Source organism: Idiomarina abyssalis (assembly GCF_900116625.1).
GTDB classification, from domain to species: Bacteria; Pseudomonadota; Gammaproteobacteria; order Enterobacterales; family Alteromonadaceae; genus Idiomarina; species Idiomarina abyssalis.
Window position 1 is genome coordinate 56,591 of sequence record NZ_FPBE01000001.1, and the last position, 57,671, is coordinate 114,261.

Annotated in this window: 51 protein-coding genes and 3 tRNA genes (2 of these 54 running past the window's edge); 41 read left to right on the forward strand and 13 right to left on the reverse strand. The window is 47.0% G+C overall.

Annotated elements, in window-relative coordinates:
* The 18 genes from BM359_RS00310 to BM359_RS00395 all read left to right on the forward strand — a co-directional run.
* Positions 1-41: the 3' portion of a GGDEF domain-containing protein gene (locus tag BM359_RS00310; RefSeq protein WP_234972443.1), read on the forward strand. It extends 1,090 nt beyond the left edge of the window; 41 of the gene's 1,131 nt are visible here — the last part of the coding sequence; its start codon lies off the left edge, out of view; the stop codon is at positions 39-41.
* 74 nt (positions 42-115) lie between these two features.
* Positions 116-1,885: an aspartate--tRNA ligase gene (aspS, locus tag BM359_RS00315; RefSeq protein WP_054486840.1), complete on the forward strand. Its 1,770-nt coding sequence runs from the start codon at positions 116-118 to the stop codon at positions 1,883-1,885.
* A 16-nt stretch (positions 1,886-1,901) separates the two neighbouring features.
* Positions 1,902-2,651, forward strand: a complete 750-nt coding sequence (locus tag BM359_RS00320) for a YebC/PmpR family DNA-binding transcriptional regulator (protein WP_054486842.1) — start codon at positions 1,902-1,904, stop codon at positions 2,649-2,651.
* Positions 2,652-3,188, forward strand: coding sequence for a crossover junction endodeoxyribonuclease RuvC (ruvC, locus tag BM359_RS00325; protein ID WP_054486844.1), 537 nt, complete (start codon positions 2,652-2,654; stop codon positions 3,186-3,188).
* A 12-nt stretch (positions 3,189-3,200) separates the two neighbouring features.
* Positions 3,201-3,818: a Holliday junction branch migration protein RuvA gene (ruvA, locus tag BM359_RS00330; RefSeq protein WP_054486846.1), complete on the forward strand. Its 618-nt coding sequence runs from the start codon at positions 3,201-3,203 to the stop codon at positions 3,816-3,818.
* 9 nt (positions 3,819-3,827) lie between these two features.
* Entirely contained in the window at positions 3,828-4,847 is a 1,020-nt protein-coding gene (ruvB, locus tag BM359_RS00335) for a Holliday junction branch migration DNA helicase RuvB (RefSeq protein WP_054486848.1), read from the forward strand.
* Positions 4,848-5,244: 397 nt separating this feature from the next.
* Positions 5,245-5,655 carry a tol-pal system-associated acyl-CoA thioesterase gene (ybgC, locus tag BM359_RS00340; RefSeq protein ID WP_054486850.1) on the forward strand — a complete coding sequence of 137 codons (411 nt, stop codon included), beginning with the start codon at positions 5,245-5,247 and terminating at the stop codon, positions 5,653-5,655.
* A gap of 3 nt (positions 5,656-5,658) precedes the next feature.
* Positions 5,659-6,369, forward strand: coding sequence for a protein TolQ (gene tolQ / locus BM359_RS00345; protein WP_054486853.1), 711 nt, complete (start codon positions 5,659-5,661; stop codon positions 6,367-6,369).
* The gene (gene tolR / locus BM359_RS00350; protein WP_054486855.1) at positions 6,366-6,794 is read left to right on the forward strand and encodes a protein TolR; all 429 of its coding nucleotides are present in this window, start codon (positions 6,366-6,368) and stop codon (positions 6,792-6,794) included. Before tolQ ends, tolR begins: the two co-directional genes overlap by 4 nt.
* Before the next feature lie 2 nt (positions 6,795-6,796).
* Positions 6,797-7,714: a cell envelope integrity protein TolA gene (gene tolA / locus BM359_RS00355; protein WP_074930733.1), complete on the forward strand. Its 918-nt coding sequence runs from the start codon at positions 6,797-6,799 to the stop codon at positions 7,712-7,714.
* Between the two features lie 11 nt (positions 7,715-7,725).
* Positions 7,726-9,075 carry a Tol-Pal system beta propeller repeat protein TolB gene (gene tolB / locus BM359_RS00360; protein WP_054486857.1) on the forward strand — a complete coding sequence of 450 codons (1,350 nt, stop codon included), beginning with the start codon at positions 7,726-7,728 and terminating at the stop codon, positions 9,073-9,075.
* A 51-nt stretch (positions 9,076-9,126) separates the two neighbouring features.
* Entirely contained in the window at positions 9,127-9,663 is a 537-nt protein-coding gene (gene pal / locus BM359_RS00365) for a peptidoglycan-associated lipoprotein Pal (RefSeq protein WP_054486859.1), read from the forward strand.
* Between the two features lie 69 nt (positions 9,664-9,732).
* Positions 9,733-10,443 carry a tol-pal system protein YbgF gene (ybgF, locus tag BM359_RS00370; RefSeq protein ID WP_234972444.1) on the forward strand — a complete coding sequence of 237 codons (711 nt, stop codon included), beginning with the start codon at positions 9,733-9,735 and terminating at the stop codon, positions 10,441-10,443.
* Between the two features lie 131 nt (positions 10,444-10,574).
* A tRNA-Lys gene (locus tag BM359_RS00375) sits at positions 10,575-10,650 on the forward strand.
* 31 nt (positions 10,651-10,681) lie between these two features.
* A tRNA-Lys gene (locus BM359_RS00380) sits at positions 10,682-10,757 on the forward strand.
* An 89-nt stretch (positions 10,758-10,846) separates the two neighbouring features.
* On the forward strand, positions 10,847-11,887 hold the full coding sequence (nadA, locus tag BM359_RS00385; protein WP_054486863.1) for a quinolinate synthase NadA: 1,041 nt from the start codon (positions 10,847-10,849) through the stop codon (positions 11,885-11,887).
* Between the two features lie 140 nt (positions 11,888-12,027).
* The gene (gene gltB, locus BM359_RS00390; RefSeq protein WP_054486865.1) at positions 12,028-16,494 is read left to right on the forward strand and encodes a glutamate synthase large subunit; all 4,467 of its coding nucleotides are present in this window, start codon (positions 12,028-12,030) and stop codon (positions 16,492-16,494) included.
* The gene (locus BM359_RS00395) at positions 16,494-17,915 is read left to right on the forward strand and encodes an FAD-dependent oxidoreductase (RefSeq protein WP_054486867.1); all 1,422 of its coding nucleotides are present in this window, start codon (positions 16,494-16,496) and stop codon (positions 17,913-17,915) included. The genes gltB and BM359_RS00395 overlap by 1 nt, the downstream gene beginning before the upstream one ends.
* A gap of 6 nt (positions 17,916-17,921) precedes the next feature.
* On the opposite strand, the gene BM359_RS00400 is transcribed toward BM359_RS00395, so the two are convergent.
* Positions 17,922-18,767 (reverse strand): SDR family oxidoreductase, encoded by an 846-nt coding sequence (locus BM359_RS00400; RefSeq protein WP_054488471.1) that lies wholly within the window; start codon positions 18,765-18,767, stop codon positions 17,922-17,924.
* Between the two features lie 70 nt (positions 18,768-18,837).
* On the opposite strand from BM359_RS00400, the gene BM359_RS00405 reads away from it, so the two are divergent.
* From BM359_RS00405 to BM359_RS00430, 6 genes are all read left to right on the forward strand, one after another.
* Positions 18,838-20,751, forward strand: a complete 1,914-nt coding sequence (locus BM359_RS00405) for a PilZ domain-containing protein (protein WP_054486868.1) — start codon at positions 18,838-18,840, stop codon at positions 20,749-20,751.
* Between the two features lie 95 nt (positions 20,752-20,846).
* Positions 20,847-22,232 (forward strand): M28 family metallopeptidase, encoded by a 1,386-nt coding sequence (locus BM359_RS00410; protein ID WP_054486870.1) that lies wholly within the window; start codon positions 20,847-20,849, stop codon positions 22,230-22,232.
* Positions 22,225-23,202, forward strand: a complete 978-nt coding sequence (locus BM359_RS00415; protein WP_054486872.1) for an amidoligase family protein — start codon at positions 22,225-22,227, stop codon at positions 23,200-23,202. Before BM359_RS00410 ends, BM359_RS00415 begins: the two co-directional genes overlap by 8 nt.
* Positions 23,175-23,834, forward strand: a complete 660-nt coding sequence (locus tag BM359_RS00420) for a gamma-glutamyl-gamma-aminobutyrate hydrolase family protein (protein WP_054486874.1) — start codon at positions 23,175-23,177, stop codon at positions 23,832-23,834. Before BM359_RS00415 ends, BM359_RS00420 begins: the two co-directional genes overlap by 28 nt.
* 120 nt (positions 23,835-23,954) lie before the next feature.
* Entirely contained in the window at positions 23,955-25,586 is a 1,632-nt protein-coding gene (locus BM359_RS00425; RefSeq protein WP_054486876.1) for a methyl-accepting chemotaxis protein, read from the forward strand.
* Between the two features lie 46 nt (positions 25,587-25,632).
* A tRNA-Ser gene (locus tag BM359_RS00430) sits at positions 25,633-25,720 on the forward strand.
* Between the two features lie 235 nt (positions 25,721-25,955).
* On the opposite strand, the gene bfr (BM359_RS00435) is transcribed toward BM359_RS00430, so the two are convergent.
* From bfr (BM359_RS00435) to BM359_RS00475, 9 genes are all read right to left on the reverse strand, one after another.
* Entirely contained in the window at positions 25,956-26,423 is a 468-nt protein-coding gene (gene bfr, locus BM359_RS00435) for a bacterioferritin (protein WP_054486877.1), read from the reverse strand.
* Complete coding sequence (bfr, locus tag BM359_RS00440) at positions 26,423-26,899, reverse strand: bacterioferritin (protein ID WP_054486879.1); 477 nt, start codon at positions 26,897-26,899, stop codon at positions 26,423-26,425. The genes bfr (BM359_RS00435) and bfr (BM359_RS00440) overlap by 1 nt, the downstream gene beginning before the upstream one ends.
* Positions 26,900-26,932: 33 nt before the next feature.
* Positions 26,933-27,157, reverse strand: coding sequence for a (2Fe-2S)-binding protein (locus BM359_RS00445; RefSeq protein ID WP_074930735.1), 225 nt, complete (start codon positions 27,155-27,157; stop codon positions 26,933-26,935).
* Positions 27,158-27,219: 62 nt separating this feature from the next.
* Complete coding sequence (locus BM359_RS00450) at positions 27,220-28,197, reverse strand: calcium/sodium antiporter (protein WP_054486881.1); 978 nt, start codon at positions 28,195-28,197, stop codon at positions 27,220-27,222.
* A gap of 36 nt (positions 28,198-28,233) precedes the next feature.
* Positions 28,234-30,105, reverse strand: a complete 1,872-nt coding sequence (locus BM359_RS00455) for an acetate--CoA ligase (protein WP_054486883.1) — start codon at positions 30,103-30,105, stop codon at positions 28,234-28,236.
* Positions 30,106-30,207: 102 nt separating this feature from the next.
* Entirely contained in the window at positions 30,208-31,149 is a 942-nt protein-coding gene (locus BM359_RS00460; protein ID WP_054486885.1) for a zinc transporter ZntB, read from the reverse strand.
* Between the two features lie 73 nt (positions 31,150-31,222).
* A complete protein-coding gene (locus BM359_RS00465; RefSeq protein ID WP_054486887.1) occupies positions 31,223-32,281 on the reverse strand; it encodes an ABC transporter ATP-binding protein in 1,059 nt (352 codons plus the stop codon).
* Positions 32,282-33,910 (reverse strand): ABC transporter permease, encoded by a 1,629-nt coding sequence (locus BM359_RS00470; protein ID WP_054486889.1) that lies wholly within the window; start codon positions 33,908-33,910, stop codon positions 32,282-32,284.
* Between the two features lie 21 nt (positions 33,911-33,931).
* Complete coding sequence (locus tag BM359_RS00475) at positions 33,932-34,957, reverse strand: Fe(3+) ABC transporter substrate-binding protein (RefSeq protein ID WP_054486891.1); 1,026 nt, start codon at positions 34,955-34,957, stop codon at positions 33,932-33,934.
* A gap of 174 nt (positions 34,958-35,131) precedes the next feature.
* Here BM359_RS00475 and BM359_RS00480 point away from each other — a divergent pair, with 174 nt between their 5' ends.
* The 4 genes from BM359_RS00480 to BM359_RS00495 are packed head-to-tail and all read left to right on the forward strand — an operon-like array spanning position 35,132 to position 40,355.
* A complete protein-coding gene (locus BM359_RS00480; RefSeq protein WP_054486894.1) occupies positions 35,132-36,961 on the forward strand; it encodes a cation:proton antiporter in 1,830 nt (609 codons plus the stop codon).
* Positions 36,924-38,174 (forward strand): PqiA/YebS family transporter subunit, encoded by a 1,251-nt coding sequence (locus BM359_RS00485; RefSeq protein ID WP_074930736.1) that lies wholly within the window; start codon positions 36,924-36,926, stop codon positions 38,172-38,174. The genes BM359_RS00480 and BM359_RS00485 overlap by 38 nt, the downstream gene beginning before the upstream one ends.
* A complete protein-coding gene (gene pqiB / locus BM359_RS00490) occupies positions 38,171-39,811 on the forward strand; it encodes an intermembrane transport protein PqiB (protein WP_054486896.1) in 1,641 nt (546 codons plus the stop codon). The genes BM359_RS00485 and pqiB overlap by 4 nt, the downstream gene beginning before the upstream one ends.
* Complete coding sequence (locus BM359_RS00495) at positions 39,804-40,355, forward strand: PqiC family protein (RefSeq protein WP_054486898.1); 552 nt, start codon at positions 39,804-39,806, stop codon at positions 40,353-40,355. The genes pqiB and BM359_RS00495 overlap by 8 nt, the downstream gene beginning before the upstream one ends.
* On the opposite strand, the gene BM359_RS00500 is transcribed toward BM359_RS00495, so the two are convergent.
* Positions 40,352-41,662, reverse strand: a complete 1,311-nt coding sequence (locus BM359_RS00500) for a capsule assembly Wzi family protein (protein ID WP_054486901.1) — start codon at positions 41,660-41,662, stop codon at positions 40,352-40,354. The two genes, BM359_RS00495 and BM359_RS00500, sit on opposite strands and share 4 nt — an antisense overlap.
* Positions 41,663-41,778: 116 nt before the next feature.
* On the opposite strand from BM359_RS00500, the gene BM359_RS00505 reads away from it, so the two are divergent.
* The 12 genes from BM359_RS00505 (at position 41,779) to BM359_RS00560 (ending at position 53,379) form a co-directional block, all read left to right on the forward strand.
* Complete coding sequence (locus BM359_RS00505) at positions 41,779-42,255, forward strand: hypothetical protein (RefSeq protein ID WP_054486903.1); 477 nt, start codon at positions 41,779-41,781, stop codon at positions 42,253-42,255.
* 116 nt (positions 42,256-42,371) lie between these two features.
* Positions 42,372-42,692 carry a BolA family protein gene (locus tag BM359_RS00510; protein WP_054486905.1) on the forward strand — a complete coding sequence of 107 codons (321 nt, stop codon included), beginning with the start codon at positions 42,372-42,374 and terminating at the stop codon, positions 42,690-42,692.
* Between the two features lie 84 nt (positions 42,693-42,776).
* On the forward strand, positions 42,777-43,955 hold the full coding sequence (gene fabV, locus BM359_RS00515; protein WP_054486907.1) for an enoyl-ACP reductase FabV: 1,179 nt from the start codon (positions 42,777-42,779) through the stop codon (positions 43,953-43,955).
* Between the two features lie 175 nt (positions 43,956-44,130).
* A complete protein-coding gene (locus BM359_RS00520; RefSeq protein WP_054486909.1) occupies positions 44,131-45,471 on the forward strand; it encodes a Na(+)-translocating NADH-quinone reductase subunit A in 1,341 nt (446 codons plus the stop codon).
* Positions 45,472-45,474: 3 nt separating this feature from the next.
* Positions 45,475-46,677, forward strand: a complete 1,203-nt coding sequence (locus BM359_RS00525) for an NADH:ubiquinone reductase (Na(+)-transporting) subunit B (RefSeq protein ID WP_054486911.1) — start codon at positions 45,475-45,477, stop codon at positions 46,675-46,677.
* A complete protein-coding gene (locus BM359_RS00530; protein WP_054486913.1) occupies positions 46,670-47,446 on the forward strand; it encodes a Na(+)-translocating NADH-quinone reductase subunit C in 777 nt (258 codons plus the stop codon). Before BM359_RS00525 ends, BM359_RS00530 begins: the two co-directional genes overlap by 8 nt.
* The gene (locus BM359_RS00535) at positions 47,439-48,071 is read left to right on the forward strand and encodes an NADH:ubiquinone reductase (Na(+)-transporting) subunit D (protein ID WP_054486915.1); all 633 of its coding nucleotides are present in this window, start codon (positions 47,439-47,441) and stop codon (positions 48,069-48,071) included. The genes BM359_RS00530 and BM359_RS00535 overlap by 8 nt, the downstream gene beginning before the upstream one ends.
* A 5-nt stretch (positions 48,072-48,076) precedes the next feature.
* Positions 48,077-48,685: an NADH:ubiquinone reductase (Na(+)-transporting) subunit E gene (nqrE, locus tag BM359_RS00540; RefSeq protein WP_054488475.1), complete on the forward strand. Its 609-nt coding sequence runs from the start codon at positions 48,077-48,079 to the stop codon at positions 48,683-48,685.
* A gap of 37 nt (positions 48,686-48,722) precedes the next feature.
* Entirely contained in the window at positions 48,723-49,949 is a 1,227-nt protein-coding gene (gene nqrF, locus BM359_RS00545) for an NADH:ubiquinone reductase (Na(+)-transporting) subunit F (RefSeq protein ID WP_054486917.1), read from the forward strand.
* Between the two features lie 3 nt (positions 49,950-49,952).
* Positions 49,953-50,984, forward strand: a complete 1,032-nt coding sequence (locus BM359_RS00550) for an FAD:protein FMN transferase (protein WP_054486919.1) — start codon at positions 49,953-49,955, stop codon at positions 50,982-50,984.
* An 8-nt stretch (positions 50,985-50,992) separates the two neighbouring features.
* Positions 50,993-51,205 carry a (Na+)-NQR maturation NqrM gene (gene nqrM, locus BM359_RS00555; RefSeq protein WP_054486921.1) on the forward strand — a complete coding sequence of 71 codons (213 nt, stop codon included), beginning with the start codon at positions 50,993-50,995 and terminating at the stop codon, positions 51,203-51,205.
* Positions 51,206-51,261: 56 nt separating this feature from the next.
* On the forward strand, positions 51,262-53,379 hold the full coding sequence (locus BM359_RS00560; RefSeq protein WP_054486923.1) for an aminotransferase class V-fold PLP-dependent enzyme: 2,118 nt from the start codon (positions 51,262-51,264) through the stop codon (positions 53,377-53,379).
* A gap of 7 nt (positions 53,380-53,386) precedes the next feature.
* On the opposite strand, the gene BM359_RS00565 is transcribed toward BM359_RS00560, so the two are convergent.
* Both BM359_RS00565 and BM359_RS00570 read right to left on the reverse strand, forming a co-directional pair.
* The gene (locus tag BM359_RS00565) at positions 53,387-54,457 is read right to left on the reverse strand and encodes a WD40/YVTN/BNR-like repeat-containing protein (RefSeq protein WP_054486925.1); all 1,071 of its coding nucleotides are present in this window, start codon (positions 54,455-54,457) and stop codon (positions 53,387-53,389) included.
* Positions 54,458-54,538: 81 nt separating this feature from the next.
* A complete protein-coding gene (locus BM359_RS00570) occupies positions 54,539-55,291 on the reverse strand; it encodes a YciK family oxidoreductase (protein WP_054486927.1) in 753 nt (250 codons plus the stop codon).
* A gap of 186 nt (positions 55,292-55,477) precedes the next feature.
* Here BM359_RS00570 and BM359_RS00575 point away from each other — a divergent pair, with 186 nt between their 5' ends.
* Positions 55,478-57,671: the 5' portion of a VolA/Pla-1 family phospholipase gene (locus BM359_RS00575; RefSeq protein WP_054486929.1), read on the forward strand. Its footprint extends 176 nt past the window's final position; only the first 2,194 of its 2,370 coding nucleotides appear in the window; the start codon lies at positions 55,478-55,480; the stop codon falls past the right edge of the window.

The window sequence follows — 57,671 nt, forward strand, 5'->3', positions numbered from 1 at the left end:
CTGGTAAAAATGATGTGCGTCTGGCTGGCGACGACGGATGACATTCGGCGTCAGTCCGCTATAATGTTGCGCTTCGTAAAAACATTCATTGCAACAGCTAGCAGGATAAACGCGCATGCGAACTCATTACTGTGGACAAATAAATGCTGAATTGGCGGGACAAGAGGTCACGCTATGTGGTTGGGTCAATAAACGCCGTGACTTAGGCGGCCTAATTTTTATTGATCTGCGTGACCGTGAAGGGATGCTGCAGGTCGTTTTCGACCCGGACCAAAAAGCGTTATTTGAGACAGCAAATAGCCTGCGTCAGGAATTCTGCGTTCGCTTAAGTGGTAAAGTTAACCGTCGCCCGGAAAGCCAGGTCAATAAAAACATGGCTACCGGCGAAGTCGAACTGCTGGCAACCGATTTAGAAATTCTAAGTCGCTCTGAACCTCTCCCTATCGACTTCAACCAGCAAGTGAGCGAAGAAGCACGACTGCGTTATCGCTACCTTGATTTACGTCGTCCGCAAATGAATGAAAAATTGCAGTTTCGTGCGAAAGTAACCAGCGCGGTGCGCCGTTTTCTGGATGACAGTGGTTTTCTGGATATTGAAACCCCTATGTTAACGCGTGCAACGCCGGAAGGTGCGCGAGACTATCTGGTGCCAAGCCGTACCCACAAAGGTCGCTTTTTCGCGTTGCCGCAAAGCCCTCAGCTGTTTAAACAACTGCTGATGATGTCGGGCTTTGATCGTTATTACCAAATTGTTAAATGCTTCCGCGACGAAGACTTGCGTGCTGACCGTCAGCCTGAATTCACTCAAATTGATATTGAAACCTCGTTCATGAGTGCAGAGCAGGTCATGCAAATTACCGAGCAGATGGCTCGTGATCTGTTCAAACAATTACTTGACGTGGACTTGGGTGAATTCCCCAGCATGACCTGGCATGAAGCCATGCGCCGTTTTGGTAGTGACAAGCCAGACTTGCGTAACCCGTTGGAGTTGGTGGATGTTGCTGATGTCTTAAAAGACGTTGAGTTCAAAGTCTTTTCTGGTCCGGCGAATGACGAAGATGGCCGTGTTGCTGCCATTCGTTTACCGGGGCAGGCTGAGAACGTTTCACGCAAAATGATTGATGAATACACACAATTTGTCAGCATTTATGGTGCCAAAGGACTGGCGTGGATTAAAGTGAATGACCGCAGTGCAGGCCGTGACGGGTTGCAGTCGCCTATTCTTAAGTTCCTGCCGGATGAAGTGATTGAGCCATTACTAGAGCGCACTGAAGCACAAACTGGTGATGTTTTGTTCTTTGGTGCCGATAAGGCGAACGTTGTTGCTGAAGCTCTGGGTGCTTTACGCCTGAAGTTAGGTAAAGACTTTGAACTTGTCAGTAATGAGTGGAAACCGCTATGGGTCGTTGACTTCCCAATGTTCGAAGTCGCTGACGATGGCAGTCTGGCCGCGTTACACCACCCCTTCACCGCACCGGTCAATGTGACTCCGGAAGAATTAAAAGCCAACCCGGCAGCCGCTATTTCAAATGCCTATGACATGGTATTAAATGGTGTTGAGTTAGGTGGTGGTTCGGTTCGTATCCACGAAAACGCTATGCAGCAAGCGGTGTTTGAAGTATTAGGTATTGAAAAAGACGAAGCTCAGGAAAAATTCGGCTTCCTCCTGGAAGCGTTAAAGTACGGTACGCCGCCGCATGCTGGCCTAGCTTTTGGTCTGGATCGTCTGGTTATGTTGATGGTTGGCGCAACCTCAATTCGTGATGTTATCGCTTTTCCTAAAACAACGACCGCAGCTTGTGTCCTTACCGATGCGCCAGGCGCTGCAAACCCTGCTGCATTGCAAGAGTTGGGCGTAAAAAGTATGGTAGAGGAAGACGAATAACCAACAAGGGTGAAATATGGCTGGTCATTCCAAATGGTCTAATATTAAGCACCGAAAAGCCGCGCAGGATGCTAAGCGCGGCAAAATTTTTACTAAATTAATACGTGAAATTACGGTTTCCGCTCGTGAAGGGGGCGGAGACCCTGAAACCAACCCTCGCTTACGTGCTGCTATCGATAAAGCCTTATCGAATAACATGAAGCGCGACACCATAGATACCGCAGTAAAGCGCGGCTCTGGTGATCTTGAAGGCGATAATCTTGATGAGCTGACCTATGAAGGCTATGGCCCTAATGGTGTCGCTGTATTGCTGGAGTGCATGACCGACAACCGAAACAGAACGGTTTCCGATGTTCGTCATGCATTCACTAAATTTGGAGGCAATTTGGGCACAGATGGCTCGGTTGCTTACTTATTTAATAAGAAAGGCGTGATTAGCTACCCTGCAGAGGTTACCGAAGAGCAGCTCATGGAGCCCGCACTTGAAGCTGGTGCAGAAGATCTTATTACCTACGAGGGCAGCGGTATCGATGTCATGACCTCACCGGAAAATTTCGGTTCCGTAAAAGACGCTCTGGATAAAAAAGATTTAGAAGCCAGTAACGCCGAAGTGACTCAGGTGCCTGATACTCGAGTTGACTTAGATGAAGAATCTGCAAGAACCTTCTTAAAATTACTGGATGCACTTGAAGACCTGGATGACGTTCAAAATGTCTATCATAACGCCGATATCTCAGATGAGATAATTGCACGGCTGGACGACTAAGTGGCCATTATTCTGGGTATTGACCCGGGCTCAAGGTTAACGGGGTATGGTGTTATTGAACAGCGCGGTAGGCAGCTAAGCTATTTAGGCAGCGGCTGTATAAAAGTTATCGGAAGCCGCGCTGAGCCGCTGACATTAGCCGAAAAACTTCGCCGCATACACGACAGTGTGAGTGAATTAATCACTCAGTTTAAACCTGACGAGTTTGCAATAGAGCAGGTATTCATGGCAAAGAACCCGGATTCGGCATTAAAGCTTGGACAGGCCAGGGGCGCGGCAATAGTAGCAGCTGCTTGTGCTGAGCTTCCCGTAGCGGAGTACTCTGCCCGTCAAATAAAACAGTCGGTTGTGGGGAACGGTGGTGCCGAGAAGTCCCAGGTGCAGCATATGGTTATGGCACTATTGAATTTGCAACGGTGTCCGCAAGAAGACGCCGCGGATGCGTTAGCGGTAGCCTTATGCCATGCTCACAGCTCTCAAAACTTGATAAAAATGGCAGGTGCTGCGCGCAAAACTGTGCGTGGACGCTTGCGTTAATGGAGTACAAAAGTGATAGGTCATATTCAGGGCGTACTTACCAGTAAACAACCACCTGAGGTCGTGCTTGATGTTCAGGGCGTTGGTTACGAAATTCAATTGCCAATGACGTGTTTTTATCAACTGCCCGCAGTAGGCGAGACGATTAAACTCATCACTCATTTTGTGGTGCGGGAAGACGCCCAGTTGCTCTATGGCTTTATTTCCTCTTCCGAACGCTCGCTGTTTCGGTTGCAGATAAAGACTCAGGGGGTAGGCCCAAAACTGGCATTGGCTATTTTATCGGGTATGTCGGCAGATGAGTTCGTCGTTGCAGTTAACCAGAATGATGTCAGCCGGCTGGTGAAACTGCCTGGTGTGGGTAAGAAAACCGCCGAGCGGTTAGTCATTGAAATGCGCGACCGTCTTAAAGACTGGCAGCCTGCGACACCATTTACGGACATCGCTCCGCTTGATAATCAGGGTACAGACGCCAGGGAGCACCCGGCAGATGCACGCGCAGATGCGGTGAGTGCGTTGCAGGCTCTTGGTTATAAAGAAAATCAAGCTGAAAAAGCCTTACAAAAGGTGTACTCTGCAGAACATAATAGCGAGACCTTGATTCGACTGGCGCTAAAACAGCTGTCGTAAGGAAGTCCAATGATTGAAGCCGATCAGATACCCACTCAACGCCTCATTGAGCCCGATGTACAAGGTGAAGATGAAGCCGTTGACCGTGCTATACGACCCAAAGCTTTGGCGGAATATACCGGCCAGAAGCACGTGGTTGAGCAAATGGGCATTTTTATTGAGGCCGCGCGTAAACGTCAGGAAGCTCTTGACCATCTGTTGATATTTGGTCCGCCAGGGTTGGGGAAAACCACACTCGCAAACATTGTCGCTAACGAGTTGGATGTCAGCATTAAAACAACGTCAGGACCTGTTCTTGAAAAAGCCGGAGACTTGGCGGCCTTATTGACAAACCTGGAAGCACACGATGTTTTATTTATTGATGAAATTCATCGGCTGAGCCCCGTTGTTGAAGAAATTCTCTATCCTGCCATGGAAGATTACCAACTGGACATCATGATAGGCGAAGGTCCGGCTGCCCGCTCTATCAAATTGGATTTACCACCTTTCACGTTAATTGGTGCAACGACCCGGGCGGGAGCGTTAACTTCACCACTTAGGGATCGTTTCGGTATTGTTCAACGTCTTGAGTTTTACGATGTTAATGAATTAACGGACATCGTAGCGCGCTCCGCTCACTTTATGAATGTCCGAATGTTGGATGGAGGCGCAAGGGAGATAGCCCGTCGCTCCAGAGGTACGCCTCGTATCGCCAATCGACTTTTGCGCCGAGTACGGGATTACGCTGAGGTCAGAGGTAATGGTGATGTCGATGAAGCCACTGCAAATGCAGCTTTAACCATGGTGGATGTTGACCAGGCTGGTTTTGATTATATGGATCGGAAGCTGTTATTAGCCATTATGGAAAAGTTTACCGGTGGACCCGTAGGGTTAGATAATTTGGCGGCGGCAATAGGTGAAGAGAAAGATACAATTGAAGATGTGCTTGAACCTTACCTGATTCAACAAGGCTTCTTACAGCGAACACCCAGGGGCCGGATAGCTACGCCACGCGCTTATCAGCATTTTGGGTTAAAGCCTGAGAAATAAAAAAAAGCCCGCACAATGTGCGGGCAAACAGAACAACAAGAAGGAAGTTAAATCCAGGGAACTATTACTCAATAAACAATCTCAGAAAAAGTGACAACCAATCTCTTTGTCTTTGATATGCTGAGTATTATAAGGTTAATCTGATTCTGATCAAACAAGAAAAATTAGATGTTCGAATTAAAAAAACTAATCTGAAATTGGCTTTTGTTGACTAAAAAAAGCGCAACATATTTATAACAATGAAATAAAGTTTATAAAAAACAACATGTTGTTATTTTTGTGTTTCAATACTGTCATAAAAAAAAGTCTGTTGATAAAGTGACCAGTGACAGTTTTGAAGGCTTCTTTACAAAATATTACACAACAGTAACTTTTCGGAACTTTACTTGAGGTGGTAATGTCTCATTGTGACTTTGAATGGCCGATTCGTGTTTACTACGAAGATACGGATGCAGGTGGTATCGTTTATTATGCCAACTATCTCAAGTTTATTGAAAGAGCACGAACAGAGTGGTTACGATCGTTAGGGATTGAACAGGATACTTGGTTAGCTCACAATATCGCTTTTGTGGTTCGTAAGGTCGAACTCGATTTACGACTGGCAGCAAAGTTTAATGCCGAGTTGAATGTGACTGTAAAAGTTACACAAATAAAGAAAGCTTCATTGGTTTTCGAACAAAAAGTTTTGGCGAAGGATGGCAGAGTACATTGCCAGGCAACAGTTTTAGCCGCTTGCATTGATAATCAGGCAATGCGTGCTGTTGCTATTCCGGAACCGATAATTTCGCGTATTCAGTCAGGGGTTTAAAGCGTGCAAGCAGAGTTATCGTTTATTGATTTATTCATGCAGGCCAGCTTATTAGTAAAGCTGGTAATGGTAATGTTATTGGCGATGTCAGTCTGGGGCTGGGTGCTAATTTTTCAGCGCAAGAAAGTGCTGAAGCAAGCACGAAACGATGCGCTAAAATTTGAAGACCGCTTTTGGTCGGGCGTCGATCTTGCTCGCCTTTATCAGGAAATTTCGGCCCGTGCGAAAAATGCGCGAGGTATGGAGTTATTATTTCATGCCGGCTTTAAAGAGTATGCCCGGCTGCGCAACCATTCAACGACAAATACACAAACAATGCTTGAAGGTGCGTTTCGTGCAATGCGTGTTGCACACGCCAGAGAAACTGAGAAGTTAGATAATAACCTGGGAATTCTTGCGACCATTGGTTCTATCAGCCCCTATATCGGCTTGTTTGGAACCGTTTGGGGCATTATGAACGCTTTTATCGCTTTAGGTGCCGTACAGCAAGCAACATTAGCTATGGTTGCTCCGGGAATCGCTGAAGCACTTATCGCTACCGCTATGGGTCTTTTCGCTGCTATACCGGCCGTTATTGCATACAACCGATTTACGACAACCGTTGAAAAAGTTGATAATCAATACATGAACTTTATTGATGAATTCATCTCGATATTACAACGTCAGTCTTCGGCGCAGGCAGGCAAGAATAAAGTAGAGGGCGAAACGGTATGATGGTAATGCCGCGCAAGCGTCGTAAGCCGGTTGCGGAAATTAATGTGGTTCCTTATATCGACGTGATGTTGGTTCTGCTTATTATTTTCATGGTAACAGCGCCATTAATTACGCAGGGTGTTAAGGTCGATTTACCAAAAGCAACAGCAGAGCCACTTTCTGAGGAAAGTAAGCCGCCACTCGTCGCGTCAGTTGATGCTGAAGGCCGGTATTACCTCAATCAGGGTGATAGCAAGGACACGCCTATGCAGGCGGACGAGTTAGCAACACTGGTTGCGGCGCATTTACAAGTTGAACCCGATACACCCGTAATGGTGAACGGTGATGGTGCGGTATCGTATAACCAAATTGTGCAGCTGATGGTGTTACTGCAAAGAGCTGGTGTGCCTTCAGTCGGTTTAATGACAGATTCGTCGGATAATTAGTTGTGGCAAAATCAGATAGCTTAACCTTACCGCTGATATATTCGATTGCGATTCATGCCGTGATAGCCGGTGTGTTGTTGATCAGTTTTGAATTTACACCATCAACGCCTGAAGCGATGGAAGTTAACCTTGATCAAAGCGAACTCGACATGTCTGAGGAAATTGTCAGCGCAGTTACTGTTGATAAATCGAAAGTACAGCAACAGGCCGATAAAATTCGACAGAAAAAAGCGGAACAAGAAGCGGCTGAGCAACGTCGAATAGAAAGACTGGAAAGACAGGCCGAGGAAGCTCGTAAAGCTCGTGAGCGAGAAGAGCAGCGTAGAAAAGAGATTCAGCGTCAGCAAGAGCTGGAAGAACAGGAAGCTGAAAAAGCGAGACAGCAGGCTGAGCGAGAGAAAAAAGAAGCTGAACGGTTAGCCGAGGAACGAGCCAAAGCAGAAGCGGCTGCAAAAGAAGCGGAGCGTCGTAAGCGCGAAGCAGAAGAAGCTGAGCGGCGCGCTGAAGAAGAGCGTCGTAAGCGCGAGGAAGAACGCCGCAAGCGCGAGCAAGCGGAGCGTGAAGCTGCAGAGCGTGAAGCTCAACTGCAAAAAGAGATGGAAGAAGAACGAGCCCGGCGTCAGGCAGCACGACGTCAGCAAGTGATGAGTGAAGTTGAAAAGTATCAGGCACTCATTCAGCAAACTATTCAGCGTAACTGGAACGTTGATGACTCAATGCGTGGTAAGTCTTGTGAGTTGACTATCAGGGTTGCACCGAGTGGGTTCGTTAAGTCGGTAGACACAGGTAGTGGCGATGCGAACGTTTGTCGCTCAGCCCAGAACGCGGTATTGAAGGCGACAACCTTGCCTGTTTCTGAAGATCCAGAGATTTATGAACAAATGAGTACGATTAAACTGACTGTAAAACCGCAGTTGTAACAAGGTGACCGATGAAAAAAATATTAATTAACAGCTTATTACTCTTTGTTGCGCTAACAGCTTTTGCTCGCGCAGGGGTATTGGAAATCGTCATCACGGAAGGTATTGATACCGCACGACCAATTGCGGTTGTGCCGTTTGAATGGAAGGGCGAAGGTGAAGCTCCGAGCGAGCTTACCGACGTAATTGCGGCTGACTTGATGCGCAGTGGTAAGTTTAATCCAATTCCTTCAAGCGCCATGCCGCAACGTCCGGCTGCAGATGACGACATTGATTACTCTGCATGGGCGAAAATGGGAGTTGAGGCGATTTTAGTGGGTTCGATAGAGCCATACTCTGTTGATCGTTACATGGTTAAGTTTGAAGTTATTGATGTGCTAAGAGGACAAATTACTGGCGGTAATTCGCAGATGTTACGCAATGGCGAATTAGTTCAGAGTAATGATCATATTCTCGATTCTCGCTCAAGCGTTATCGATGGCGACCAGTTTCGTTCTTATGCGCATCGAATTTCCGATGTGGTTTATGAGGCGTTAACGGGTGAACGCGGCGCCTTTATGACTAAAATTGCTTATGTGACAGTGAATCACGAAGACCGTTATCCTTATAAACTGGCAGTAGCGGATTATGACGGCGCGAATGAGAAAATCCTGCTCCGTAGTCCGGAGCCTCTCATGTCACCGTCCTGGTCTCCTGATGGAAACAAGCTTGCGTACGTCAGCTTTGAGAACAAAACGGCAGAAATATTCATACAGGACATCTACACCACCCGTCGGGAAAAGACAACGTCGTTTCCGGGTATTAACGGGAGTCCGGTTTTCTCGCCAGATGGTAAAAAATTAGCTATGGTGTTATCAAAGGATGGTAATCCTGAGCTTTATGTCTTTGATATTAATACGAAGGACTTGCAACGTATCACTCGTAATCGTACGATTGATACAGAGCCTAACTGGACGCCTGATGGTGAATCCTTAATTTTCACCTCAGAAAGAGGTGGCAGACCACAGTTATATAGCGTAAATTTATCATCAGGCCAGGTTCGTAGGTTAACCTTTGAAGGTGAACAGAATTTAGGTGGTACAATAGTACCGTCTGGCAAGGATATGGTTTTAGTTAACAGAACACGAGGCAACTACCATATCGCTAAACAAGAATTCCCGCGTGGGAATATGCAAGTTTTAACAAAAACGGCATTAGATGAGTCACCCAGTGTGGCACCAAATGGCAGTATGGTTATTTACAGTACAACGCATAATAACAAACAAGTACTGGCATTGGTTTCTATCGATGGGCGTTTTAAAGCACGGTTACCGGCAACCGATGGTGAAGTGAAGTCACCGGCTTGGTCGCCATACATGTAAAACACAGCCTGAATGGTTAAATTGTTCGATAAAACGATAAGGACGAAAAGGATGCAGCTTAATAAACTTTTTAAAGCTCTGGCAATCGTTGTACCAATGGCAACTCTGGCCGCTTGTAGCTCAAATCAAGAAACTGATTCAGGTGCAGGTGCAGGTCAAGAGACCAATCAACAAGCTGAGCAAGACTCCGGTGTTCAAACTGGAGCAGCAGAGCGCGCTAAAACGATGGAAGAAGAGCGTCAAGAGAAAATGGAAGCGTTACGTAAAGAACACATCGTTTACTTCGCTTTTGACAAATCTAACATCCAGTCAGAATACACTGACTTGTTGTCAGCTCACGCTGACTACTTAGTGAAAAACCCGTCTGTAAAAGTTGTTATTGAAGGTCATACCGATGAACGCGGTACACCTGAATACAACATTGCGTTGGGTGAGCGTCGTGCTCAAGCGGTTGAAAACTACCTGCATAACTTAGGTGTTCAGGATTCTCAAACCTCTACTGTGTCATATGGTGAAGAGAAGCCGATGGTAAACGAATCAAACGAACGTGCATACGCCAAAAACCGTCGTGCCGTTTTAGTTTACTAATCTAAGAAAAGCGGATAGTACATGAGAAAAACGCTGTTAGCTGTATGTTTGTGTGTGCCTGGGGCCGTTATGGCCCAGGCACCTGTTTCTGGATTGTCATCTTCAGGTGATGTTGAGCAACGTCTCGAGCAAATTGAGCGTATGCTCGAAGCTCGCTCAGACGCTCAGCTTAAAATGCTGAATCAGTTAGGCTCTCTGCAGCAAGATGTTGCTGAGTTAAGAGGCATAACCGAAGAGCATGAGTATCGTCTGGAGCAACTTTTAGAGCGCCAGCGCGAGCTGTATCAGGAAATTGATCGTCGCTTCAGTAATTTGAAGCAGAACAATAGTCAGAGTAATGAAGTGACTGGCAACTATGACGATCTAGAGCAGGTTCCTACACAAACAGACGGCAGCAGCTATTCTCCTAACTTGAGTGAGAATGACGCTTACGACAAGGCTATTGCATTAGTTCTTGAAGATAAACGTTATGATGATGCGATACCCGCATTTCAGTCCTTTCTTAAAAACTTCCCAAATTCGACCTATGCGGCAAATGCGCATTACTGGCTCGGGCAGTTGTTTTTTGCAAAACGTGAATACAACGAAGCGAAACAGCAATTTGAGACTGTTGTAAACGATTACCCGGATAGTAATAAGCGTGGCGACTGCTTGCTGAAACTAGGTGCTATAGCTAGTGAACAGAATAAGTCGGCAGATGCTAAGGCTTATTATGAACAAGTGGTCAAAGAATACCCAGATAGTACCGAAGCTAATTTGGCAAAACAGCGCCTTAATTAGTAACAACTGAGCAACATGTGTTCGTGAATTGAGCAGTTGCACGGTTTTTTTCAATTTTCAGTTGCATACGCGCACTATTTCAGTAAACTATGCCGCCGTTGCCAAGCAGAAACGGCAGCAAAATTGGCGTTGGGTTGTTAGCTCAGTTGGTAGAGCAGTTGACTTTTAATCAATTGGTCGCAGGTTCGAATCCTGCACAACCCACCACGTCGCCAATTAATATTATCTATCAGAATATGGGTTGTTAGCTCAGTTGGTAGAGCAGTTGACTTTTAATCAATTGGTCGCAGGTTCGAATCCTGCACAACCCACCACTCCTAATTACTTTGCTACAAGCACATCTTGAATTCAGCTATAATAAGCCCCACTTATTAAGAACACTTGGAAAATAAGCCGTAGTATCATGACCGAGATTCAAACTCTGGATAGCCTTGATTATACTTTTCCGCCTAAACCTAAGCCGTTAAGTGCGAAAGAAAAATCAGAGACAATTAATCGTATTAAGCAGCTTCTAATTGATGAGGATGCTGTGTTGGTGGCTCACTATTACACCGACCCTGATATTCAGGCTCTAGCTGAAGAAACCGGTGGTTGTGTGGCGGACTCTTTAGAAATGGCTCGGTTCGGTCGTGACCATCCGGCGAAAAAGTTGATTGTCGCCGGTGTTCGCTTTATGGGTGAAACGGCGAAAATTTTGACACCTGAAAAGCAAGTACTGATGCCAACATTAAAAGCGGAGTGCTCGCTTGATCTTGGTTGCCCTCCTGAAAAGTTTTCGGAATTCTGTGATCAACATCCGGACCGGACAGTCGTTGTCTATGCGAATACTTCGGCAGCAGTTAAAGCTCGTGCAGACTGGGTAGTAACTTCCAGCATGGCGCTTGAGCTTGTCGACCACCTGGATGCTAAAGGCGAGAAAATACTTTGGGCTCCTGACCGTCACTTAGGTGGTTATATCGCACGTGAAACTGGTGCAGATATGCTGTTGTGGCAAGGCGCTTGTGTGGTGCATGATGAATTTAAGGCAAAGGCATTGGAGGACATGAAAAAACTCCATCCGGAGGCTGCAGTTCTTGTTCATCCTGAGTCACCGGAAAATATTGTCGCTATGGCTGATGCAGTAGGCTCAACATCGCAGCTCATTAAGGCGAGTCAGGAATTACCTAACGAAACCTTTATTGTGGCGACAGACAAAGGCATTTTCTACAAAATGCAGCAGCTTCAGCCGAATAAAACCTTTATTGAAGCACCTACAGCCGGAAACGGTGCAACTTGCCGCAGCTGTGCGCATTGTCCATGGATGGCCATGAACGGGTTAAAAGCAATTGAAGAAGCACTTACCGAAGGTGGTGAGGCTCATGAAATACATGTCGACGAAACCTTAGGTAAAAAAGCTATGGTACCACTGGACCGAATGCTGGAATTTTCGGCAAGCTTAAAATAACTAAGACAGGCTCCTTCGGGAGCCTTTTTTATTCCTCGCTTATACAAGATATTTATAGTCGCCATAAATGCATCGCCTACCGAACTGCACAACTGCATGCTAATCTGAATTTATTGAATATTTATTCGGGTGGAATTTGCATGGGGTTTTATGATCCGACTGAAGTGCGTGATAACTGCGGTTTCGGCATTATTGCTAACGTTAATGGTGAGCCTCGGCAAGGGTTGATTTCTACAGCCGTTAAGGCTTTGGATCGTATGCAGCATCGCGGCGGTATTGGTGCGGATGGTAAGACTGGTGACGGTTGTGGTTTGCTTCTGCAAATGCCAGAGCAATTTTTCCGTCAATTTGCTGAAAAAGAGGGGTGGCAGCTCAGCAAAAAATTTGCCGTTGGAATGGTCTTTTTCAGTCGAGACAACGATAAGCGCGAAACCGCACGCCAACTTATTGAACAAGAACTCCAGAGAGAGACCTTAGCCGTCACAGGTTGGCGTAAAGTGCCCGTAGATAACCAAGTGCTGGGGGAAGGTGCTAAGTCGTCTGAGCCTGTTATAGAGCAGGTTCTGGTGTCAGCTCCCCCGGGTTGGCGAAAGAAAGACTTAGAAAGACGCCTGTATATGGCGCGTCGGCGAATTGAGAAGCTCATTCCTAATCAGGAAGAACTTTATATTTCTTCGCTTTCTAGTCTGGTATTGGTTTATAAGGGCTTAATGATGGCGGCGGATTTACCCGCCTATTATGCTGATTTAGCCGACTCCGATATGAAAACTTCCATCTGCGTATTTCATCAACGCTTCTCAACCAATACCGAACCACGCTGGCCTTTAGCTCAACCATTCCGGTTTCTGGCTCATAACGGCGAAATTAATACCATAAGAGGTAACCGGCAATGGGCGCAGGCGCGGGCTTATAAGTTTCAGACCCCTTTACTACCCGACTTACAGGATGCAAAACCGTTAGTCGGCTTGTCCGGCTCGGATTCTGCGTCGCTGGACAATATGCTGGAGCTGTTGTTAGCCGGCGGTATGGATCTATTCCGGGCTATGCGCTTGCTGATACCGCCCGCCTGGCAAGGCGACGCGACAATGTCTGATGAAATGCGTGCTTTTTATGAGTTTAACTCGCTGCACATGGAGCCCTGGGATGGGCCGGCAGGCGTGGTGATGAGTAACGGTCGACACGTCGCATGCAGTCTGGACCGCAATGGTTTACGCCCGGCCAGGTATGTATTAACGCGCTCTGGTGTTCTGACCATTGCTTCTGAAGTGGGTATCTGGGATTACGACGAACAGGAAGTCATAGAAAAAGGGCGCTTAGGGCCGGGTCAAATGATGGCGGTGGATACCTATACCGGTAAAATTTGGTACAACGACGAAATAGAAGATGAATTAAAACAGCGCCACCCTTATAAACAATGGCTGGAACAGCATCGTCGTCACTTAATTCCGTTTGAACGCAGTCACGCAGATAAACTGGGCCAGCGTCTTTATGACGATGAAACCATGCTGGTATTGCATAAAGCTTACCTGTACTCAGAAGAAGAGTTACAGCAAATTATCAGTGTATTAGCGAAAGATGGCCAGGAAGCTGTTGGTTCAATGGGCGACGACACACCGACTGCGGTTCTCTCCAAACAACCTCGCTTACTTTATGACTATTTTCGACAGCAGTTTGCACAGGTAACAAACCCTGCCATTGATCCCATTCGCGAACGGCACGTGATGTCACTTTCAACCATAATTGGACGCGAGCACAATGTGTTTAACGAAGCTTCTGGTGATGCTGACAGGGTGGTGTTCGAGTCACCCATTCTGATGTATACCGATTTAAAGCAGTTACGCGAATTGGATGAAAAGCACTACCGCGCAACAACACTCTCGCTGGCTTTCAAGCCGGAGGAAAACAACTTACGGCAGGCGATAGAAAGCCTTGTTGAAAATGCAAAAGACTCGGTTAAGAACAATCAAACCGTTATTCTGATACTGAGTGACAGAGGCTTGCAGCGCGGACAGTTGATGATACCGGCTGCGATAGCAGTTGGTGCTGTTCAACAGGCTTTAGTGGCTAATGACTTACGTTGCGATTCGAACATTATTATTGAGACAGCGTCTGCGAGAGACCCTCATCACATGGCGGTGTTGTTGGGTTTGGGAGCTACTGGAGTTTACCCTTACCTGGCTTATGAAACGGTGGAGCAATTGGTTGCTCGCGGCAAAGTAACTCTGGATATTAGAGAAGCCTTGCTGAACTACCGGAAAGGTCTGAATAAAGGACTCTTGAAAATACTGTCGAAGATGGGCATTGCAACAGTTGCCGGATACCGCGGTTCTTCTCTATTTGAAGCTGTTGGGCTTAACGAAGATGTACGCCGCCTTTGTTTTGCAAACGTGCCGGCGCGAATTGATGGTACCGGTTTTGATGATATTCAGCAGGATCTCCAGCAAAGCTTCCACAAAGCCTGGTTAAAGCGTAAGCCGCTGGCTCAGGGTGGTTTACTGAAATATGTGCATGGTGGGGAATACCATGCGTATAACCCGGATGTGGTCACCTCCTTACAACGTGCGGTAGCAACAGGTGAGCAGCGGGACTACGACGTTTACGCGAAATTTGTGAATCAAAGGCCGGTAACTCACCTGCGTGATCTGCTCAGTATAAAATTACCTGAAACAGCAAAGCTTGAAAAACACCAAGTTGAAGCAAAGGAAAGCCTGTATCAGCGTTTTGATACGGCTGCTATGTCCATAGGCGCGTTAAGCGCTGAGGCCCACGAGGCTCTGGCTATAGCAATGAACCAAATTGGAGGGCATTCAAACTCCGGTGAAGGAGGCGAGGATCCGAAACGCTTTAACAGCTTAAAAAATTCCCGAATTAAACAAGTGGCTTCAGGGCGCTTTGGAGTGACACCTCATTACCTGGTGAACGCCGATGTGATTCAGATAAAAGTTGCGCAGGGTGCAAAACCTGGAGAGGGCGGACAACTACCCGGCGAAAAAGTCACTGCGGAAATAGCGCAACTACGCTACGCAGTGGCTGGTACGACATTAATATCGCCACCGCCGCATCATGACATTTACTCCATTGAAGATTTAGCTCAGCTAATTTTTGATTTAAAGCAGGTAAACCCTAAAGCTTTAGTCTCTGTAAAACTGGTCTCAACGCCGGGTATTGGCACTATTGCGACCGGGGTGGCTAAGGCTTATGCCGACTTGATAACCGTATCAGGCTATGACGGTGGTACCGGCGCCAGCCCCATGACGTCGGTCAAGTACGCAGGTTCACCCTGGGAACTCGGGTTGGTTGAAGTGCACGAAGCTTTGGTAGCGAATAACCTGCGCCATAAAATTCGTCTGCAGGTTGATGGCGGTTTAAAAACCGGTATGGATATTGTGAAAGCGGCAATTTTAGGGGCAGAGAGCTTTGGCTTTGGTACTGCTCCGATGATAGCTCTGGGCTGTAAATATTTGCGCATTTGCCATCTCAATAATTGTGCAACGGGTGTGGCTACGCAAGATGAAACCTTACGTCGTGAGCACTTTTCCGGCTTACCGGAGCGCGTTGTAAAACTGTTTGAGTTTATGGCTGAAGAGGTGCGGGACATTCTTGCTCATCTCGGTTTAGCTCAGTTAACCGATGCCATTGGACGGGTTGATTTACTAGAGCGTTTGCCGGGGGAAACCAAACGTCAGCAACAGTTACAGTTGACCGCCTTGTTGGAGTCGGCCGGAGTCCGCTCTGAACATTCATTGTATTGCACGGACAAAAACCAGCCGTATGACCAGGGCAAGCTCAACCAACGCTTACTGGAACTGTGTAAAGAATCGATTGATGCACGCAATGGCGGACATTGGTCACTGACCATTCGTAATGACGATCGCTCTGTTGGCGCAAGTTTATCCGGTTATATTGCCAGCCAACATGGTAACCAGGGGATGGCGGTGGCGCCAATCACTCTAGGTTTTATTGGTACTGCCGGGCAAAGCTTCGGGGCATGGAATGCAGGTGGTTTAAAACTTCACTTAACCGGGGACGCAAATGACTACGTAGGCAAAGGCATGGCCGGGGGAGAAATTACCATTAAACCACCTGCGGGCTGCCGCTATAACAGTCATGAAGCAGTCATTATGGGGAACACCTGCTTGTATGGTGCAACCGGAGGAAAACTCTATGCTGCCGGTTGTACCGGCGAACGTTTTGCGGTGCGTAACTCCGGCGCTACGGCTGTTGTTGAAGGTATTGGCGACCACGGTTGTGAGTACATGACCGGCGGTATTGTGGTGGTACTGGGTGAGTGCGGCATTAACTTTGGTGCAGGAATGACCGGTGGCTTTGCTTATTTAAGAGACAGCGACGGCGACTTACACCGACGACTTAACCATGAACTGGTTGAGGCGGTGTCACTGGATACCCCAATTATTCAGGAGCACTTACGGGGGTTAATTCATGAGCATCACGAAGCGACGGGCAGCCTGTATTCGCGTGAATTACTGCGCAACTTTGAGCAGGTGGTGGAGAGTTTTTATATTGTGAAACCGAAAACGGCTGATGTAAAAGAGCTGCTGGGGCATCGTGCTCGATCTACCGCAGAATTACGCGTGCAGGTGATGTAATGAACAAGAATATTTATCAATTTTTAGACGTACAACGCATTGACCCGCCTAAACGCTCGGTTGAAGAGCGCCGAATTGAATTCAAAGAAATTTATGACCCGATGCCCGGTGTGCAGCTAAAAGGTCAGGCTGACCGTTGCCTGGATTGCGGTAATCCTTATTGTGAATGGCAGTGTCCGGTTCACAACTATATTCCTCAGTGGCTGGAGCTGGCTAACGAAGGTCGGGTTATTGAAGCGGCGGAGCTCATGCATAAAACCAATAGCCTGCCGGAGGTCTGTGGCCGGGTATGTCCTCAGGATCGCCTGTGCGAGGGAGCATGCACGCTCAATGACGGTTTTGGCGCGGTAACTATTGGCAGTATTGAAAAACAAATGGTCGATGAGGCCTTTAAGCAAGGCTGGCGGCCGGATTTAAGTGGTGTTATTCAGCGCCGCGAGCGCGTTGCGGTTATTGGTGCAGGGCCTGCTGGTCTTGCTTGTGCAGATGTCTTGGCACGTAATGGTGTCAAAGCCGTAGTTTACGACCGTTACCCGGAAATTGGCGGGCTGCTGACCTATGGCATTCCGCCATTTAAGCTGGATAAAGCGGTCATGACTTTGCGGCGTGAAATATTTACCGACATGGGCATTGAATTTAAGTTGGGTGTTGAAGTTGGTAAGGACATCAGTTTTGCTGAGTTGGAAGATAATTACGACGCGGTATTTCTGGCTCTGGGAACCTATAAAGCGCTGGAAGGTAAATTAAAAGGTCTGGATGCAGAGGGCGTTTATCCGGCACTGCCTTTTCTAATTGGCAACACCCAACGACTTATGGCTCATGAGCCGATGTCTCAGTATCCGCTTATTGATGTTAAAGACGAGACCGTGGTTGTACTTGGCGGTGGTGATACGGCCATGGACTGTGTCAGAACCTCGATTAGGCAGGGAGCCAAGTCGGTTGTTTGTGCGTATCGTCGCGACGAAGGCAACATGCCGGGCTCCCGCAAAGAAGTGCAGAACGCCCGGGAAGAGGGTGTATCTTTTGAATTTAATTTGCAACCACTGGAGGTAGTCACTGACGGTACAGGCAAAGTCAGCGGTGTGAAAATGGTGCACACGGAGCTCGGTCCGGCTGACGAAGATGGTCGGCGCAGGCCGCAGCCGGTGCCTGAGTCAGAGTTTCTGATGCCCGCCACAGCGGTGATTATTGCTTTTGGTTATCAGCCCAACCCACCAGAATGGTTACAACAACACAAAGTGGAACTGAGCGACTGGGGTACCGTGCTTGCCACCAGCGATACCGAATTTGCTATGCAGACCAGTAATCCGAAGATCTTTGCTGGCGGTGATATGGTACGTGGCGCTGACTTAGTCGTGACCGCCATCGCTGAAGGGCGCAATGCAGCCGAGGGGATGCTGGACTACTTTGACAGCCAGTAAGCAGCGTTATTGACGCTGCCACTGTTTAACCAAAGCTGCATAACCCTGACGAAAGCTGGGGTACTGCAGTTGGTAGCCACTGTCTTTAAGGCCTTTATTCAGGCAGCGTTTGGAGCCTCTGGGCCCTACCTCAGTATCGATATTTCCCGGCAGCTCCAGACCGAGCTGCTGAGCAAGCCATTGGTAAACTTCATATTGCTTCACGGGCTCATCGTCATTGACTAAATAAACGGGAAGAGGGCGGATGACTTCTGTCAACAAGTGGACGATAAAGCCTGCGACATCGTCCTGGTGTATGCGGTTGGTCCAACTGTCGCGCAACTGGACTTTTCCCTGACTGAGCTGGCGCAGTAAAAAGTCACGACCTTCGCCGTAAATGCCGCTGCAACGAAGAATTGAAGTTGGGCCCGGCAACGCATGAATAAGTGACTCCGCCTGCAATAATGCCTTACCGGAAGCTGATGTAGGTTCAGTTGGACTGTTCTCATCTATCCATTCGCCTTCGCGTTGCGCATAAACACCTGTGCTGGAAACGTAAATAATATTCGGCTGATGGGCTTGCTGTGATAATACTTGCTGCAGATGTCGGCAGGGGACGACATAACCCTGGTGATAGCTATCTTCTGCTCCTTTCGCCGGGGTGAGAGTAATCAAGACGTTGTCCCATTTCTGTCTAAACAGCTGATAAAGCTCTTGTTCGTTGCCGAGGTCAGCAGCTATTAAGTCGACACCCGGGCGCACGGGTTTATTGCCGGGTGTTCTGCAAACTCCGGTAACCTGGTTTTTAAATGCGCTAAGCCTTTGCGCGACGCGGTCTGCAATATCACCGTAACCAAGTAAAAGCGTTTGCATGAAGATCCTCTTAGCGTTAATGTAAATTAAATGTTGAACAAAATAATAACGATACTGACCAGCAGCCATTATGAGCAGTGACGCCCCAATAGAAACCTTAGTTGATGAGCTTAAAACAGATTACCATCGCTCTCAATTTGAGTCTCTGTTTAAACGCAAAACAGCGCACTTAAGCGGGCCGGAAAAGCTCAAGCTTCGCATGCAAATTACCGAACTGGCCAAACCCGCATTGGGCGTTGTTGATCTCCGCAAAAAAATTCCTGCGGAAGTTGAACCCTATACCTTTCAAGGCCGCACACATTACTTTGACTTAACCGCCAGAAAAATATTTGAAGAAGGCTTACGTGCTTATAAAGGGGTTTTTACCAATGACACCAAAGCAAAAATACTGGCGTTAAAAGCGCACCATCAAAAACTTGCTGAACATAAAGCTCAGGAGCAGGAAGAACAGAACAATGCGCTAGACAACTTTGTGGCTGGCTATGAATATAAGCGTAGTGAAGAACGAGTGAATCTGGTTACCGCAGTGAAAATGGAACTTGCTGACGGGCAAAGGTTAAATGCCATGACGGTGGATGTTTCACATTCAGGGGTACAGCTAAAACTTCCTTTTGAACAGCAGTTGACTGGATTAAAGCATGCTCGTGTAACTCTCTATTTTTGTGGCTTTTCAGATGATTTTACTTTTGATGCTAATACTGGCTACGAATACCGGGTTGTCGGCGTAAAAAATAGAGATACCTGTTTATATCTGCGTTTAAAGCGCTTTGATGAGTCGTCGGATGATGACCTCAGCCCGCTTCTGTCAGACATTGTGACCAAGTCCAGAAGGCGTTACAAAATTAATGTTGAACATGTCGCACAACAAGTCATTGCGCGGGGGTATGAGAATTACTGGTTTAATGCGATTCAGGCTTTGCCTATTCTTCTTAGCAACCACTCCAGTACCTTTGCGGTAATAAGAACAGCAGCAAACCAGACACTACTGAATAGCTGGCAACAGCATCAAGGGGACTTGCTTGCTGAGCTTCTTGAGCAGACGTGGGTGCAAACCAGCGTTTCAGAGTTAAGAGACTCCCGAAAAGAAACCCGTCGGCAAGTGACATTTTTTCGTATTAGCTTGCCGGTGAATAAAGTCTGGCGCGAGTACTTACTTCCTCTACAGGCATTGCAAACAGATAAGTCTTTAATGGCCACCTTGAGTGCGCTACGGGCTGCTGGCTATGGTACGCGCTGTTACCAACTAACAATAACCTATAGTAACGAAAAGCAGCTTATTTACGCTGAGCTAAACCCAATAAGGACACCGCTTTGGCAGAATAAAACGGATGAAAAGCCAGATTTATCCAGGTTGCAGGACTACCGCTCTAAAGGGGCGGAAAAATTAAATTTCAAGCGACTCAGTGATGAGTCCTCAGCAAAACATAAGATTTTTCCTCATGTATTGTCGAATGCGCTCTTTCTCTATAAACGAGGCGTTGAGTGGAAACCTGAGCTTGCCGGGCTAATGTCGTTAACAGAAGGCTTACCCACATTGTTTAATGAGACTGAATTTTGGTTAGCTAATGGGGACCGGATTCTTGGTGGGCGACGGCTCAGCTCCCATATAAGGCAGAAGCTTCGCCAGTTATCGGATGGGAATGAGTTTTCGTCGCGTATTCTGATTTTAAGAGTAAGCAGTGCGCTTCAAAAAGAAGCGGTTATGGGGCGAGATATTGGGGAATACGAGAGTTTTGAAGAGGCCGCGGAATATATACGCTTTCTAAACGACAACAGTAACTTTGTTGCGGTTCTGGTCTCAGCCCAGCCCTGTGCTAACCGCTTCCCAGAGGAACTGAGTGAAAGTTTGTCCTATATTCACCGCTACTTACCGCATCGGGCAAAAGAACTGGAGCACAACTTTTCTCAGCTTCAGGCGGTTATGACGTTGACTGACGTGACCCAGACTCTCATTGACCTGTCTGAGTTGACTGTGCCGTCGTAAGTCAACTATTTGTATGACTGATGGCCGTGACTTTCCATCGTCGGGTATTTGCCCCATAATCAAATCATTGTTTATTTAATAACAGGTGTTCAATTATGTTGAAATCATGGGCAAATCCGCTTTTAGCAGCAAGCATAGGGTTGGCATTACCGCTAACGGCTATGGCGCAGGACGGTATCGATTATAAAGAGCAGGAGAAACTGCACGAAATAGCTGGTGCAATGCAGGCCGATCGTATTGAAAGTGACATTCAGACTCTGGTCGACTTTGGCACTCGTCATACCTTATCTGAAACCGAGTCGGATACGCGTGGTATTGGTGCCGCAAGACGCTGGATTTTTGCCGAATTTGAACGTATATCCGAAGCCTGTGGCGGCTGTCTTGAAGTCATGTATGTCAGCGATACAATTTCCGGTGAAACGCGCATACCTGACCCTGTGGAAGTGAAAAGTGTTATTGCCATTCAACGGGGCAAAACGGACCCTAACCGTTACGTGATGATGTCCGGAGACATTGACTCGCGCGTTAGCGATGTTATGGATTATACCTCAGACGCTCCCGGTGCAAACGATAACGCCTCTGGTGTCGCCGGTGCGTTAGAAGCGGCACGAGTGCTAACCCAATACGAATTCGACGGCTCTATTGTTTATGCGGCCCTGGCCGGTGAAGAGCAAGGTCTGTTTGGCGGGAAAATTCTGGCCGAAAAAGCCAAAGAAGAAGGCTGGCACCTTACCGCAGTGCTTAATAATGACATGATTGGTAACATTGAAGGCATTAACGGAGTCATTAATAACACCACAGCACGGATTTTTGCTGAGGGCACCCGTATGAATGAATCAGACCGCGAAGCGACCATGCGTCGTTTCTATGGTGGTGAAGTAGACTCTCCCTCACGCAACCTGGCGCGCTATATTGATACAGTGGCGGATCGTTACATCAACAACTTAGACACGATGATTGTTTATCGCTTAGATCGCTTTGGTCGCGGCGGGCACCACAGACCCTTTAACGATTTAGGTTATGCGGGTATCCGTATTATGGAAACCAACGAAAACTATAATCGTCAGCATCAGGACCTTCGTGTTGAGAATGGTATTGAATATGGCGATACCATAGAGGGTGTCGATTTTGATTACGCGGCTAAACTAACTGCGCTGAACGCGGTTTCTATGGCAAGTATGTCGTGGGCACCAAGACCACCTGCCAATGTCGAGATAGAAGGTGCAGTAAAACCGGATACAACTTTACGCTGGGCACCCCAGGAAGAAGATGAAGAAAATATTGCGGGTTATAAAGTTTACTGGCGTTTAACCAGTGCCCCGCAGTGGCAGTTCAGTCGCTACGTTGGTAATGTAAACGAGTACACACTGGAAAATGTGGTGATCGATAATTACATTTTTGGTGTAGCTAGTGTCAGTAACGATGGCTTCGAAAGCCCAGTTGTATTTCCGGGACCAGCGGGGACATTTTCTATTGAGTAATGAGTCGTTTAAAGCATTAACTGAGCCGCTAAATTATGAAGGCGAAGACCGAAAAGTCGGTTTTGAACTGGAATTTAGCGGCTTAACTTTAAGCCAGACTATTGATGTCATGCAGCGAGTACTGCCCGGTGAGTTAGTTTCTGTTTCCAAAGCGGAACAAGAAATTGAGGTGGACGGTCTTGGTTCGTTTAAAGTTGAGATTGACTGGGACTATTTAAAACGAAAAGCGAAAGCAGAGGGCGGAGACAAGTCCGCCTGGGTGCGAGAACTCGGCAGTCTTGCTGAAAACCTTGTGCCCATTGAAATTGTCTGTCCGCCGTTAACGCTGGAGCAATGTGAGCAGTTACTTACCTTAACGGACGCGCTGAGAGAAGCCGGAGCAAAAGGTACAGATGAGTCCTGGATAGCCGCTTACGGTGTCCATATTAACCCCGAAGTACCATCATTAAGTGCCAATGTATTGCTGCGTTATTTACAGGCATTTTCTCTGTTGCAGTGGTGGCTGGTTGAAGCGCATCGTGTTGATACAACGCGCAAACTCAGTCCTTACATCGATAAATACCCCGAGGCCTACATCCGACTGTTGGTTAACCAACATGAGGTGACTCAGGAACAGCTTATCGATGACTACCTTAAGCACAACGCCACTCGTAACCGTGCTTTGGATATGTTGCCTCTCTTTGCTTTCTTAGACGAAGAAAAAGTGATGGGAGCAGTAGATGACAAAAAGATAAAGGCCCGTCCGACTTTTCATTACCGCTTACCGAACTGTCAGCTTGAACATCCTGACTGGCAGTTAACCGAGCCCTGGAAAGTTTGGTGGGTGGTCGACGCTCTGGCTAATGATCAGCAAGCGTTAGACTATTGGAAACAAGCGTTTATTGACGCTGAGCGTCCCTTAATTGGTGTCTCAGAAAAAGACTGGAAAGAAAGGCTGGAGCAATGGCTGAAAGACCGCGAGTGGTTGTAACCGGAACCGCCAGACGTTGGTCTCCGTCCTGGTGGTGTACCTGGCTTATTCTCAAATGCCTTGGAGCTCGTCCTTTGCGTTCGAGTGTCAGGCACCGTTGTGAGCCGGACAATATCGATGCAGTGATTATTGGAGGAGGGGACGACATTAGCCCCTCACAATATAACCAGCCGCCAGAGCGTGACGGCGAGTATGACCCTGATCGCGATGAACTCGAAATTGCCTGGATACGCTGGGCTCTGGAGAATAAGAAGCCGCTGTTAGGCATTTGTCGCGGTTCGCAGTTAATTAATGTAGTGCTCGGTGGCGAACTTGACCAGAACATTCGGGAATTGCGTCAGTTGACCTATAACCGCCCGGGACTTTTACCCACTAAGCAGGTATTTATTGAGCCTAAAAGTAAATTGGCGAAGATTTGTAGAAAGCGAAAACTGAGAGTTAATAGCCTGCATTCGCAAATCGTCAAAAAAACGGGTGTTGGTATGCTTGCTGTGGGTTGGGACTTGGATGGCTTTTTGCAGGCCTCCGAGGGGCAGGATGAGCAAACCATTATCGGTGTACAGTGGCACCCTGAATACTTATTTTATGTACCTAGCCAAGTTCGAATTTTTCGTTGGCTTATTAAACAATAATTGAACATATCGATTATACCTACCTCAATTTATCAATTTTTTTGATCCACCCTGCGTTTCAATCTGTATAACCGTTCAACAACTTAGAATCGACTTATTAAAAAGCCTTTGGAGCGCTAAATGACCATAGCAAATCGTTTGTATGCAGGGTTTGCCTTTATTCTGCTATTACTTGTTATAACCACCATCGTCGGTACATATCAGGTTGGTGAAATTGATAAAACCCTGGTAAGAGTTAACGAAGTGGGTAGTGAAAAACAACGGTTTGCTATTAACTTTCGAGGCAGTGTGCATGACCGTGCAATAGCCTTGCGTGATTTAGTTTTGGTTGAAAATGCCGACCAACGTCCACCTCTACGTGACCTAATTGCTGATCTTAAATCCAATTACAGCAAAGCAGATAGCGGTATGACTGACATTTTTTCCGATAACGAGTTGGTAAACAGTAAGGAACGTGAGTTATTGAGTGAAATTGAAGACATTCAGGCTCAGGGTCTGGCGGCGGCTGATGAAACAGAGCGCCTGTTAAGCTCGAACCAAAGGCAACAGGCTCAGGAATACGTCCTTAATGAAGTATCGCCAATTTATGCGGAGTGGTTAAACCGAATTAACGCCTTTATTGACTATCAGGAACAAAGTATCTCAGCCGGTACGGAAGAGGTAATGAGCCGCAGTGAGAACTTTGCCACCTTAATGTGGTGGGTTACTGCGTTTGCCATTATCAGTGGCGGACTGGTGGCCTGGCAAATCGTAGTTAAACTGACACACACGATTGGCGGTGAACCCGAGGAAGCGGCTGAAGCTCTGCAACGAATTGCCGATGGCGATTTAACCGTCTCTACCCATACACGCTATGAAGATAGCATGATGGCCGATGTTAACCGTATGGTGAATCAGTTACGGAGTATTCTGGGAGATGTTAATGAGTCAGCAAGTACCATTCTGAATTCCTCGAATGAGCTTGCTGAAACGGCTGGGAATAACCAAAAACTGGTGGTTCAGCAGCAAGAGCAAACGACTCAGGGCGCAACCGCTATTCATCAAATGTCGCAAACGGTTCGTGAAGTTGCTCAGCATACAGAGCAGGCGGCGCAGTTGGCCGATGATACCGACAGAGAAACAGTTGCAGGCAGCCGTGAGGTCGAAGCGACGGTTCTTTCCATTGAAGAGTTAGCCAACCAGGTTGAAGGTGCTGCTAAAGTCATTGGTGAACTGTCTGACAACACGGCAGAAATTCACAAGGTGCTGGAAGTGATAGAGGGCATTGCCGACCAGACAAACCTACTAGCATTAAACGCAGCTATAGAAGCGGCACGAGCTGGCGAACATGGCCGGGGTTTCTCGGTGGTTGCCGATGAAGTAAGGGCGCTGGCGAACCGGACACAGGATTCAACCCGCAGTATTCAAAGCTTAATTGAAACCATGCGAGGCAGTGCGACTGATGCAGTTTCAGTGATGGACAAAGGCAGGGAGAAAGCGGCAGAAAGTGTGAAGCAAGCCCGTTCAGCTGGTGAGTCCTTACACGCGGTCAATAATTCGGTGGCAAAAATGAGTGACATGAATGCGCAAATTGCTACTGCAGCGGAAGAGCAAACAGCGGTTGCAGAGGAAATTAATCAAAACTTCTCCTCAATTACAGAGGCTGCGGAGCAAACGGCAGCAGGCTCAGAGCAAATTAGCGAAGCCAGCCGTGAACTGAATGAGTTAGCAAAACGGTTAAATAATGGCATGAAGCGCTTTAAAATTGCTTAAACCCCTTGATTAGAACGGCTAAAACCCCTACCATAGCGGCCGTTCTGGAGAGGTGTCCGAGTGGCTGAAGGAGCACGCCTGGAAAGTGTGTATACGGCAACGTATCGAGGGTTCGAATCCCTCTCTCTCCGCCAGATACAAAAGAAACCGCCCTTGAGGCGGTTTTTTTGTGCCTGCAGAAAGAGGGGACTTGATGAAAACCCTGCCGGTTCGACAAAACGGCAGGAAAGCCGTTTTGAACAGCGCGTCAGCGCTGCCCGAAGGGCGAGGGCCATGGAGGGCCCGAGTTAATCCCTCGATCGAAGCCAGATACAAAAGAAACCGCCCTTGAGGCGGTTTTTTTGTGTCTGCAGAAAGTGAGGACTCTATTTACATCATACTCTGTAAGTAAAGTTGCTCGCCCAGGCGATCCATCAGGTTCAGTTGAATTTGTAACCAGTAAGCGTGATCTTCTTCGGTATCTTTCAAAATGCCGACCAGCATCTCACGGGTGACATAATCATCAACTTCTTCACAGTACTCAATGACTTCGCGTAACGTTTTTGCGTTGTTGTACTCAAGCTGCAGATCGTTTTCCAGCATTTCGCGGACATCTGAACCTATGGTATGAGGTTCACGCGCATCCATTTTGGGTTTACCTTCCAGAAATAGAATTCTGCGAATGAGCAAGTCCGCATGACCACGTTCATCATCAATTTCATGGTTAATACGCTCATAAAGCTTCATTAAGCCCATGTCTTCGTATTGCCGTGAATGCGATGTGTACTGGTCAATTGAAGTGAGTTCAAAAGCCAGAAGACGATTGAGCTGCTCAACGACGTTATTATCTCTGTTCATTATTCAGCTCCTTGAATTTTTGTTTGCAGATAAACTTCATTGCCAAGGCGCGATATAAGATCAATTTGGGTTTCAAGCCAGTCGAGATGCTCTTCCTGAGAGTCGAGAATGTCACGCAGGGCATTGCGGCTGACGTAATCCTGATGTTGCTCACACTCTTTAATCGCTTCGCGTATGGCACTGACATCTTTAAACTGAACTTTGTGGTCCAGCTCCAGCATTTCTCTGGGGTCTTCGCCAACGTATAACTTGCCAAGCTCCTGTAAATTAGGAATGCCTTCTAAAAATAGAATGCGTTCGATGAGAACGTCGGCGTGCTTCATTTCATTGATAGAAGCTTTGTAGACAGGTTTGTTCAGGCTTTCAAAGCCCCAGTTGCGATACATGCGAGCATGAAGAAAGTACTGGTTTATAGCGGTAAGTTTTAGCGTCAGTATTTTATTCAGTTGCTGGATGACTTTAGCATCACCTTTCATAGCCGTATTACTCCTTAATTCATTAGGTATGAATTAAGTGTAGCATACGGAAACCGGAAGTTGGGTCTCTTTACCTGCTTGGTTGGATCGTTGTTCGAGAGCTTCGTGAAGTACGTCTTTGGCGCAAGTTTTACAGCATCCACACTGAGAAGCCACACCATATTGTTGGCGCAGGTCTCGCATAGAATTCACTTCACCAGAAATAACCGCCTGATGAATGGCTTTATCATTAACGCCCTTACAAAGACATACGTACATAGACTATCACCTCAGTTAGTAATGATAGTCTATGTTAAATGCGAACGATTTGCAATAGTGTTTTATTGCGGTGCGATGAAGCCAGTCTTCAATAAGTACAGGGTATAGAGCAGGTACAGGCAAATAAAGATAATACCATGTACGCGATTAATTCGTCCCTGACGGGCTTTGCGAATACCGAAGACCATCAGTAACAGCGTCAGTACTGCCATTGCAACCCAGTCACGGCTTAATACAAGCGGCTCAAGTGACACCGGTTCAATAGCGCCGGCAATACCCACAACTGCCAGCGTATTAAACATATTTGAACCAATAACATTACCCAATGCCAGGTCGTGTTCGTTCTTACGCGTGGCCGCAATTGCTGAAGCCAATTCCGGTAAAGAGGTGCCGATGGCGACTACGGTAAGGCCGATGACCAAGTCACTGACACCAAGCGACACGGCGATGTTTACCGCGCCCCAGACTAAAGCGCGGGAACTGACAATAAGCAGCAACAGTCCGACAATAAGCCAGATAATAGCGGGCTTCATCGGTAAAGGGTGCGAGTCAATTTCTTGCGTGTATTCAGCGGCTAAACTGTCGTCACTGCTTTTCGAGCCTATCCATACAGACCAGCCCATATAGCTAAGGAAAACAACCAGTAAAAGTACAGCTTCAAGTCGTGTTATTTGGTAATCGAGAAGGAAAACTGCGCTTAACAGGGTAATGGCTATTAAAACTGGCATTTCGCGACGAATAACGACCGACTTTACAGCGATAGGCGCAAGCAGGGCGGTTATACCCAAAACCAGAGCAATGTTGGTAATGTTTGAGCCGTAAGCATTACCCAAAGCTAAAGCCGGGTTACCTTGCATAGAGGCTAAGGCCGACACCACCATTTCAGGTGCTGACGTGCCAAAGCCAATAATGACCATACCGATAACCAGAGGCGCCATACCCAGATGTCGTGCTACGGCAGCCGCGCCTTCAACAAAGCGGTCAGCACTCCAGACTAATACCGCTAACCCCAGAACAACCGCAACAATCGATAACGTCATAACACCCTGTTCCTGTTAAAAAGAAAGGGCGATAGTTTAACGCAGAGTTTCCTTAATAGCATCAATACTTGTTGGGTCGTCAATGGTCGATGGAACGGCAACATCATCCCCTTGCAAAACTTGCCGGATAAGACGCCTTAATATTTTCCCGGAGCGAGTTTTAGGTAATCTGGGAACAATGTGTAAGGTCTTCAGGCAGGCAATTGCGCCAATTTCGGAGCGAATAGACTGGATGAGCTCTTGCTGCAATTGCTCATGACCAATAGTGGATGAATTTTTAAGAATGACAAAGCCAACTGGCAACTCTCCTTTGAGTTCATCGGGCTGGGCAACCACGGCGCATTCTGCTACGTCTTTATGGCTGGCCAGAATTTCTTCCATTTCGCCGGTAGACAAGCGGTGACCGGCAACGTTTATCACATCGTCCGTGCGACCCATAATGAATACATAGCCGTCGTCATCTATGTAACCGCCATCGCCGCTGCAGTAGTAACCGGGGAATGCATTCAAATAACTGCCCTGTAGCCGTTCCTCGTCACCCCAAATGGTGGTTAAACAACCCGGAGGTAAAGGTAAACGCACACAAATGGCACCTTCTTCTTTACTGCCTAGACTTTTACCCAAGGGATCCAGCACGCTGATCTCGTAACCCGGAACCGGGAAGGTTGAAGAGCCGGGTTTCACTTTAACTGCGCCAATTCCCACGGGGTTGGCGCTCATAGGCCAGCCACTTTCTGTTTGCCACCAGTGGTCATAAACCGGTAAGTCGGTGAGCTCTGTTGTCCATTCGTACGTTGCAGGGTCTAAACGTTCGCCAGCCATGTAAATACGTTGCAGTGAGCTAATATCGTAGCGGCTCAGGTGCTCGCCTTCGGGGTCTTCTTTTTTTATCGCCCGGAACGCGGTGGGAGCGGAGAAAATAGCACTGACTTTATAGTCCTGAACAATGCGCCAGAAGGAACCTGCATCTGGTGTGTTAACAGGTTTTCCTTCGTAAAGAATACTGCTGCAGCCGAAAATTAAAGGTCCATAAACGATGTAAGAGTGGCCAACGACCCAACCAACATCAGACGCCGTAAAGAAGACTTCTCCGGGGTTTAGCCCATAAACGTAATTCATTGAAAAGTTTAAGGCGACAGCGTACCCACCGTGATCACGTACCACCCCTTTTGGTTTGCCGGTGGTGCCGGAAGTATAAAGAATATAAAGCGGGTGGGTAGCCGGTAAGGGAACAGCTTCAGCGGGGCTGGCTTTTTCCATTGCTTTCGCCCAGTCGGTGTCCTGGCCGTCCTGCATTTCAGCCTCACACTGCTCGCGCTGATAAACAATGGTACGGGGGCTAAACTGCGCTTCTGCCAGTGCCTTATCAACAATAGGCTTGTAAGGTAAAACCTTGCTACCTTCAATACCACATGAGGCGGTAACGATGAGCTTGGGGGCGGCATCGTCAATGCGAACGGCAAGTTCGTGTGCTGCAAAACCACCAAAAACAACCGAGTGAATCGCCCCAATGCGCGCGCAAGCCAGCATGGCAATAGCTGCCTGAGGGATCATCGGAAGGTAGATAATGACCCGGTCACCTGTTTCAACGCCTCGCTGCTTCAGCACGTCGGCGAAGCATGCGACCTGATAGTGCAATTCGTTAAAGGTGTAGCTTACTTTACTTTGAGTAACCGGAGAGTCGTAGTAAAGAGCGACTTGCTCACCGCGGCCCGCGTTAATCTGAGCATCGAGTGCTAAGTAACTGACATTAATTTCGCCGTCCGGGAACCAGTCTGCCATGCCATTTTTCCTGACATGCGCAGCAACTTTTGGTGGTTTGAACCAATGCAGACGACGCGCCTGGTCAAGCCAGAATCCTTCAGGATCTTGTTGAGCTTCTGAATAGACTTTCTTATAGGGTTGCATAGCACTACCTCAAATCCTTTTATGCAGAGCCTTTTAGCATATTCCGTTGGCTTAAATTTCCTATTCGACTTAGGTCTAAGCTGGCTTTGATCTCAATCGCAATTACCAGAATCTAAGTCGCCTTAGCAGCAAAAACTCAACAATGGCAATAATGACTAGCGAGCCACAGAAAATCATAAAGGCATCAGCATTTTCAACACCGGGCATGCCGCCAATATTAATGCCGAAAACACCGGTTAAGAAGCTGAGAGGTAAAAACACACCGGCAATAACGGAAAGCCAGTAAGTGTTGCGGTTCATTTTTTCTGCTATCGCCTGCTGCAGTTGCTCGCGTTGCATCCACACCTGTTCAAGCATTAAGTCAATTTGTTCGAACAACCGTTGGGTTGTGTCGCGTTCGTTGATCAACCATTGGTGCAGTTCGGGTGTCATGACTTTTTCAGCTTCGGTACTGAGTTTTTCTAAAGCCGCCAGCTGTGGGCGAATAAAACGGTTTAGGCGCAATAATCTGCGGTGCAGGGCTGTGAGTTTTACCTGAACCGACGCAGTGTTATCAAAGCCTTCACCCTCAATGGCTTCAAGTTGCTCCTCCGCGGATGAAACGACATCTTCAATACGCAAGTTTATCTGCTCAATGAGCGCGACGATAAAATCGTGTAACGACTCAGGTCCCATCTGTTGCTGGAGTTGCTCCCTTAGCTTTGCTATGGATAAGAATGGGCGTTTGCGGAAGCTGTATAAAGCGCCTTTATAATACAGTATGCGCAAACTGAGCATGTCTTCCGGTGACTCACCGGTGTTTAAGTTAACGCCGCGTAGCAACAACATAAAACCATCGGGCAGACGCTGGAATCTGGGACGGGTGTCTTCTTCGAGTACCGCGTCAATGAGAGGTTCGGGGATCCCTGCCTGAGTTAGCCATTCAGTCAGGCCTTCAACGTCACGTTGGAAATGAAACCAGGTATTCTTTGTGGCTTCGGACGGTGTCTGAAGTTGTGTCGCGGGATGTTGATTGAAATCCCAGGCATCAATTAAAAAATCCATAGAACTCTCGCTTTAAGACTATTATTCAAAGTCTATAGCGAGGCGTTTAACTTGTCATTGTTTTCAGTAAGCTTCAGTCCGGAAGTTCACAAAGTGATGAGTCGAAGACGACTAAATGATCAAAGTCGATATCAAAACCAATTTGCTCGCCAGTTTGCAGGGGTTGGTGAGAAGGACCTACCGCAAGTACATGACTGGTGTCTGAAAGCTCCAGAGTATAGAGATAGTGAGAACCGCGGAACCCGCAACCAACAACAATGGCTTTCATTTCACTCTTGTTGTTGATCAATACATCGTCGGGGCGAACAAGAAAGTTCACGCTCATATCGGGTTTATTACTTAATTGAGAATGTTTAATGGTGCCAAATGCACAGTGCAGTTCCTGATCCTTAATTTCACCATTAAGCAGCACACCACGGCCAATAAAGTCAGCGACCAGTTGGTGAGTCGGCTGGTGGTATAGCGCATAAGGTGTTTCCCACTGGAGCAGTTGACCGGAATACATGACACCAGCCTTATCAGCCATCGCAAAAGCCTCTTGCTGGTCATGAGTTACCAGCAAAGCCGTAATTCCTTCTTCTTTAAGTAAACGCCGGACGTCGTGAGCCAGTACTTCTCTTAATTCTGCATCGAGGCTTGAGAAAGGTTCATCGAGTAACATGAGTTTGGGCTTTGGTGCCAACGCTCTGGCAAGAGCAATACGTTGCTGTTGTCCTCCAGATAACTCATGGGGGTAGCGGTTCTGGTAACCATTAAGACCAATACGGATGAGTAACTCTTTAATGCGCTCATCCTGCTGGGTTTTCGACAACTGATTAATACCAAAGCGAATGTTATCGGCAACGGTTAAGTGCGGAAACAGTGAAAAGTCCTGAAACATCATGCCGACATGACGTTGCTCCGTTGGCCACTGTACTTTGTCGGACGATACCGTCTTGCCATGCAGTTCAACTTTGCCTCCTGAAACAGGAGTGAAACCGGCGATAGCACGCAACAGGGTAGTTTTACCGCAGCCACTGGGACCTAACAGACAGCCAATGTCCCCGGGTTCTAAAGACAGGTTGAGCCTGTCGACAATAAGGTCACCGGAAAGTTGGATACTGACGGTATCGATATTCAGTAGTGTGCTCATTTACTCACCTGTTTTTATCGAATTACTGCGCAAAGCACGGGATAACATAATAACCGGAATAAGACCGACCGCGACAATCATTAAAGCCGGAGGGCCTGCATCGGCAAGCCTTTCGTCGGATGCCATTTCAAATGCCCGTACAGCCAGCGTATTAAAATCAAAGGGTCTTAATACCAGGGTCGCCGGCAGCTCTTTCATAACATCCACCAGAACGAGAATAAGAGCGGCTAACAACGGGCTGCGCAATAATGGTAAATGAATTCGCCATAAAATACGCTTGCCGCTCGCGCCTAAGGTACGGGCACTGTCATCCATTTGTGGGGTTATTTGTTCAAGCCCTGAATTTACGGTTTGTAGTGACACAGAGAGAAAGCGGACACTATAGGCAAACAGCAGCGCTATGACGGTACCGGACAGTAATAACCCGGGGTTAAAGTTAAACAGCCATTCGCTGATAGAGATAATTTGATTATCGAGCCAGGCTAATGGGGACAGTAACCCTACCGCGATAACGATACCCGGAATGGCATAACCCATACCGGCCAGATTGATAGCCGCCCGCAGTGGTCGTGTCGGGTGGCGACGCCGGCCATAAGCAAGCCAAAGCGCCAAAGCAACCGTAATTAATGCTGCTAACAGCCCTAACCAAAGCGTATTAAAGGTTAAAACCCAAAACGCACTTTGTTGCCAAATTTCAGATTTTTGTATGGACCACCACAGAAGTTGCGATGCCGGTATGGCGAAGCCAAGAACAACAGGAAGCCAGCAAACTGAAGACGCAACCGCTGCGCGCCAGCCACTTAAAGGGCGGCGCTGAGGTGCTCTGGTGCTTGAGCGCTGTTGATAGAAACGGGCGCGGCGACGAGAGTATCGCTCGACCATGATGAGTATAATGACGAAAACCAGTAAAAGCGCTGATAGTTGCAACGCGCCCTGTGCGTCACCAATGCCGTACCAGGTGCGAAAAATTCCCGTTGTAAAGACCGTTATGCCAAAGTACTCCATCGTACCGTAGTCAGCCAGAGTCTCCATTAATGCCAGAGTGACACCGGTTGCAATAGCAGGGCGCGCCAAAGGAAGTGCGACTTTCCAGAAACTTCTTAGCGAACTGGCCCCCAGGGTTCTTGCACTTTCAAACGCCGTGGTGGACTGCTGCATGAAGGCGGCGCGAGTAATAAGGTAGACGTAAGGGTAAAGTACGATACAAAGAACAAAAACCGCACCGCTGAGGCTGCGGATTTCGGGAAACCAATAGTCACCAATACTGACAGAAAATATATCCCGGACCAGCCCTTGTACCGGTCCTGCGTAGTCGAGTAAGCCGGTATAAGTATAGGCGGTAATATAGGCTGGCATGGCTAATGGCAGCAATAATGCCCAACTTGTCCAGCGCCAACCGGGAAAGTCATACTGACTGATGCACCAGGCTGTACTTACGCCTAATAAAGTGACACCAATACCAACGGCAAATAACAAGATCAGGGAGTGACCGATATACTCTGGTATAACGGTTTGCCATAAATGGTATAGGGTGTCCCATTGAGGGTTTAATAACGACAAAGCTACCACAATAAGTGGTAGCCCTATCAACACCGCGACGGCAAACAGCAATAGCGTGCCACGGTTCATTTGCGTATCTCCTGATACAAATTAACGCCAGCCAGCGCGGTTCATCAGACGAACGGCATCGCCGTTATTTTCACCGAGGATATCCATTTCGATATCGTCCTGTTTGAAATCGCCCCACTGTTGAAGTGTTTCGCTCCACTCAACACCTTTGCGAACCGGGTATTCATAGTTGGCCTGAGCGTACCATTTTTGTGATTCTTCAGAGACCAGGAATTCAATCAATTTTTGAGCCTGCTCAACATTTTTCGCATGTTTTGTCACGCCGATACCGGAAACGTTAACATGAGCGCCTTGTTGATCCTGAGCCGGCCAGAATATTTTAACTTTCTTTGCGGCTTCACGTTCTTCCGCGTCATCTGAGTTCAGCATATGGCCAAAGTAGTAAGTATTAGCTACAGCGACATCGCAAACACCAAAGGCTACGCCTTTAATCTGGTCGCGGTCGCCACCTACGGGTTTACGCGCAAAGTTTGCGACAAAATTCTCTGCCCACTTTTCTGTTTTTTCTGCGCCGTGGTGTTCAATCAGTGCTGCCACTAAGGACTGGTTATACAGGTTATTGGAAGAACGAATGCAAATGCGGTCGTTCCACTTGTCATCAGCCAGGCTTAAATAAGACTCTAATTCTTCTGGATTTACACGCTCTGGCGAATAAAAAATAGGACGGGCACGTAAACTGAGCCCGAACCAGAGGTTATCGGAAGAGCGGAAATGAGCAGGAACTGCAGAGTCAATTGTGTCGGAATTTACTGCCTGGAATGCGTTAGCTTCAACCGCACGGTGAAGGGCGCCGGCATCTACAGTTAGAAATAAGTCAGCCGGTGTATTTTCACCTTCTGAGTTAAGGCGGGCAAGCAATGCATCGGCTTTACCTGTTAACAAGTTAACTTCAATACCGGTTTCTTCGGTAAACTTTTCTAAAACGGGTTTGATCAGGGCTTCTTTTCGCGCTGAGTAGATATTAACTTCAGCGGCGGCGCTAGTGAAAGACACCAGTGTCGCAGAAGTCGCGGCAAGCAAGGCTAATAATTTATTTAACTTACGCATTTAAAAGACTCCTTTACGAACTCTATATGGTCGAAACGCGATGATTATATCAAACAAAACAAATAATGATAGCCATTCTCATTTAAAAAATAGTCATCTAAATTCGGTATTTGAGGGTAGTCAAGGTATTAGCTTCTGCTATTCTAAAAATGACTTACTTTCAGCGGAGAATTTATGTCTGACTTATCATTGCTTGCCCTGATTGGTGTGCTGTCCATTTGTTGTCAGTGGTTAGCGTGGCGCATTAAGCTGCCGGCAATACTGCCTTTGCTTATTTGTGGCTTATTGCTGGGACCCACTCTGGGGTTATTGGAGCCGGATGCGTTATTTGAAGATTTGCTCTTTCCTTTTGTCTCTCTGGCGGTAGCCGTTATTTTGTTTGAAGGCAGTCTCACGCTGAAGTTTGAAGAAATTCGCGGGCATGGCCGAATGGTAACCAACCTGGTCAGTATTGGTATGTTGGTTACTTTCGTCGTCATTGCAGTTTTGACGCATTTCATTATGGGTTATGGCTGGGAAATTTCGGCGTTATTTGGTGCGTTAGTTGTGGTAACAGGCCCCACAGTTATTCAACCAATGATACGCTCTATTCGGCCTATCAATAAGCTCGCTAATATTTTGCGCTGGGAAGGGATTATTATTGACCCGCTCGGTGCCTTGCTGGCGGTATTGGTGTATGAATTTATTATCGCCAGTCAGGACGTTGCTTTCCTGCATGCGCTTCAGGCGTTCGCGACAACTGTTGCTCTTGGTTTTGCTTTAGGTTGGGGAGCTGCTCGCTTGTTAGGTCTTGCACTGGGCAGAGGTTGGTTCCCGCATTACTTACAGAATGTTGCAACGCTCACTATCGTATTGGGTGTTTTCGCTCTGTCGAATGCCATACAGCATGAGTCCGGTCTATTAACCGTTACGGTTATGGGTATGGTTATGGCCAATACCCGTAATCTGAATATGGAAGAAATACTGGAGTTTAAAGAAACACTCAGTGTATTGCTGATTTCTGCTCTGTTCATTATTTTGGCTGCACGACTAGATTTCGCTGAATTTGATGCGCTGGGAATGCCCGCGGTTATTCTGCTGGCCATTATTTTGTTTGCAGTAAGACCTTTAGCCGTATGGCTTTCAGCTATAGGAACCGAGCTGAGGTTCAAAGATAAGGTTTTATTATCCTGGATTGCGCCCAGAGGTATTGTCGCGGCCGCTGTTTCGGCGTTATTTGCTTTGAAAATGGAAGAGTCGGGCTGGACTGAAGCCGCGGCGGTTGTTCCTTTAGTTTTCCTGGTAATAATGACAACGGTTGTCTTACAAAGCTTAACGGCGAAGCCATTAGCCCGAATGTTGGGCTTATTAGAGCCCTCAGCCAAAGGTTTTTTGATTTTTGGGGCCAACCAAATGGCTCGGGCAGTTGCTAAAAGTTTACAGGAGAGCGGTATTCCTGTGCGCCTGGCAGACACCAACTGGGAGAATATTAAGCTGGCCCGTATGGACAATTTACCAGTGTACTTTGGTAACCCTGCCTCGGAGCATGCTGCCAATAATATTGATTTGACCGGCCTTGGAAGGCTATTAGTCATGTCTCCCTATAAACAACTTAACCCGCTTGTATCAATGTACTACCAGGACTGGTTTGGCTCTAAGAAAGTGCATGGGCTGAATGGCGGTGAGCAGGATTATCGTGCCAGCCATCAGCTAACGGAAAGCTACCGAAAAACACTTAATTTATTTGGCGAAAGTGTTACCTATTCGAAACTTGCCAGCCTTAACTTTAAAGGGGCGAAAATTAAGTCTACGCCCATTACCGATAGCTTCAGTTTCGCTGATTATCAACAGAAATATGGGACAAGAGCGTTACCGATGTTTGCGCTGGATGACGCAGAAAAGGTTTATATTTTTACCACGGAGCGTGAGTTGATTCCTCAGCCAGGGTGGACTGTAATTGCCATGATTTCAGCGGAGCCTGAAGAAAATGATAGCGAAAAAGGCGGCGAAAAGGGAACAGACTGACGTTGTTGGCTGCCCTCAGTGTGACTGGGTAAGCCAACGAACCGAGCTTTCAAAACGTGAGCATGCTGAGTGCCCACGTTGTGGGTATTTCCTGGAAGGTGCGGCTACCAGGCATCACACCCTGGTGGCTATAGCTGCAGCAGCTTTAGTCTTACTGCTGGCGAGCTTACAGGTCAACTTTATCAGCTATTCGGTCACCGGCTCTGAGCAATCGATGACGTTGATGGATGCAGCCTGGCAGCTTTCCTTTTTTCACGAAAAAGTATTGGCCGTTTTAGTCCTTTTGACTGTTATTCTAATTCCCGTTTTGTACCTTGTTAGCCTTATATGGGTGTACAGCCAGATCCATAATTCGGGCAGTAACCGATTAAACCGATACTTCCTGCGTTTAATGGAGCATTTGAAACCCTGGCTAATGACCGATGTTTTTTTACTCGGGACTCTGGTGTCATTGGTGAAAATATCGGGTCTGGCAGAGGTTCGTTTACTTGAGGGGTTTTGGGGCTTCAGTGTTTTTGTCGTTCTACTATTGTATGTGTACGAGCGAGCTAAACGTACACCGATATGGGACTACTATATGGCGACATCCCGACCCAATATACATGTGCAAGCTGGAATGACAGCAAATGAGCAGGGTTTGCAGACCTGCCCACTTTGCCACGCCTTAAACGCTAAAGACGCCGATAAATGTTACCAATGCACCGAGCCGCAGAAAACAGCGTGGTGGCGGAAGCCGGGGACAACTTTGGCATTAATTTTTGCTGGCGCTATTATGCTAATTCCAGCGCACTGGCTGCCGGTAATGGAAACGGTACGGTTTGGCAACGAGCAGCCTGCAACCATTATTGGCGGGGTTACTGAATTATGGCAGGCCGGCGATAGGCCTGTAGCTGTAATTATTTTTGTCGCCAGCCTGGTTATTCCGGTCGCGAAAGTTTTAACACTGGCGGTGTTGTTGCTACTGGCTCAAAGGCAAACGCCGGCCATTGTCCAGAATCGCTTATTATTGTTTAAAGTAACCGACTGGATAGGACGTTGGTCAATGATTGATATTTTCGTTGTAGCAATACTGGTCGCTTTAGTTCGGGGTGGGACTGTTATGTCGGTATATCCTGGCAGTGCGGCAGTGTCCTTTGCAGCTGCTGTTGTTCTTACTATGCTTGCAGCTATGAGTTTTGATACGCGCTTATTCTGGCGAGAGGCACATAAATGACTGAAAATTCGACAACCCGGGTTCGTAAATCCGTAGGTATTTCTCCGGTCTGGATTGTGCCATTGCTGGCGCTTCTGGTCGCACTTTGGATGGTTTGGCAGGATACCCGTGGGGCAGGCCCTACCATTACTATTGAAGTTGCGGACGCTGAAGGTCTTGAAGCTGGAAAAACTCAGGTGCGGGTTCGTAATGTCGACGTTGGGCAGGTTACTGAGGTTCGGTTATCTGATGACTTCTCTTCGGCAGTGGCTGAAGTGGCTATGAATGAGGGAACCGAAAGAATGCTTAATGCCGATACGCGCATTTGGGTGGTTAAACCCAGAATTGGACGGCAGGGCGTCAGCGGTTTGGGAACCTTGCTTTCTGGTGCTTATATTCGATTGCAGCCAGGAGATTCAAAAGATCAACAATTTCACTTTAAAGCATTAGAGCAGCCCCCGGTAACGCCTCAGGAAACACCGGGACGCCGTTTAACCCTCACAAGCGAAGGGCAAACAAGCGTTACTGTAGGGGACTCAGTTCAGTACCAGGGGTTTACCGTTGGCCAAGTTGAACAAGCCGAGTTTTTAGTGGATGAGCGAGAAACACGTTACCAAATTTTTGTAAAAGCGCCGTACGACGAGTTAGTTACTCAAAATACACGGTTCTGGTTGCAGCGTGGGGTATCTATTCAATGGAACTCCCAGGGGCTGGACTTAGCACTTGGCTCGTTAGAGTCGCTGTTGGGTGCCAGCGTAACTTTTGGTGTGCCTGAGGGGCAGCCCAGGGGTGATAAGCTGACAGGCGAGCAGAATTTTGAGTTATTTGAAAGCCTTGAGGAAGCAAAGCAGCAAGGCTATATCCATGGTATTGACTACGTTGTACTGTTAAATGAGTCCGTTTCCGGACTGGATAAAGGTGCCCCGGTACAATTTAAAGGGGTACGTGTTGGAACGGTCAGGGAAGTCCCTTTGCGCTGGTTCCCGGATGAGAGTGAAGAAGCGCCTTTAAAGCGTATTCCGATACTGATTCGGTTTGAGCCTGAGCGTTTAAGAGGCTTGGTCGCAAATACCGATATTGAAAGTTGGAAAGATCGCTTACCTGACTTATTCGAACAAGGATTAAGAGCGAATATCAGGGCGTCAAACCTGCTAACAAATACGTTATTTGTTGATGTCAGGTTTTACCCGAATGCACAACAAGCTGATGTTGCGGAGACTTTTGCCGGGCATCCGGTCATGCCGGCTATGGCCAGTGACTTCACACGGTTAGAAGAAAAGCTGACGGAACTGATGGATAAGTTTAATGCACTTCCTCTTGAGCAAGGGTTGAGTGACTTCTCAGGAGCAATGCAGTCGGTTGATGAAACCGCACAGAAGCTGGAAAGCGTTTCTGATAGTCTGACTCGAATTGTCGAGCAGCCTCAGGTGCAACAGCTGCCAGAGTTATTGCAACAAAACTTGATTCAGTTGAAAGAGCTAACGGGCAGCGTTAGTGAAGGGTCTCCAACCCGGCAGCAACTCAACCAGACATTAAATGAAATTGAACAGCTTTCACGTGAGTTAAAGCCTGTTATTGAGCTGTTGCAGGAACAACCGAATTCACTTATTTTCAGCCCATCTGTTGAGCCTGATCCGGAGCCAAAAGCCTATGAATAATGGATTTATTGTCAGAGTACTAAAGTTGGTTGGTCTGACCGCTATAGGGGTCTTAATAACGGGGTGCTCTTCTAACTCATATGAAGTGACTCAATACCGGCTGCCTCATCTGAGCCAGTCAGCGGAGGCGCTTTGCCTGGCAAATAAACGTCCGGTTTTTGTAGGTGATTCTGCGTCAAAACCAGGTTTGCAGCTCCAGCAAGATGAAACTCGTTGGCATAGTGCTCGTCAGCATCGATGGAGTACGCCCTTAGCTCACCAGCTGCAACGCAGTGCTCAGAGATTATTGCTTACTGACGATTGCGCCGGGAAGTTAACCATTTGGGTTGACGATTTTTACGGAAGCAATGACTCAAGAGCTGTTGTTGCCGGGCATTGGCAATATCAAAGTGCTGATGCTCAAATTGTTCTTGAGGGAGCTTTTACCGAGAAAGTTCCGCTGAGAAACGATGGTTACCCGGCGTTGGTTAACGCACTCGATACGGCATGGCTGAATGTGATGGACACGATTAGCCTGGGTGTTGGCGATAAAGTGGCGCGTTAGAAGCGCCACTCACCACTGATTTGTATACCGACTTCGTTGTCGTAACTGCTGCTATCAATATATTGCAGCGAAAGTTTAATCAACCCTGAAAATGCCGGTTCTGTTCTTCTCAGCAGAGCTCTCGATAAGGTCTCATCGTTTTTCTTTTTACTGTGGCTCAGTAATGCCGTCCAGGCCGAGCCGTCAGCAGAAAACTGACGATAACTTGTCGATACGGTCTGACTTTGGCGTGGGAATGGAGATCCGGGATTACGTTGGTGATGTAAAAAGTACTGTTTTTGGTTTTCATCTAACGAGTAAAAGTCATGCTCTGTTCCGCCATCAAGTTGACTGTATTCAACAGTCACGCTGTGGCGACGCTCAGTTGAGCCGGTCATCCATTGCGCACCCAGGGTATATGCAGGTTTGTCATCGGCCTCCAGTTTACGGTCAATGCCAAGTTCAGCGTAAGCTGAAAACTGATGTGCTCCCCAGTCAAAACCCGTTCGGGCATCGGCTGTTAACATACGGTTATCCGGCCGGTTATCAGCACTTTGCTCAATAGCACTGATTCCAAACCACAAATGCTGAAATAACTGACTGGAAAAGCGGATACCGTTGACCTGATAGTAATCACTGTAACCATCATCCTGATAAGCACTAAACAAACTAATTTTAAAAGGGTTCATACCCGCAGGAGGATAGTCCGGAGCATAGTCGATTCGAATTTTAGGCATAGGGCGTGCGTTATTTGAAAAAAGCAGACTGCTATGTTCTGCCGGCCCCCAGCGTAAAGGTAGAGAATCCAGGCTGAAACTCCAGTCATTGAGGTTATAAGCCAGGTAACTGCCATCTAATGTTTTCTTATGGTCACCTTCGAAAGGGTCCTGCCGGTAGTTTACCTGAACTCTTGCTGCCCAGTTGGTACCGTGCATACTTCTGCTTAAACTGATTTTACCTTCTTCATAAATATCATCACCGTAGTCCTGAACGACTTGCTCACTGTCCGTTGCGCCAATGTACCAACGTGTTTTAGGGCCGGTCTGAGCTTGTGAAAGTTGATGGCGTACATGCCGCAGAGCCAATTGTTGTGTTGTGCTTAGCTCTTTTATTTCAAGCGCATCGAGCTCGGGTAAAAGGCTTTTCCAGGTAACCGGAAATTGTTGTATCGGGGTTTTAATCAGTCCAGACTCCGCCAAAACTGTCAGGCTATTTCGTAATTCGACATCATTAGCTTCAATCCAGACGGAACTGACAGCTACAGGAGTAAGAAGTAAGCTAAAACTACCGATTATGAGCGTATTGCGAATAAATGAGATGGATGACATGAAACTGATTTGAATCCCTATGACAAATTACATTCTATATTGCCAGAAATTTTAACACTAAGACAACGGTTTATCTGAGCTTTTCAGTTATAATGTGAAGCTCCGGAGGTTTGGTTATGACTTTTAAAAACATTTTGTTTTGCGTGCTGTTCTTGCCGCTGCTGATTGGCTGTAGCCAGGAACAGTCAACAGGTTTGCGCAGTGCGGAAGTAAAAGCACTGGATGAAAGTATGTTACCAGATGAGCGCTGGCAACTGAGTAAGGCGACAATTGAGGTTAGTTTTTGTCGGGATCGTGTTAATGAATCGTTGTTGGGATCAAAGTCTGAATTAAGAGGCTGGCGCTTGTCAGGCGAAAGCACAGCCTTTCCTCCTTATAGGAAAGAGGGCTTAAAGGCATTGGCAAAACTGTTTGAGGAAGTGGATATATTGCTATGGCAGATAGAAGGAAATGTGAGCGCTCAGCGTTACCACATTGTAAAACCTTCCGGAGATTCCAGGGGGAGCGTTGCTGATACCGTTTTCCCCGCGGTCGTAACCTTATCTTCCATTCCAGAGGTTTGTTATGTGGCTGTGGATGACTCTGAATATTAAGAAAACTTTATTTATTGAAAATTCGTAGAGTTAGGTTGTTATTCGTAAAAATTTTCTGCGGTTCGACAGAACTCAACTAAACTTGTTACTTAAGGCGAACGCAGAGGGGATCAGTTATGTCTATCGGGTTAATTATTGAGAATAAATTGAGAGAAGCGTTCACACCAGTTCATCTGGAAGTGGAAGATGAAAGCTATATGCATTCAACCGGTGCTAATGCTGAGTCTCATTTTAAAGTGACTCTGGTAACGCCAAAATTCAGCGGGGAAAGGTTAATTAACCGACACCGCGCGGTGAATAAAATTTTAGCAGACGAATTGATGAACCATATTCACGCTTTGGCTTTGCACACCTACACGCAAGGCGAATGGGAGCAGCTAGGTGAATCTAGGCGCTCACCAAATTGCCTCGGTGGGTCAAAAATAGCGACAAATTAAGAAAAAATACGCATGTCTGATGTGTTCCTGCGTTCGCATTGGTTACAATAGCCAAAATAATGCGAACAACAGGGATACATCACTATGATCATTAAGCCAAAAATTCGCGGTTTTATCTGTACTAATGCTCACCCGGTGGGCTGTGCTGAAAACGTTAAACGTCAAATCGAATTTGTCCGTAACCAACCTCCTATTTCCAATGGCCCTAAAAATGTTTTAGTCATAGGCTGTTCAACAGGTTACGGGCTTGCGTCAAGAATTACCGCTGCGTTCGGCAGTGACGCCCATACACTGGGTGTGTGTTTTGAGAAAGAACCCACTGAAAAGAGAACAGCAACAGCAGGCTGGTACAATACCGCGGCTTTTCATCAGCAAGCGGATAAAGCCGGCTTAGCTTTCCATTCTATTAATGGCGATGCTTTTTCTGACGAAATTAAGCAGGAAAGTCTCGATTACATTAAACAAAACATGGGTAAAATAGACCTCGTGGTTTATAGCTTGGCGTCACCTAAGCGTAAAGACCCCGAAAGCGGCGAAGTCTATAGCTCCGTATTAAAGCCAATTGGCAAACAGTACACCACCAAAACTTACAACACCGATAAAGATCAGGTGCATGAAGTGACACTTGACCCTGCGACCGATGACGATATCGCGAATACCGTTAAGGTAATGGGTGGTGAAGACTGGGAACGTTGGATTAAAGCCTTGCACGACGCCGATGTGTTAGCTAAAGACTGCCAAACAACGGCTTACACCTATATTGGTAAAAAGCTGACGCTTCCAATTTATGGTCATGCGACTATCGGCCGGGCTAAAGAAGATCTTGACCGCGCTGCTTCAGAGCTGGTTTCTGAACACGATGACCTAAACCTGAAAGCTTATGTCTCCTCATTGAAGGCACTTGTTACTCAGGCAAGTTCTGCTATTCCGGTAATGCCTCTTTATATCTCTTTAATTTATAAAGTAATGAAAGAAGAGGGCACGCACGAAGGCTGCATTGAACAAATTTATCGGCTATTCACAGAAGGTCTTTATAACAGCAACCCAGAGTTAGATGATGCTGGCCGCCTGCATATGGATGGTTATGAAACCAACGATAAAACTCAGGCTAAGGTCGAGGCGCTTTGGGAACAGGTAACGCAGGACAATTTCCATCAACTTGCTGATTATGAAGGCTACCATCAGGACTTCTTACATTTATTCGGTTTTGGCTTCGATAATGTTGATTACGATGCTGATATTGATCCAAAAGTAAACTGGTAAGCGTTGTGGGAAAAATGCTAAAATCCCACCGATAAGTGTGGAAAATATTTCAGGTTGCCGATAACAAGCACCCCTGGAGGGGGCTGCTTGTGTCGGTAACTATTTGATTATTCAGGTTTCCAGTCTTAGTGACTGGTTGTGATGAATCTTCCCTTAACGAGTAGTGCAAACGCATATGATTACGATCAAGAAAGGGCTGGACATCCCTATCAAAGGGACGCCCCAGCAAAAACTATCCGACGGTAAGGCTGTGACGACGGTCGCTACCCTAGGTGAAGAGTACGTGGGTATGCGCCCAACCATGCACGTGAAAGTCGGTGATCAAGTTAAAAAAGGTCAGTTGATTTTCGAGGATAAGAAAAACCCTGGTGTCAAATACACAGCCCCTGGTGCTGGTGTAGTTAAAGACATCCTGCGTGGTGAGCGTCGAGTACTGCAGGCCGTTGTTATCGAATTGGAAGGTGATGATAAAGTCACTTTTGATAAGTTTGATAGCGATAAACTTAACTCATTAGGTCGTGAAAAAGTTCAGGACATTTTGGTTGAGTCGGGTCAGTGGACTGCGCTTCGCACCCGTCCTTACAGTAAGACCCCGGCATTAGACGCAGAAGCAAGCGCTATCTTCGTTAATGCAATGGACACCAACCCACTAACGGGTGACCCGACTTTATTTATCAACGAAGAAAAACAGGCTTTTATTGATGGTTTGAACGTATTGTCAAACCTGACTGAAGGCAAGTTGTTCGTTTGTAAATCGGGTGATGCGGAAGTCGACACTGGCAACGCTGATGTCACTTTAGAGTCCTTTTCTGGTCCTCACCCTGCAGGTTTAGTTGGTACTCATATACATTTCTTGCAGCCTGCGAGCATTAAACGTCCTGTATGGCACATTGGTTATCAAGACGTCATTGCATACGGTAAATTATTTACCACAGGTGAAGTTTTTACTGACCGCGCAGTGGCAGTTGCTGGTGAAGGTGTTAAAGAACCTCGCTTGGTTCGTACCCGCTTAGGTGCAAACCTGCATGAGTTGACCGACGGTGAGCTTAATGGCGACAACTTGAGAATTATTTCAGGCTCAGTTTTGCATGGGCATACTGCAGATGATGATCATGCCTGGTTAGGTCGGTTCCATAATCAAGTCAGCGTAATTCCTGAAGGTAATTATAAAGAGTTTCTGGGCTGGATACGTCCTGGCTCCGATTTGCACTCGGTTACCCGCGCATACGCAGGACACTTCAATCCGAAAAAACTTTTCAGCATGACGACATCGCTGAATGGTTCTTCGCGTTCAATGGTACCTATTGGAAATTACGAACGAGTAATGCCACTAGATATTCTGCCAACATTGCTATTGCGTGATCTGCTATCAGGAGACACTGATGAAGGTCAGCAGTTAGGTTGTCTGGAGTTGGACGAAGAAGATCTCGCATTGTGCACTTATGTTTGCCCTGGGAAATATGAATATGGCCCGGTGCTGCGTGACTGTCTCACTAAGATTGAGAAAGAAGGCTAACCCATGAGCTTGAAAGACACTCTCGAGCGTATTGAACCGCACTTCGAAGAAGGCGGTAAATACGAGAAGTGGTACGCGCTTTATGAAGCCGTAGCCACTGTTTTGTACACACCTGGTACCGTGACTAAGTCGGCTACGCACGTTCGTGACCGTATCGACCTTAAGCGCATTATGATTTTGGTGTGGATGATGACCTTCCCGGCCATGTTCTGGGGTATGTATAACGTTGGTAACCAGGCTGCTATGGCCTTGGTTAATGGCTATGAACTCGCTGATATCTGGCAGGTTGGCTTGTTCCACCTGTTTGGTGGCGAGTTGGGGGCTGACTCTGGCTGGATAGCCAAAATGTGGTATGGCGCCTGTTTCTACCTGCCAATTTATGCGGTGACCTTTATTGTCGGTGGTTTCTGGGAAGTATTGTTTGCGTCAATTCGTAAGCACGAAGTTAACGAAGGTTTCTTTGTTACTTCGGTTTTATTCTCATTGATTCTACCGGCAACAACGCCGCTATGGCAGGTTGCTCTGGGTATCACTTTTGGTGTCGTTATTGGTAAGGAAATTTTCGGCGGAACTGGCCGTAACTTCCTTAACCCGGCGCTAACAGGTCGTGCATTTTTATACTTTGCTTACCCTGCAAGCATGTCTGGTGACTCAATCTGGACCGCAGTTGATGGCTTCTCAGGTGCGACTAATCTGGGTAAAGCGGCTCTGGGTGAAATGGATTACGGTAACACCCAGCTTTGGTGGGATGCGTTCTTAGGAAACATCCAGGGCTCAGTAGGCGAAGTTTCGACACTGCTAATTTTGATTGGCGGTTTAGCATTAATTTATTTCCGTATAGCCTCCTGGCGTATCGTGTTGGGTACTTTTGTCGGTATGGTTCTGTTCTCCGGATTATTGAACCTGATTGGCAGCGAAACTAACCCAATGTTCGCGATGCCTTGGTATTGGCACTTAGTATTGGGTGGTTTTGCCTTTGCGATGATGTTTATGGCAACTGACCCGGTTTCTGCGTCCTTTACTAATAAAGGGAAGTTCGCGTACGGCTTGTTGATTGGTTTTATGACGGTCATGATCCGTGTTATTAACCCGGCATTCCCGGAAGGCATCATGTTGGCCATTTTGTTTGCTAACGTATTTGCACCGTTATTTGACCATTTTGTAGCACAGGCAAATATCAAACGGAGGTTAGCGCGTAATGGCTAAGAAAAATGAGAGTTTAGGCAAGACCGTTGGTGTCGTGCTAGCGCTTTGCCTGGTTTGTTCAATTGTTGTTTCTGGTGCTGCTATTGGTCTGAAGCCAATGCAGGAAAAGAACGCTGCTCTTGATATGCAGAAAAACGTTCTGGATGCTGCCGGTATTCTAAAAACCGATACTGATATCGTTGAAACTTATAATCAGCGCATTGACACTATGGTTGTCAGCCTTGAAGATTTAAGTGTGAAAGATGATGTTGACCCCACATCGTTCAGTAATCGTAAAGCAGCTGGTGACCCTGAAACTAGCACTAAGCTTGAGAAAAAGAACGATCCTGCAGGCATCGGAACGCGTGAAGACTTAACACAAATATATTTGGTTAAGAGTGAATCTGGTGAAACAACAGGTCTGGTGTTGCATATACGTGGCCAGGGTTTGTGGGGAACCATGTACGGACTGCTGGCGCTAGAAGACGACTTTGACACTGTTAAAGGTGTTAATTTCTATGAACACGCGGAAACACCAGGACTAGGTGGCGAAATTACGAATCCTAACTGGGTTAAATCTTGGGAAGGTAAAGAAGTTTACGGTGAGGACGGTAACGTTCAGTTTGAAGTAGTAAAAGGTGGCGCTAGCGATAAGCACGAAGTTGATGCTTTATCGGGTGCAACCTTGACTAGTAATGGTGTGGAATACCTAATTCAATTCTGGATGGGCGAAAATGGTTACGGTCCATTACTCAAGAAACTTCGTGAGGGAGAGTTGAACAATGGCTAATGTAAAAGAAATGAAGTCCGTTTTATTCGGACCGATATTTGCCAACAACCCCATCGCACTGCAGATTCTTGGTATCTGTTCTGCATTGGCTGTAACATCGAAAATGAGCAACACCCTGGTTATGTGTATTGCACTAACCGCGGTTGTCGCATGCTCAAACTTGTTTATTTCGATTATCCGTAACCACATTCCGTCAAGCGTTCGTATCATTGTTCAAATGACGATTATCGCAAGTTTGGTAATTGTGGTAGACCAAGTACTCAAGGCATACGCCTACTCAATTTCGAAAGAGTTATCGGTGTTTGTTGGCTTGATCATTACTAACTGTATCGTTATGGGCCGCGCTGAGGCTTACGCGATGAAGAGCACACCGTTTATGTCGTTATTAGACGGTATTGGTAATGGTTTAGGTTACTCTATCGTGTTACTTGTGGTTGGTTTTGTGCGTGAACTCTTTGGTTCAGGTAGCTTGTTCGATGTGCAGATTTTACCTCTGGCATCACAAGGTGGTTGGTTCGAGCCTGTTGGGCTTCTGCTAATGCCTCCAAGCGCCTTCTTTATCATTGGTGGTTTCATTTGGGTACTACGTACCTTCCGCACTGAACAAGTTGAACCTAAGGAGTAATGGTCATGGAACAATATATCAACCTGTTCATCCGCGCAGTTTTTATTGAAAACCTGGCGTTGTCATTCTTCTTAGGTATGTGTACTTTTCTGGCAGTATCTAAGAAAGTTAAGACAGCATTCGGTCTGGGGGTTGCGGTTATTGTGGTCTTGGGTATTTCGGTACCGGTAAACAATATTATTTACCACAATATCCTAGCGCCCGGGGCCCTGGATTGGGCCGGTTTCCCTGATGCGGATCTAAGCTTTTTGAAGTTTTTGACCTTCATCGGTGTTATCGCGGCGTTGGTGCAAATTCTGGAAATGACGCTGGATAAATACGTGCCCGCACTTTACAACGCGCTGGGTATATTCCTGCCCCTGATAACTGTTAACTGCGCTATCTTCGGTGGCGTAGCCTTTATGGTCGAGCGTGACTATAACTTTGGTGAATCAGTCGTGTTCGGAATTGGCAGTGGTGTTGGCTGGGCTTTAGCAATTGTTGCTTTGGCTGCAGTACGCGAAAAACTGAAATATGCAGATGTACCTGATGGCTTACGTGGCTTAGGTATTACTTTTATTTCAGTGGGTCTGATTGGTTTGGGCTTTATGTCGTTCTCCGGCGTATCCTTATAACCAGTGTGTTGAATCGGTAAAAGAAAGGTACGAATCGATGCAAGAGATATATCTCGGTGTAGGGATGTTTACTGTCATCGTACTGGTTTTGGTTGCGATTATCATGTTCGCAAAATCAAAATTGGTACCTCAAGGTGACGTGGAAATCCTGATTAATGACGACGAAGACAAAAAGATCGTGACCCAACCTGGAACGAAACTTCTGGGTGCTTTGGCAAACGCAGGTATTTTCGTGTCGTCTGCTTGTGGTGGCGGTGGTTCATGTGGCCAATGTCGCGTTACTGTTAAAGAGGGTGGCGGTGATATTCTGCCAACAGAGCTTGACCATATTACTAAGCGTGAGGCTCGCGAAGGCTGCCGTCTTTCATGTCAGGTTAACGTTAAACAGGACATGAAAATTGAATTACCAGAAGAAGTCTTCGGTATTCGTAAGTGGGACTGTACGGTTAAATCGAATGATAACGTAGCCACTTTCATTAAAGAGTTCATTGTTCAGTTGCCGGAAGGCGAAGAAGTACCATTCCGTGCGGGCGGCTTTATTCAAATTGAAGCTCCGCCTCATCATGTGAAGTACAAAGACTTTGATATTTCTGAAGAATATCACGCTGACTGGGACCGTTTTGGTTTCTTTGATGTTGAGTCTAAGGTTGACGAAGAAGTTGTACGTGCTTACTCAATGGCGAACTACCCAGATGAGAAAGGCATTATTATGCTGAACGTTCGCATAGCAACGCCGCCGCCGAACGACTTAAGTCTGCCAGCGGGTAAAATGTCATCGTACATTTTTAGTCTGAAACCGGGCGATAAAGTCACTATTTCTGGTCCATTTGGCGAGTTCTTTGCTAAAGAAACAGAGGCAGAAATGGTCTTCGTTGGTGGTGGTGCTGGTATGGCGCCAATGCGTTCGCATCTTTTTGATCAACTGCGTCGCCTGAAGACTGATCGCAAGATTTCATTCTGGTACGGTGCGCGTTCGAAGAAAGAAATGTTCTATGTTGAAGACTTCGATATGCTGGCCGAAGAGAATGACAACTTTGACTGGCACGTGGCCTTGTCTGACCCTCAGCCGGAAGATAACTGGGAAGGCGATACTGGCTTTATTCATAATGTTCTTTATGAGCGTTATCTTAAAGATCATGATGCGCCGGAAGACTGCGAGTTCTACATGTGTGGACCTCCGGTCATGAACGCTGCCGTTATCAATTTGTTGAAAGACTTAGGCGTCGAAGACGAAAACATTATGCTGGATGACTTTGGTGGTTAATCCATGATGTTCCTGAAAGTATCGAACGCTAAAATTTGGCTAGCCCTTATGGGGCTGGCCTTTTTAGTTTCTTGCTCAGATGCACCAGAAAAAATTGCATTTAGCGGCGAAACAATGGGAACAACTTACAGTGTTACGCTATACACTAAAGATCCCAGACACAATCAAGAAGAGATTAAGCGTAAAGTTGATATTGTGCTGGAACGTGTAAACGCCCAAATGTCGACTTACGACCCGAATTCTGAACTGTCTCAATTTAATCAATTTGAAAGTACTGAGCCGGTAGTTATTAGCCGTGAGCTTGAGCGAGTGGTGACTCGTGCTTTAGAAATTGCAGAGCAAACCGAGGGGGCTCTCGATATAACGGTTGGGCCCTTAGTTAACCTTTGGGGCTTTGGTCCTCAGGCGAGGCCGGAAGAAGAGCCGTCTGACAAAGAACTACAGAACGTTCGTGAAAAAACAGGTTACCAGAAGCTACGTGTTGAAAACCATCAACTGATAAAAGACAACCCCGAGATGTATGTCGATTTATCAACAATAGCAAAGGGCTATGGTGTTGACCGAGTTGGCCATTTACTCGATCAGCTGCGGATAAAGCAGTACCTTGTGGAAATTGGTGGTGAAGTTCTTACCAAAGGCGGTAAGCCTGATGAAGCGTCCTGGCGGCTGGCTGTAGAAAAACCGGTTTCTACGGAACGAGCCGTGCAACGTGTTGTCCAATTTAAAGACGGCGCGTTGGCAACATCCGGTGATTACCGAAACTACTATGAAGAAGACGGGCGTCGCTATTCACATATTATTGATCCGGCGACAGGCTACCCAATACAGCATAATCTAGTTTCGGCATCGGTTTATACCGACGATACGATGTCTGCTGATGCTTATGCAACGGCTTTACTGGTTATGGGAACCGATAAAGCAAAAGCATTTGCACGGAAACAGAATTTAGCAGTCATGCTCATCTATAAAACAGAAGAGGGTTTTAATGAGTATATCAGCGACGCATTCAAGCCGTTGTTGAGCGAGCAGGAGTAGGAGTTTTAATGCAAACCTTTATAATGGTATTCGCTTTGTTTGTAATCGTTGTACTGGCGATGGCCATTGGTTATATGGTGCAACGAAAAACAATTTCTGGCAGCTGTGGTGGCATTGGTGCATTAGGCATGGAAAAGGCCTGTGACTGTGACAACCCTTGCGAGAAACGCAAAGAGAGAATGAAGAAAGAAGAAATCTGGAAGGAAAATCAGATTCATTGACCCTTTTAGTAAAAAAGGTTATAAACATATAACTTTTTGGTAAGTAGGAGGGTGGCATGAAACCAATCGATATTCAGACAAATGCAAATGAGCTTTATCTGGATTGTAACGCCACCACTCCTGTACTTCCTGAAATTATTGAAGCGGTATCCCATACCATGGAAACCGTTTTCGGTAACCCATCAAGTAGCCATATTACTGGCCTGAAAGCACGATATATTCTGGATACAACTCGTCAGCTAGCGCGAAAGACTGTTGGTTTAACCTCCGGTCGGCTTATTTTTACCAGCGGGGCTACAGAAGGGATACAAACCGCGGTTGTGTCCGCAATATACGCCGCGATGCAAGCCGAGCCTGGCAATAGAAAAACGCTGTTACTTTACGGTGCCACTGAGCACAAGGCTGTGCCGCAGGCGCTGGAGCATTGGAACAAGCTTTTAGGGTTAAATGCGCAATTGGTTGCTATTCCTGTGAATAGACAGGGGGTGTTAGACACTCAGTTTATTGCTCAGCACGCAAAAGATGCAGCAATGATATGTACCATGGCGGTAAATAATGAAACCGGAGTTGTGCAGGACCTTGAGCAATTAGAAAAGGTTATCCGTCAGCACAACCCGAATGTTCCCTGGATGGTCGACTGTGTTCAGGCATTAGGTAAGAAGGCGTTGAACCTGGATGCTACCACCATTGATTATGCGCCTTTTAGTGGTCATAAATTGTATGGGCCAAAAGGCATAGGATTTATGGCGGTCAGAGACGCAGCGCCTTATACACCCCTGATAATTGGTGGTGGGCAGGAGTCAGGGCAACGCTCAGGAACAGAGAATTTACCGGGAATTGCGGCGTTGAATGCGTTGTTTGAGTTAATGCAGGACGAGAGTAATAACCGTTTTCAGAACGATGATACTCTGCAGAGTTACCGAAACCAGCTGGTTGATGCCCTAAGCACAGCTTTTCCTTCGATTGTATTTAATCATGACTTAGACATTTCAGTGCCGACCACACTGAACTTCTCGGTAGAAGGTGTTGCGTCTCGCGATATTATGGATGTTTTTGATGCCTGCCAGATAAGAGTGAGCTCGGGCTCGGCTTGTAGCTCAAAGGTGACAAAAAGCTTTGTGCTGGACGCCATGGGGCTAGAAGAATGGCGCAGTGGTTCGGCTATCCGATTATCTTTTGGGCCTGCCACTCAACAGGAAGAAATTAATGAAGCCTGTGTTCGAATCCAGCAGGCTGCGGATGCGTTAAGAAATTCCTGCCTGATTGTAGCGGATACAAACAACGATAATGACGCTCAACTCGATGGCGTAGTTCAACTCAAATACGATGATCACTGTTGTTATCTGATTATTGATCGCGAGGCCAGGGAAATTGCAGTCGTTGATCCACATCCCGCATTAGCTGGGCGAATTGAGAATATTGTCAGCTGCCAGCATTACCGTGTGAAAGCTGTTGTCTGTTCAGCTGCAGATTCAGTAATGAGTCAGTCAATTGAGTTGCTGTTGCCAATACTCATACCGTCTCAGTCTATTGATGAATATGATGTATTCGGCTGGCCTAAAGCCGCTACCGGACTGTGTGATGTGGCTCCTGTGGAATGCGAAGACAGCGTTATAGGCTGTATTAGTATCGGTGAACGCAGGTTGTTCCGTGTCGGCACGCGTAATCCGGTTTATGTTCTGAGCGAATCGGCGACACTTAAAGCTTTGGTTCATTCTGACTTTTTATTTACTGGTGCGGAAGCGTCCCCTCAAGCTTACGAAGGCTTCATCGGTGAAAATACACTGATTTGTCCCGGACGCGACCCTGAGCATCACCTTGTTTACACACCTTGTGAATTAAGTGGTGACTGTCGTGTTGACGATGGCGTTAATATTCCTATTGGGGATACCGACGAGTTTTGGCATCGAAAAGATCTTGTCATTGTTGATGTTCGGGAACGGCAAGAACACGTGTTAACGGACTTGCCCTGCTGTGCAGAGGTCATTAATGTCCCGCTTACCGAAGTTGCTCAGTTCATACACAGCAACCCTCATTTGCGTGAGCGCGACATTATCTGTTTGTGTCGTTCAGGAAACAGAAGCCAGGTTGTGGCTAACGTATTGAAGCGACATGGCTTTAATAGCCGTCATTTACTAGGTGGCCTGGCTCTGCTTGGAGCGCCGGCGGCATAAGATCGCTTTAGAGCTTTGTGCGTTCTTGCGGCGCCTGCCACTGCAAGCGACCAACATATCCGTCTTTACCGACCAGCCAGCAACTGATGTCGTCGTGGCACTGGATGTTCCAGATATTGGAATCAGACAGTTTAAACCACTCGTTGTTGTCCAGGTTAAGGGCAGCAGCACCCTGAGGGTTAGAGGTCAGTAGCCAGGAGCCGTTGTGATCAATCAGGCTTAAGCTATAAAGTGCCCCGTTTATTGGTGGTTCCGACAGAGCAGTAAATTCTTCATTTTGATAATGCCACAAGCGATCTTCGTTGCTGGAAGCATCGTTTAAGTCACCACCGGCAATGTAAAAAGTTTTCTCATTAACTGGCCACACGCTGGTGATACCGGCCATTGGGCCCGCCTGCATTGGTGTTTCTACTACTCGGAAGCGAATTCCGAAGGAACCTTTAATCAATACTCTGGCTTTATCGGCGTTACCGGTTGCTATCATCCAGTTGTCATTATTAAACCGTGCGCAACTGCCACTTGACGCGAAACCACCTTCATTTGACTGAGGTGGCTCAGATACAGCGCTGCGTACTTGCATCCAGTTACGACCGTCGGCACTACGAACCATGCGCCACTCGTCACCAACGCTGTCGCCATGAACCCAGGCTTCACCACTGGGCGAAAGCGCCATACAATTAAAGAAGCTGTCTGATTCGCCGCGGTAACGTAAACGCCAGCTATTGCCACCATTGTCAGTGTAATAGATGCGGGATTGACCACCATTACCGACACTGAGCGCATAGGCACGGCGATCATCTATTGCTTCAATATCTCTGAAATCAAGGTCTTCGGGGCCCGGCTGAAAATATTGCCAGCTTTTACCCGAGTCCGTGGTTCTGGCTACAGTTCCCTTTTCACCGGAAAGCCATATTGTATTGCGGCTTACAGGGCTGACGCCCACCCAATGTTGTTGTCGAACATTATCAAATATCTCTATTTCCGGCGGTTGAGCTACCGCCGGAATACTTAATAATGCGCTGAAGGGCAAAGCAAGCTTGAGTACATTTATGGCTTGCTGCTGTAGCTTCGATGTCATAGACGTGACCTAATTAATTATGCATGTTATTGAGTGTAACACGTTTCTTTTTAACCGATACGTCAGTTCAAAGCCTTCAGTTCACTGAGCATCAAAACACAGTCCGTTATCGGAAATGCTGTCGTCACCCATTAAATATAAATAAGTTGGCATTAGGTCTGCTGGTGTTTTTAATGACTTAGGATCTTCCGCCGGGTAGGCTTTAGAGCGCATCGAGGTGCGCGTGGCACCCGGGTTAATTACATTGGTCCGTAGCTTGGTACCTTCGTATTCGTCAGCAATAACTTGTGCCATACCCTCGGTTGCAAACTTACTGACTGAATAAGCGCCCCAGAAGGCACGACCTTTTCTGCCGACACCCGAAGAAGTAAAGACTAACGATGCACTGGACGACTTTTCCATTACCGGAATAAGTGCCTTTGTCATGGCAAATTGGCCGGTAACATTCACTTGCATGATGTCGTCCCAGCTGTCTTTTTCAATATGCGTAAAAGGTGACAAGATACCCAGCAGGCCAGCATTATGCAGTACACCGTCTAATTTACCGAACTGATCCGCTATAGTTGCTGCCATATCGCGATAGTGATTTTCCGTTGCGCCTTTTAAATCCAGAGGAATAATTGCCGGTTGCGGACTTTCCTGAGCAATAATTTCATCGTAAACCGCTTCTAATTTACTGACCGTGCGGCCAAGTAAAATAACCGAAGCGCCGTGTTTGGCAAAGCTTAGAGCCGCCTGACGGCCAATGCCGTCACCGGCACCAGTAACTAAAATCACTTTATTTTTCAAAAGCTCAGGACTTGCCTGATAATCATGTACGGTTTTAATTTCCATAACAGTTTCTTAATACCATTGGACTGTGGTCGGGTGAGTAGGCTATTGTAACGATAATCGAGTAACTTCTCAGCAAACGAACGAAAAATCGGTAAAAAGCCTTTCATCTTAATTCATACAGGTGTATAAAAATCGTTAAGAGAAGGCATAGAATAACAAAACATAAAAAAGGATTGGGGATACCTCATGAAGAAATTATTACTCCCACTTGCGATTGGTTCTGCTCTTAGCCTGGTAGGCTGTGGTAGCGGTGACGAAGCGCCTATTACGGAAAGTGAAGTTAATGTTGCAGCATCACGCGTGGTGTTTGATCCGTCAAACGGCGCATTATCTGCGCCAACGAACATACTGTTAAGTGGTTCAGTTGACGGCACATTGAACTTACCTGTTGCTGACGCGACAGACACGGCTAACCCTCAGGTTGCTATTAATGCACTTGATGGTTGGGGAACTCACTCAACATTAACCTTTGACTTCTCGTTGCCGGTTGACGAAAACGGTGAACAAGTCATCATAGAGTCGGCTAGCCTGGAAGCACAAGGCTCTATACGTGTCTTTGAAACCATTCAGGGCGGCAGTGACGTTTCGGCTGGCTGTGCGGCTGCTAACCCGGCTGCGGTATGTGCGGTAACCGGTGAGCTTCAGCATGGTACTGATTTTATTGTTAAAGCGACAGGCGAAGGCAGTGTTGCGGTTGTTCCTTTACGTCCATTTAAGCCAGCTACCGGCTATTTGGTTGTATTGACTAATAATATTCAGGACTCACTTGGACGCGATGTTAAACCGTCACAGACTTATACCTTGATGAAGCGTGATGCGGAAGAGAATCCAGTATCCGGTGATGCAAGCGCATTAGCTTTACAAGGCCTGGTCAATAGCTATGAAGGCGCTCTTGCGCAGTATGGCGTTGACCCTGAAGGTGTTATTTATAGCTCCAACTTTACAACACAGTCTGTGGGTGAGGTTCTTGGCGTAACGAAAAGTTTATTAGGGCAGCAGGTTGCTGCGTCTAACCCACCTGTCATGCAGGCTGCTCCTCAGGGTTATACGTTAGACGTTGTGTTATCCGGCGCAGGAATTGAAGATCCAAATGCGTTGGCTGCGGCAAGCGCGGCTAAAGTCTATGGTGGACAGGTTGATTTACCATACTACTCTCCGCTACCTAGCGCTGAGAATCCAACGGCACCATTAACTGGTCGCTGGACTGCTATGTGTGACAGCCCAGCAGCTATCCTGAACGGGCTTCAGGCGGGTGAAATTGACCCGGCTGCTGAAGGTATTAGTGCAGAAATGATTGACGACCCTTCATTAATGCTGCCACCTAATGCGTGTTTTGATATTGAAGGTGTCGACGAAGAGCGTCATCTGACTAAGTACAATCCGGTACCGGAAAAGCAGGGTGACCAGACTGTTGAAGCCTTTGTTACGATTCCTGATTTAGCAACTGCTAATGGCGTTCGCACTCAAATGGGACTGGAACCTTTAACTGCGCCTGAGAACGGCTGGCCTGTTGTGATTTTCCAACACGGTATTACCGGTGAGAAAGAAAATGCTGCGGCAATTGCAGGCACTTTTGCAGTAGCCGGTTTTGCGACAGTAGCTATAGACCACCCGTTACACGGCGGACGCGCCTTCGATGTTGATGGCGATGGTACTGATGATATTGATGCATCCAGTGAAAGTGGTGTTACTGCTTATATGAATTTGAGCAGTTTGCTGACAACGCGTGATAATTTGCGCCAGTCAATTACTGACCTTATTGGGTTGCGTTTAAGCCTGAACTACTTCCAGTCGCTGGACGGAGAAGAGTTGAACGGTCAGGATGTTCACTTTGTGGGACACTCTCTGGGTGCCATTGCAGGTACTGGTTTTACCGCGTTAGCAAATACTTCCTTTGGTGAGAATAACCCATTAGGGGCACTTGACGGACAATTTGCTGTGCAAGCTTCTAGCTTAGGGATGCCGGGTGGTAGTCTGGCTAACTTCTTACTGGCGTCTGACAGCTTTGGACCGACGATTAAAGCGACTTTACTGTACTCTTCTAACGCAGAGTTCAAGGCTGCAGCTGATCAGGCTATTGCTGGTGGCGCTACATTAGAGCAGTTCTACGCAGGTTTCATGGAGCAAGCATCTGCCGAGCAGGTTGCGCAAATCAATGCAACCTTTGAGCAGTTCGCATTTGCAGCACAAACTGTTGTCGACTCGGGAGACCCGGTTAACTACGCAAGTGATGTCGTTGCTTCTGAAACGCCTGTATTCATGATTGAAGCCATTGGTGATTCGGTTATTCCAAATGCCGTTGAGAATAAACCTTTAGCAGGAACAGAGCCTTTGGCTGCATTACTTGGCCTGGAGGGTATCTCAACCACAACAACATCTG

Bases quoted from the DNA above. Each gene is read 5' to 3' on its own strand.
- aspS (WP_054486840.1), top strand. From the start codon at position 116: ATGCGAACTCATTACTGTGGACAAATAAATGCTGAATTGGCGGGACAA.
- BM359_RS00320 (WP_054486842.1), top strand. From the start codon at position 1,902: ATGGCTGGTCATTCCAAATGGTCTAATATTAAGCACCGAAAAGCCGCG.
- ruvB (WP_054486848.1), top strand. From the start codon at position 3,828: ATGATTGAAGCCGATCAGATACCCACTCAACGCCTCATTGAGCCCGAT.
- ybgC (WP_054486850.1), top strand. From the start codon at position 5,245: ATGTCTCATTGTGACTTTGAATGGCCGATTCGTGTTTACTACGAAGAT.
- tolR (WP_054486855.1), top strand. From the start codon at position 6,366: ATGATGGTAATGCCGCGCAAGCGTCGTAAGCCGGTTGCGGAAATTAAT.
- tolB (WP_054486857.1), top strand. From the start codon at position 7,726: ATGAAAAAAATATTAATTAACAGCTTATTACTCTTTGTTGCGCTAACA.
- pal (WP_054486859.1), top strand. From the start codon at position 9,127: ATGCAGCTTAATAAACTTTTTAAAGCTCTGGCAATCGTTGTACCAATG.
- ybgF (WP_234972444.1), top strand. From the start codon at position 9,733: ATGGCCCAGGCACCTGTTTCTGGATTGTCATCTTCAGGTGATGTTGAG.
- nadA (WP_054486863.1), top strand. From the start codon at position 10,847: ATGACCGAGATTCAAACTCTGGATAGCCTTGATTATACTTTTCCGCCT.
- gltB (WP_054486865.1), top strand. From the start codon at position 12,028: ATGGGGTTTTATGATCCGACTGAAGTGCGTGATAACTGCGGTTTCGGC.
- BM359_RS00395 (WP_054486867.1), top strand. From the start codon at position 16,494: ATGAACAAGAATATTTATCAATTTTTAGACGTACAACGCATTGACCCG.
- BM359_RS00400 (WP_054488471.1), bottom strand. From the start codon at position 18,767: ATGCAAACGCTTTTACTTGGTTACGGTGATATTGCAGACCGCGTCGCG.
- BM359_RS00405 (WP_054486868.1), top strand. From the start codon at position 18,838: ATGAGCAGTGACGCCCCAATAGAAACCTTAGTTGATGAGCTTAAAACA.
- BM359_RS00410 (WP_054486870.1), top strand. From the start codon at position 20,847: ATGTTGAAATCATGGGCAAATCCGCTTTTAGCAGCAAGCATAGGGTTG.
- BM359_RS00420 (WP_054486874.1), top strand. From the start codon at position 23,175: ATGGCTGAAAGACCGCGAGTGGTTGTAACCGGAACCGCCAGACGTTGG.
- BM359_RS00425 (WP_054486876.1), top strand. From the start codon at position 23,955: ATGACCATAGCAAATCGTTTGTATGCAGGGTTTGCCTTTATTCTGCTA.
- bfr (WP_054486877.1), bottom strand. From the start codon at position 26,423: ATGAACAGAGATAATAACGTCGTTGAGCAGCTCAATCGTCTTCTGGCT.
- bfr (WP_054486879.1), bottom strand. From the start codon at position 26,899: ATGAAAGGTGATGCTAAAGTCATCCAGCAACTGAATAAAATACTGACG.
- BM359_RS00445 (WP_074930735.1), bottom strand. From the start codon at position 27,157: ATGTACGTATGTCTTTGTAAGGGCGTTAATGATAAAGCCATTCATCAG.
- BM359_RS00450 (WP_054486881.1), bottom strand. From the start codon at position 28,197: ATGACGTTATCGATTGTTGCGGTTGTTCTGGGGTTAGCGGTATTAGTC.
- BM359_RS00455 (WP_054486883.1), bottom strand. From the start codon at position 30,105: ATGCAACCCTATAAGAAAGTCTATTCAGAAGCTCAACAAGATCCTGAA.
- BM359_RS00460 (WP_054486885.1), bottom strand. From the start codon at position 31,149: ATGGATTTTTTAATTGATGCCTGGGATTTCAATCAACATCCCGCGACA.
- BM359_RS00465 (WP_054486887.1), bottom strand. From the start codon at position 32,281: ATGAGCACACTACTGAATATCGATACCGTCAGTATCCAACTTTCCGGT.
- BM359_RS00470 (WP_054486889.1), bottom strand. From the start codon at position 33,910: ATGAACCGTGGCACGCTATTGCTGTTTGCCGTCGCGGTGTTGATAGGG.
- BM359_RS00475 (WP_054486891.1), bottom strand. From the start codon at position 34,957: ATGCGTAAGTTAAATAAATTATTAGCCTTGCTTGCCGCGACTTCTGCG.
- BM359_RS00480 (WP_054486894.1), top strand. From the start codon at position 35,132: ATGTCTGACTTATCATTGCTTGCCCTGATTGGTGTGCTGTCCATTTGT.
- BM359_RS00485 (WP_074930736.1), top strand. From the start codon at position 36,924: ATGATAGCGAAAAAGGCGGCGAAAAGGGAACAGACTGACGTTGTTGGC.
- pqiB (WP_054486896.1), top strand. From the start codon at position 38,171: ATGACTGAAAATTCGACAACCCGGGTTCGTAAATCCGTAGGTATTTCT.
- BM359_RS00495 (WP_054486898.1), top strand. From the start codon at position 39,804: ATGAATAATGGATTTATTGTCAGAGTACTAAAGTTGGTTGGTCTGACC.
- BM359_RS00500 (WP_054486901.1), bottom strand. From the start codon at position 41,662: ATGTCATCCATCTCATTTATTCGCAATACGCTCATAATCGGTAGTTTT.
- BM359_RS00505 (WP_054486903.1), top strand. From the start codon at position 41,779: ATGACTTTTAAAAACATTTTGTTTTGCGTGCTGTTCTTGCCGCTGCTG.
- BM359_RS00510 (WP_054486905.1), top strand. From the start codon at position 42,372: ATGTCTATCGGGTTAATTATTGAGAATAAATTGAGAGAAGCGTTCACA.
- fabV (WP_054486907.1), top strand. From the start codon at position 42,777: ATGATCATTAAGCCAAAAATTCGCGGTTTTATCTGTACTAATGCTCAC.
- BM359_RS00520 (WP_054486909.1), top strand. From the start codon at position 44,131: ATGATTACGATCAAGAAAGGGCTGGACATCCCTATCAAAGGGACGCCC.
- BM359_RS00525 (WP_054486911.1), top strand. From the start codon at position 45,475: ATGAGCTTGAAAGACACTCTCGAGCGTATTGAACCGCACTTCGAAGAA.
- BM359_RS00530 (WP_054486913.1), top strand. From the start codon at position 46,670: ATGGCTAAGAAAAATGAGAGTTTAGGCAAGACCGTTGGTGTCGTGCTA.
- BM359_RS00535 (WP_054486915.1), top strand. From the start codon at position 47,439: ATGGCTAATGTAAAAGAAATGAAGTCCGTTTTATTCGGACCGATATTT.
- nqrE (WP_054488475.1), top strand. From the start codon at position 48,077: ATGGAACAATATATCAACCTGTTCATCCGCGCAGTTTTTATTGAAAAC.
- nqrF (WP_054486917.1), top strand. From the start codon at position 48,723: ATGCAAGAGATATATCTCGGTGTAGGGATGTTTACTGTCATCGTACTG.
- BM359_RS00550 (WP_054486919.1), top strand. From the start codon at position 49,953: ATGATGTTCCTGAAAGTATCGAACGCTAAAATTTGGCTAGCCCTTATG.
- nqrM (WP_054486921.1), top strand. From the start codon at position 50,993: ATGCAAACCTTTATAATGGTATTCGCTTTGTTTGTAATCGTTGTACTG.
- BM359_RS00560 (WP_054486923.1), top strand. From the start codon at position 51,262: ATGAAACCAATCGATATTCAGACAAATGCAAATGAGCTTTATCTGGAT.
- BM359_RS00565 (WP_054486925.1), bottom strand. From the start codon at position 54,457: ATGACATCGAAGCTACAGCAGCAAGCCATAAATGTACTCAAGCTTGCT.
- BM359_RS00570 (WP_054486927.1), bottom strand. From the start codon at position 55,291: ATGGAAATTAAAACCGTACATGATTATCAGGCAAGTCCTGAGCTTTTG.